This is a genomic window from Mitsuaria chitosanitabida ATCC BAA-476 = NBRC 102408 (assembly GCF_001598255.1).
GTDB classification, from domain to species: Bacteria; Pseudomonadota; Gammaproteobacteria; order Burkholderiales; family Burkholderiaceae_C; genus Roseateles; species Roseateles chitosanitabidus.
Genome location: NZ_BCYP01000045.1, coordinates 1 through 50,085, shown reverse-complemented (window position 1 = coordinate 50,085; position 50,085 = coordinate 1). Strand labels below are relative to the sequence as shown.

Sequence of the window (50,085 nt, the reverse complement as noted above, 5' to 3'; positions counted from 1 at the left end):
AACAACGGGGGCACCCTCGCCCGCCGCGTCGGCACCGCCTAGGCGAGACGGGTCGAAGTCCCTCACGATGGACTGCACACGCTGCTCCATGTCGGCGCGGTCGCGCTCCTCCGGCTCAATCCCCTTGCCGCCGCCGGTCGGGCGCATGTCGGCATCGTGCGAGGCCTTGACGTCGCCGAGATCCACGATCGCGAACTGGCCGGCGTGCTCGTCACCGCTGGCACCGCTGAACCAGGTCGGCGCGCCCGCGGCGCCACTGGCTGTCTGCGCCGGCGCAAAGACGTCGGCGTCGCTCATCGGCTGGCCGGCTGCGGTCGGCGCTGGCTCTCCGCCAAACACGTCGGCATCAGTCATCACCTGGTCGCTCATTGCTCCGGTCTCCAGCCGTTTCCCACCCACACGAAGCGGCCGCGTGGCGTCGCGTACACGCGCCCGACCTCACGCTGGCTCGGGTCCAATTCGGCAGCGCTGTTCATTCGGGCCAGCGACGACGTGACCGTCCCTGGAGCGCCTTGCGGAACCGCAGTCTTGCTCGCGGCAAACCGGAGCACACGAGGCGAGGTGACGACGCGGGCGCCGACGTTCGCGGCGGCCGGCACCGCAACGGCGGATGCGAGTGGCAGGACGCTACCGCTCGTAGCCGCCATGATGCCGCCCATGCCAACGCCACCGCCCACCGCCGATTGCGCCGCCGCGGCAGCCGTGCCGCTCGGATTCGCGAACACCTTCGAGCCCTCGCGCTGGGTCTCGGCGATCTTGGCGATCTTCTTCACCAGTTCGCCGGCATCGGTCGTGCCGAAGATGGTCTCGCGGGCCGCTTGGCTCATCTTGCTGACGTTGGTCAAGAACGTGTTGGCGCTGAAGGCGTTGCCCTCGGCGTTCTGCTGGCCAGGTACCGCGCGGCCGAGGCGCTGCAGCACTGCGGCGGTGACCTTCTTGCCCTCCTCGGCCGGCAGTGCCATCAGCACGCGGCGGATGATGGTGTCGCCCTCGGCGGTGCCGTTGATCGCAGCCAGGAAGACCTTCTCGGGCGCATCGCGGTTGATGACGGTCGATAGCTCGTCCAGGCGCTGCATGTGCTGTGCGGTGTACTCGTTGGCCTTCGTGAAGGCCGCCTCCGCCCGTGGGCCCGCAGCCTTGGCCGCATCGCCGAGATCCTCGGACAGCGCGCCGTACAGCGCGCGCCACTTCGATCGCGGAACGTCGGACACCAGCGAGCCGTCCGTGATCTCGTTGCCCACCAGCGTGCGCAACTTCTTGATGGCCTCGAAGGGCAGCGCGGCCGGCGCCGGCGCCTTCGGCATCACCGAGCTCTGGCCAGGTACCTGCGTCGACAGATCGAGGTCGTCGAGCAGCGCCTTCTGGATGCCCTGGATCTTCGCGTTCTTGAACCACTTCGAGAGATTCGGCGCCCCGTCGATCTCGGACACCATCTCCGCAAGGGCCTGCCGCGTGCGATCGACGGTGATCGGCTTGCCGGCTGGCAGCGCCTCGCTGAGCTCGCGATACAGCGAGCCCTGGGTTTCCTTGAACCCTTCCTTGAACGCTCGCACGCCGCGCTGGATCGCCTCGCCGGCGTTCACCGCGCTGGCCTCGGGGGCGAGATCGTCTGCGACCTTCTGCACGGCGGCCTGCATGTCGTCGGCCTGGCGCTGCGCGAACTTCGAGATCACGCCGGCGCCGCCCGGGGTCTTGGCGAGTGCGGATTCCATCGCCTGCGCGCCACGGCCGCCGGTGGCCTGCGCGAGCGAAGGCATCGTGCCCGCGCCCTGTTGAAAGCGTTCGATGTTCTCGGCCATCTGCTGCCGCCCGGCTTCGCCGCCGCGCAGCAGTCGCCGCGCGAACTCGCTGGCCGTGGCGCCGCCAACCGCAGGGACCAGCGACCCGATGAGGCCCGCCGCAATCTGCGCACCGATGCCGCCGCCGTTCTCGCGCGTCACGCCCGCCGCGGTGCCGCCGGTGGCTGCTGCAGCCGATTGTGCCCCGATGCCCTGCTGCAGCTTCGTTCCCACGTTGGCGGCGACGCTACTCGCGGATCCAGCGAGGAGCTTGCCCAGGGCGACAGATCCGCCGGCGCCGGCGACCGCCGAGGACGCGTCGCCCACGACGCGCTCGGTCGCGTTCTCGGGCTCGGGCAGGCCGAGGCGGCTCATGTTGGCCTGGAGGGCTCTCGCCGTCGGATAGAACCGGAAACCGTTGCCCTCGCCCGCCACCAGGTCGGCGCTCTTGTTGTACGCGGCCCCGAGGACGTCAGCCCCCATGCCTGGAAGCGCGGCCAGGCCGGCGATGCCGTGGCGGACCGTCAGGCCGAGCTGGCGCATCACCTCCTGCCCGGTGGAGCGCTCCGGCGCGGTCGGTGCCTGGACCTTCGACCCGCCGATTCCATACTCGCCATCGAACTGCGAGCGCGCAACGTCGATGTGCTCCTTCGGGACCTGTGGCGCGACCACCTCGTTGAAGTACTGCGCTCGCGCGGCCTCCTGGTCTTCCGGCGAAAGCGCCTTGAACTCGGGCTTCTGGATGACCTCGTTCCATTTCAATGGCATTGCTCAGTCCCTCTTCTGTTCCCACAACGGCGTGAAGCGCTGAGGCGAACTGGTGGTGGCCGACGCTGGCGCAGCGGAAGCACTAGGCGCGGCTGCTGACGCGGCCGGCGCCGCCGAGGCGCCTGGCACCGGCACGTTGAACTCCTGCGAGATGGCGGACTTGCGGCGCTCCAGCGCCTTGCGCACCTCACCTAGCTGCGCCATCAGGCCCTCGCGTCCGAACGAGGCGCCCTGCAGCGACGCCGGGCTCGCGAGCGACTTGTTGATGAGCTCGATGTCGGGGCCGGCCAGGGCGCCCAGCGCCTGCGCCTCCTTGAACTGGAGCTGCAGGTCGGCGACGAGCGACTCGATCTGCGCGCGCGACTTCGGCGTGAACTGGTCCTTCGGATTGCGCGGGTTGAAGTTCTTGAGCAGCGTCTCGTACTCGTTGAGCCCCTGGTCCAGCGACCGAAGCGCCACGTTCATCCGCGCCACCTCCGCGGGGATCTGCTTCTGGCCCGGGCCCGTCTTATCAGCGGGGCCGCCCGGGATCGCCTCCAGACCTCCGGTGCCGTCGTTCTTCCACCGGTAGCCCGTCGGAGGCTCATGCTTGGCGCCCAGCACGCCGCCGGTCATCGCGGACAGCTTGCCCTGGATCGCCGCGCGCTCCGTCGGGCTATCCGTGTTGCCCATGCCGAGCTGCAGCGTCGCGACGGTGCTGGCCAGCTGGCGCTGCGGCGCCTGTGCGTTGAAGGTCGCCTGCTCGCGCGCCGAGTGGGCATCGGCGCGCGCCGCCTCGCGCAGCATCAGGTTGTTCTTGAACTCGTTCTGGGAGAACTGGTACAGCGCCATCGGGTCGCGCAGCGCCGCCATGCCAGACACCAGCTCCGCTTGCGACATCACCTTGGGCGGGAGCGTGCGGCCGTCAGATGTTTCGCGCGAGATCGTCAGTCGACCATCCTTGCCCCGCTGCACGTCGGTGACGTGGGAGCCGTCGGGGATGTACTTGTTCCAGAAGCCGACAAGCGGCTTCGTGTCGCCGGTCGCAAGGGCAGACGCCGCGATGCCGGCCTCCCGGTCGCGCTCCGCGGTCTCCATTTGGATCTTGATCGCCGACTGCGCCGCGAAGTCCTTGTAGACCGCGCTGGACTCGTTGAGCCGGCCGCCTTCGGCCAGCTTCATGGCACGGAACTGCGACGCTGCGAGGTGGTCGTCAACGGTGCCGGCGCGCGAGCTGCCGTCCGCGTTCAGCAGTCGATTCTTGAGCCAGTCCGAGGTCGCGCTGTCGGCGGCGCGTGTGGCCGCCTCGTCGGCGTCGGCCTCGTTCCCCTTGCGGATCGCTCGCTCGCTGCTGGCCTGTTCCCAGCCGAATCGCTGGGTGTCGCGCTCGGCCTGCATGACGTTGTTCAGCATCTGCTGGCCAGCAATGGGGTTCGTGCGCGAAACCACGCCGGCCATGGCGCGCTGCCTAGCACTGCTGACCTGGTCGTCGGTCATCGCCCCGTTCGTGCGCTGCCCGAGGAAGTCAGTCACCCCGTGCTGCGCGATGGTCCCGCGCACCGAGGGGTCCGCGGTGGAAGCGACGGTGTAGCTTCCGTCCTCGTTGGCGCTCAAGCTGTAGAGCGCCTTTCCGTCCGCATCCTTGGCGTTCGCGATCGCCTCGAGCTGCTTGCCGTCCTCGGCGGTAAAGCCCTGGGACTGCTCCGCCTTCGCGCTAGCAATTCGCCCCATGGCGACGTCCTGACCGACCTGATTGACCAGGTTGTAGCCGAGACCAAAGTTCCGGACGAAGTCCGCGAAATCACTGCGTCGTGCCATGGGCATCACCCCTTCTTCGAGAACAAGCTGTACACGTTGGCGGCCCCCGTTGCGAGCCCGCCCAGGCCGCCCAGGATGCTGCCGAAGCCCTCGCCCTGTCGCGCGAGCTGATCCTGCTGCGTCTTGTACGAGGCCTGTGCCCCCCACATGTTGGTCGCGTTCGCGCCCATCTGCGCCGCGACCTGGGCCGCCGAGCCGTAGCCCGAGTTCTGGCTGCCGAGCGACGCCGCGGTGAGGCCGACACCGCTGCCGCCCAGCGCGGCGCCGGTGGTGGTCGCCTGCGAGCTCATGGCCGGGTAGCCCGCCAGCGCGTTGGCGGCTCGGTCGGTGAGCGCGCGGCCCTCCTCGCGCGCGGCGGTGCGCGCGTTGTTGGCGGCGCCCGCGCCGGCGGCGGTCTGCGCGATCTGCAGCTGCTGGTCCATGGCCTGGGCGCGGCCGCTGCCCGGCGTGACGCCCATGCGCGCCATCGCTCGGGCGGACTGGTCTCGCGCGCTCGACGCCGCGGCGTTGACGTCGGCCATGGCCTGGCCGGCGAGCTGCTCGCGGCGCGCCTCGGTGTTGAAGTCGTTGGCCTCGTTGACGAGCTTGTCCTGCATACCGGACAGCGCGTCGCGGCGCGACAGCAGCCACTGGCGGTCGGACTGCGATTGCTCGTAGGCGGTCTTGGCGCTGTCGAGGCCGAACTGCAGCTGCTGCTTCTGCAGCGGCATCAGCTCGTTGCTGTTCTGGAGCATCGCCTGAATGGCGCTGTCCTGAATCCCCATCGAGCGAATCTGCGCCTGGACCAGCGCAGGGTCCGGCGCTGGCGCAGAGCTACCGCCCTTGCCCCCGCCGTGCAGCGTCAGCGGCCCGCGTCGCCCGAACCTCGGCCGGAACGCGTCGTGCGGGAGCAAGTCCCAGTCCGTTTGGTGAAACCTTCCCATAGCGGCAATCCTCTCGACGCATCACATACAGAATCACGTCACCGCCATCCTGTGCGGCGCCCTTCAGGCGTGCCTCTTCCTTGAACCCCAACGCCTCGTCGAAGCGCCGCGCGTCGAGGTTGGAGGCCTCAACATAGCCGCTGACGCGCTCGACGCCGCAGTCCACGAAGGCATAGCGGAAGCAGGCGCTCAGGTACTCGCGGTTCAACCAGCGCCGCCCCGGCTTGGATGCGACGTGCATCCAGAGGTTGCGGCCGTTGAAGCCCTCGAAGATGACCCCCGCGACCAGTTCCCCGTCACGGCGCAGGCCGATCGCCCGTTGGCGCTCCGCGACGGCGTAGCCGGGCAGATGCGCCTTCATGAATTCGGCGACGGCGCGGAAATCGACTTCGAGCTCGGCGTGCATGGCGGCAGGCTGCCATCCTTGGCACGCCCGAGCCCGGTCAGGTCGGCCAGACGACGGCCGTCACCGCCTCGACGGTCTGGGCGTTCTGGATCTGCTGGGCCAGGGCGTCGGACTGCTCGATCAGCGCCTGGCGGCGCGCGGCCACCGCGCGGCCGGCGCGCACCAGCTGGTCCAGCGTCAGCGTCCGCATCACGTTGTCGGTGCACCGCCAGACCCGCTCGGTCTCGTTGCCCAACTGCATCGCCATGATCGCCCCCAGGATGTCGACCCGCGACGACGGGTCGGCGTCGAGCTGGATGCCGTCGACCGCGACCGGCTGGGCATCGAGCGAGTCGCGCGTCTGCTTCACCAGCGCCCACTGACGCGCCCGCGCGCCATCCAGGTCGCCGGCCAGCGGCGCCACCGACGCGCCGGCGAATGGCGACAGGTCGTCAGGCAACGCGCGCAGCACGTCCTCGCAGGCTTCCATCAGCGGGCCGCCCACCTGCAGCGGCTCCACCGGAACCGGCACGGTCCAGTGCCACGCCGCCATGCCGCCGGCGGCGAGCTGGTAGTGCGCCTCGTCCGGCCAGCTGTGCACGGCCAGGATGGCGACGGCCTGCGCGCTGCGCGTGTCGATGCTGATGTTGGTGACGACGTGATAGCCCAACTGCGCGCCGGTGGGCGTCTTGACGGACTTGAGGAGCGGCATTCAGTACCTCGCGAGGTTGACCAGTTCGTTGGAGGCGGCGACGCGCTGATCGACAGGGGATTCGGCCCCGTTCACGATGTACATCTGCACGTACATCTGGTTCAGCACGATGGAGCCGCCGCTGAGGGAGAAGGCGCCCTGCTTGCCCAGGACGCGCCAGCGGTTCGCGCCGGCGTTGAAGACATCGGTGCCGGACATGCCGGTGCTGCCGATGACGCCGCAGTAGCCCCCTGGGATCCCACCGGGGATCGCGCGGGATGCGCCGGCATCGCCAGCGCCCCAGTCGTGGTGCCCGTCGATCACGAGCAGCGGGGCCGCGGTGAGGTTGAAGGCGATCTCGCCCGTGTCGTGGTCGCGCACCGTCACCGCGCCGGCGGAGGTCGGCAGGCCGAAGCAGTAGATCTCGGGCTGGGTGATGGCGGGCCAGCTCGAGCCAGAGTTGCCGGGCAGCGAGACCAGGCTGCAGACCTGCATCTCCCAGAGGCCCGCGCCGACCGAGTAGAACTCGCTGTTGGGCGAGATGTACTGGCCCGCCTGGATCCGGAAGACCGGCACCGGCTTGGTCGGCCAGCTGATCCGGAAGACGTAGTACGGCGGCGCCGAGCCCTGCGTGTCCGGGATCACCAGCGAGGGGCCGCCGCCGCCCGGCGTCATGTCGACGAGCGAGGCCTTGCCGATGAAGTTGAGGCCCCTACCCTTCGGGCTAAGCGCGATGTTGCCGCCGGCGCTGCTGCGGAACCGCAGGGCCGGGCCGCTGACCGAGGTCGGTTGCCCGCTGCAGAACACCAGGAGGGACCGCGCGTAGTTCCGCGGCGACGTCGAGGCCGTGGGCACCGAGCCCGGGTAGCTGACGCTGACGCCGAGCTCTGAGAAGGAGCTGTAGATCGCCGTGACGCGGATGGCCGTGCCAGCCAGCTGCGGCCAGCTCACCGACCACGATTGGCCCGCCGGGATCGTGTACATCCCCAGGCACATGCCGTAGGGCACGTCCTCGGAGTTGAAGACCAGCGCATTGGTCGACGGGTTGCGCGTGACGACGCCGGGCACTACAGCACCCCGGCCTCGAAGAAGGTGACGCCGGTGCTGGCCGCGATCATGCTCAGCTTGCCGTCCTGGAGGCGGAAGGTCCCGTTGGGCCCGTAGGACTCCAGCACGCCGATGTTGGCGGCCAGCGCGCGCAGGTTCCCGATCGTCGCCGTGTTGATGTGAGCCAAGCGGATCAGCGATCGGCCGTTCATCACGACATCGAAGGTGCCCTGGTCGAACGAGCCGAAGAGGTTCGACCCAATCGTGGCGCCCTTGGTGGCGTCAAGGTCGCCGGCGTAGCCAAGCTGGCGCGTGCTGCCTGGCGGGCCGGGCGTGTAGGGCCCCGGCCCGGTCGCTGTTGCACCGACCGCCTCGAACTGCGGGGCGGCCCCCCACCACCACGACTCCTGAGCCTCCGCAGCGGCGAAGGTGTTGTACTTGCGCATGAAGACGCGCGCGTACACGGCATTGGCCGGCGCGGTCGCCATCGCGAACGGACGCGTGTAGTAGGCCAGCCTGTCCGCCTGGTATGCGCCCCAGCTGTGGGGTGTGGCTGTGGGACTGGAGTAGGCAGTGCCAACGGCGTTCCCGCCGATGTCGAAGAACTCGAGCCCCACCCCGACGAAGCAGCGGTGCGCCTGCATGTATGCGGAGAAGCAGTACTTCTGACCCGGCACCACGGCCACCGACTGCGCCACGGTGTAGCCATTGCCGAGGGGATAGATGTCGCAGCACACAGCGGTGTCACCTCCGCCGTTGTTTCCGTTCTGATGGCAGGTGACGTTTCGGGTCGTGTTGCCCAGCAGGACATAGGTGTCGGACCACTTGTTGGAGGCATAGGTGAGCGGCACATCGATCTGGCCATTCACATTGCCCATGCCCCAAGTCATCGCACTCGTCTGATCGGAGTTGGCGATCAGGTTGCGACCGACGGACAACCCCTTGAATGGATCGATCGAGTCGCCTGCATCGAGGACGACCGAGCCATCGGCGCGCGTAATCTTGAGGCCCTGCCCGTTCATCTGGGCCGCGCTGAGCTGGCCGCGGATGACCGCCGCCGGGAATTCGGCCGTGCCGTCACCGTGGATCCGCCAGCCCGTGGTGCCGGCGACGTAGTTGCTCGACTGGATGTAGCTGCCGACGTTGATCACGCCCGAGGTGATCCGCGATGCCGACACCGACACGATCATCGCGTTCGTGATGATCGCGGTCTGGAAGCGCGCGAGCGCCGCCTCGAGGCCCTTGATGTAGGCCGCCTCCATGTAGACGCCCACCGGCAGCAACTCGCCCGCTGGCGTCAGCGTCGGCGTCGTGATCACCGTGAACGGGTTGATCGACGGCGAGCCGGTCGTGCTCTCGATCGTGAAGAGGTTCGCCTTAAACCGGAAGTTCGACGCCGGGTCGAGCTGCTCGTTGCGCAGCTTGCCCTGCAGCGCGTTGAGCAGTTGCGAGACGTCCTGCCCGGTCGTGACCTCGAAGCCGTTGGTGCCGCCGACGGGCACGGTCGAGGCGATGCCGTCGTTCGTGACCCACTTCAGCCAGATGTGCCACTTCGTGGCCGGGTTAGTCGGGTACGAGTCGACGTTGCCCAGGAACTGCATCAGCTCCTTCGCATCGGCGAAGGTGGGCTTCGGGCCGCTGGTCCAGGTCGTGCCGTAGACGCGCGTGCGGCCGTGCCCGTGCCCCTGCAGGTAGAGCGGCGGGTCCGTGACGAACATCAGGAAGTCGATGCCGGCCGTCACCGTGACGCCGGTGGGCGTGGGCGGCGGCGACAGATCGGGCTCGTAGGGTGTCGTGCCCCCGCCTCCGCCACCGGTGCCCACGTTGGGCCCGGGGCCCTTGATCGGCGCGACGCCGGTGCCGCGCAGGAAGCCGGCGTTGAGCTCGACAAGGCCCGAGTCCACCAGGTCGCGCACGGTGACGCCGCGATCGAGTTTGTCGCCGCGGTTGCCCAGGTAGGTGGAGATCGCCTCGCGGACCTGCTGCTGGAACTGCGCGCTGTTGACTGGCGGGAGATCCTTGCGACGGTCAGCCACCGTTGAACTCCTCCATCGAGTGCGCCAGTGCGACGCCCTGGACCGGCCCGGAGGTCTCGATCTCCACCTGGGTCGTGAAGGTCCGCTGGTCGCCCGGCAGCCGGAACGGATCCGGGCTGGTCACCACGACCTCGGCGACCTGGCCGCGGTCATCGAACACGCGCACCGTCACCGGGAAGGCGTCGGCGATCACCTTGCCCGCGGTGAACGGCGGGATCAGGGACACGTGCTCGAAGACCTTGCTGCGGAACCGCGCGGCCAGGCCAGCGCCGGCGTCCCAGCGCTGCACGCTGGTCCCGTTGAGCACGAACATCGCATCCTGCATGTCGTCGACGTAGACCGCGTCCGCGCCGATGTCCGAGAAGTAGATGCTGGTGGGCACCGCCGGGTCGATCATGAAGGAGCGCTTGACGCCGCCGACCTGATAGAAGCCGTAGTACCGGCCCTCGAAGAAGGCGCCGATGATGGTCTCCGGCGCCAGCGCCTGCCAGTCCTCGCGCGCCAGCGAACGGGCGGTGAGCAGTTGGGGGCCGGCCGCGCCCAGGTAGGCCAGGCCGTCGGGCGACGCCCAGGCGACACCATGCCCGACGCTGACCATCGACGCCGGGGAGACGCATGCCTGCAAGAACTCGACCGGCGACTCGTCCATCGCATCCGGCGAGCCGCCGGTGCAGACCACCGGGCGGCCGTTGGTGGCGACGACCAGCGTCGAGCCGTAGGCCGCCATCGCCACAGGCGTGACGTCCGCCGGGGTCAGGCCGTACTGCATCGGCCAGGCGTAGGCGATGTAGGGCTCACAGAAGCGGATCTCGCGGCCGGAGATTCCGGCCATCATCCCGTTCCACAGCGGGGTCAGGAACTGCAGCGTGGGCTCGGTGATGTTCAGCGCGCCGCCCTGCGGCACGCCGGGCGCCGGGACCCAGGTCAGCGACGGCAGCACCTCGCCGAGCGCGCGGTTGTCGTCGCTGGTGCTGGAGCTGCTGGAGGCGATCTCGCGCAGGAAGAAGTAGGCGGTCTGGCCGGAGCTGCCGGTCTCGGTCCGGTACACCCGGATCCGGTTGATGCCGTAGCTGCCCGCCGGCGCCGCGGCGAGCGAGGTGATCGCGACGGTGTCGTCGGCCCGGCACTTCACCTTGCCCGCCGGCGACGGCCCGCTCTCCTCGTCGTGGTCGCTGACGTAGGTGTAGACGTAGGCCCGGTCCTCGAGGTCGGCCGTGCTGCTGCCGCCGCTGGCGGCCAACGTTGGCGCCGACGCCGGCGCGGGCAGGCCCAGCGCGCGCCAGGCGGTCGGCGGCGTGGCGCCCAGCGCCATGGTGTTGTCGGTCCACTTCGGGAAGCCGTCGCCGGTGTAGTAGGTCCGCTCGCCGTTCTCGGAGGTGTTGTAGCCGCGCGCGACCGAGACCAGCGTCGGCCAAGACAGCCAGTAGTTGGTGTCGCTGACTATGTCGCGGCCCATGCGATAGATCGACTTGCGGCCGGCCGGCACCGCCGCGCGCGTCACGGGCGCGCGCAGCGGGCGCAGGTCCCCTCGCCCCAGCTTCTGATTCAGCGAGACCACGCCCACCGAGTCCGGCAGCTGCTTCGGGTGCGGCGCGAGCGCGGCGCCGAGGAAGTCACCGACGCGCAGGACGGTCATGCAGCCCCCAGACAGAGTTCGGTCTCGGCGGCGCGGCGGTTGGCCAGGCCCTGCACGAAGGTGAAGACCTTCTTGCCGTCGACCATGCGGCTCGTGAAGCTCCAGACGATGGTGCCGTCGTCGCCCCGGCTCAGGCGCCGGCAGCCGCGCTCCCACTCGCCGCGGTTGAACGCGGCCATGGCGCCGCTGCCGCAGGTCGCGGGCGCGCCCAGGTTCCAGGCGTGACTGCTGGCGGCGTCGAACACGCGCTGCGGCGGCAGGACGCGGAAGCAGTTCGCGACCTGGACCTGCACGCGCTCGAGCGCCGCCTTCTCCTCGGCCTCGCACTTCGCCGCGCTCCAGACCTCGCCGACGATGATCGGCGTGGAGGTCACGTGTCGGGTGAGGCCGCGGCACACCGTAGGCAGGCCGCCGGCGAGCTTGTCAGCGTAGACCGTGAACTGGCCCTCGCCTTCCAAAGCGCCCAGGAATTTGAACAGCCCGGCTCCGGCCAGCACCAGCGCGCCGCCCAGGTGCGGGAAGTACTTCAGCTTGCCGCCGCTCATTCGTCGAGCTCCATGGGCTTGCTGATCACGGGCGCGCCGACCTTGCGGCGCATCCAGATCCCGAAGCTGGTCTCCTCCCTCCACCACTTGCGCAGGAGGTAGACGATCTGCAGCACGATGAAGACGCCCGTCAGGACGCCCGTCCAGTTGATCGACACCCACCAGGGCGACGACAGGACGGTCGCGCCTGCGGCGGGCGCGGCCTTGGCGGCTTCGATCACGATGTCCTTGATCTCAGGCTTCATGGGACCTTTCAGGCGACGGGCCGGGCCGCGGGCTCGCCGGGGTTGCTGGACTGAGGCGCGACGGTCAGCGATGCGCTGACGTCGGCGCTGAGGGAGTTGGCGAAGGCCGCGTAATGGGCCTGGGCGCGCGCGGCGTTGCCGGCGAAGGACGACGCCTTGGCGTAGGCGCGCGAGAGCACGTAGTCCACGAGCGCGGACTGATGGATGTCGGGAACGCCGATGGCGCCGGCGACGTCGTTCCAGGTGCCACCAGCAGCGGGCACCGCGACGTCGATCGGGAGCTTGGAGACCTCGGCGTCGACCTTGGTGCCGGCCACGGCCGGCGGGTAGACCTCGAAGGCACGCGGCAAGCGCGGGTCGTGCATGAAGTGCTTGATGACGCCCGCCGCGGCGCCGGCGCGCCAGCCCGGCAGCACCTCGTCCAGCTCGCGCCGCTCGATCTGCCGGATGGGCAGCATCTGCCCGTCTGTGTTGTTGGGGATGTCGAGCAGCTTCACGGCCGAGGCCGGCAGCTGCTGACGGACACCGGCGACCAGCGCGATCTGCACGATGTCGGCGGTCGCGTCGGGCCGCAGGATGACCAGCTCGCGCTGGCCATCGTTGAGCCAGCGCACCAGTTCGTCGACCTTCCACGCGATGCTGCCGACGTCGACGAGGATGTCGACGACGCGGCGGATGACTTGCTTGGCATCGACCGCCATGATCAGCACCAGGTCGGCCGCGAGCGCGGCGTCGTGTTCGTGAACCCGCGATGGACCTCGACCTTGGTCGTGTCGATCGCGTCTTGGAACTCGCCCGCGGCGACGCCGGCGAGGTCGGGATTGAAGTAGGTGGCCTTCGGGTTCAGCAGCAGACGCCGCTTGGCCCCGGCCACGATGGCGTCGCGGAACTGCGTCGCCATGTCGTCGGAGATGCCCGTGGCGCCCTCGCCCGGCGCGAGCGAGGCCAGCACCTGTACCTTCGAGCCGGCACCGTAGTCGCTGGCCAGCAGGATGTTCACGCGGTCCGGCGACGCGACGCCTCCAGAGCACTGGTCAGGGTGCAGCACCGGGTCGGCCTCGAAGCAGCTGAACGACTGGACGTCGATGGCGCGCCCGTTCATGGTCGCCTTCTCCAGACGCTCGACGATCGCGCCGGCGGGCAGCGGCAGCGCGTACGAGCGCTGGCCCGCTACGGTCACGACCTCAGGCAGCCACACCCGCCACGCCCGCGTCTTCTGGAAGAAGGTCTGGGCGGACAGGCGCAGCGCCCGCTCCGCGACCGGCTCCGCTACCCCCGTCGCGTGGGGCAGCAGGTCGGGGAAGAAGAACGACCAGGTCGCCACGGCAGCGCCTTAGCTACGGCGGCGCGACGGACGCGCGGCGGCCGGGGCGGCCTCGACCGGCTGGGCGGCGGCACCTTCGACCGGCGCGGCTTCCTCGTCGCCCTCGTCATCGTCCAGTTCTTCGCCTTCGCCCGGAGGCGAGCCGGCCTCGGAATGGTCGATCTCGTCGAGGTCGGAGGCACCATCGCCGCCGGTCGGGCCCACCAGCGCAGCGGCGGCGGCCAGATCCTCGGTGTCGTAGGGCAGGAAGTCCTCGTTGCGCAGCAGGTCACGCACGAGCGCCTCGTCGGTGACGTCGGCCACGAGGTCGCCGAACTCGTTCGCGGCGAACAGGAACGGCTCGCCCTTCGCGTTGCGGGCGATCACGGTGCCGTCGCGGCGCGGCTTGATGGTGGTCTGGAGCTTCATGGTCGGGGTCCTCGGATGGAGGTCGATGGAAGAAGGGGGAAGCCTCGGCCTCCCCCTCGTTGTTGGCTGTCAGCCGGGTGAGGCGCCGCTGCGGCGCCGGGGTCAGGCCGCGCGGTAGGTCACCGTGATGCCGAGCTGGCCGGCGACGGGCGTGGTCGGCGCGGCCGTCACCTTCAAGCCGATGCGGCGATCGACGGCGGAGGGCTGAACCTTCGCGAGGTTGTTGCCCGTGCGCACCAGGTGCTTGTCGAAGGCCACCGCCACCGCGGCACCGGTGTCGCCCCAGGCGCCGCCGCCGTCGGCAGCAGCGGCCGACAGGTTCGCGCTGGCGCCGTCCCAGATGCCGACCTGGTAGACGCCGGCACCGGCGCCGCTGTCGACGTCGTCGCCGTCGACGCGGATCTCCACCGGGATGCAGCCCGCCGGCAGGATGCCGAACTGGCCGATCGTGTTCACCGCCAAGTCGGCGACGAGCATGTCGATGGGGAAGCGCTGCGTCACCAGCTCGATGCCCGCGGGCGTCGGCACCGGCTTGCGGCCCGTGATGAAGTCGTTGCTGTTGGTGAAAGCCACGTTGATCTCCTGGAAGTTGGATGTCGTCGGATCCGGCCGCCGAAGCGGCCGGGACCGATCACCGGCTGGCGGCGGCGGTGTCGAGGGCGAAGGTGCCGAAGTCCTGATCGCCGATGCCGTCCACCGCGAAGCGAACCTTCTTGACGCCGAAGATCGAGGACGTGGTGATCACGACCTTGTCGCCGTTGTCGCGGGTCTCCTCGTTCCAGGTGAACCGCATGTTCGTGCCCGGCGAGCCGAAGGCCACGACGGCGGCCTGCGAGCCCAGGAACAGAGCACGCGCGGCCTCGACGTTGCCCACACCCGCGTTGTTGAAGCGGATGACGTTGCGGTGCGAGTGCAAGATGCAGCCGCGGTACATGCCGAGCGAGCCCTTGAAGAGCGGGTTGCTGCGGCCCTCGGCGGTGGCGGCGGCCTTCTGGATGTCCATCCACTGGCCCGTGGCCGTGTTGGCGCGCAGGTCGTCTTCCTGGAAGGTGTGCATCACGCACACGAAGGTCTCGTTGCCGTCGATCTTGCAAGGCTGCAGGACCGGGATGCCGGTGGCGCCGCCGCCCTGGCTGTCGGCCTTGGTCTTGGCGCGGTCCACCAGGCGCAGGTCGAACTTGTCCGTCGCGTCGATGTTGTTGAACGCGGTGGCGTCGTTGCCGTACAGGACGTGGTTGGCGTCCGGCGCGTACAGCGGGTTGTTGGCGCGGCCGGTGTAGCCCAGCGGCAGCAGGAAGTTGGGGTTGATGCCCCGCGCGCCCGACAGGTAGATGAACAGCAGCTCGTCCTGCAGGCGGGCCCACCAGTTGGACTGCTGGCGCTTGGCCTTCTCGCGCAGGTTGTGCAGCGTGCGCTTGCGCGTCATGCGGCCGCCCGTGTTCACACCGCAGCGAGCCTGATCGATGTAGATCTGGTCGGTGTAGAACTTCTGGGCTTCTTCCTTGCCCTCCAGCGTGTCTTCGCCTTCCACCGGCGCCATGCGGAGCTCGGCCAGCAGGTCATAGGTGATCTGCTCGCCGGCGTCCGACTCGAGGTCGGTCAGGATCTGGATGGGCACCTCGGCCTCGGCACCGCGCGCCATGAAGCGCTGGTTCCAGTACGAGGTCTGCGACGTGTCGAGCGCCAGCATGCCGCCGAATCGCTTGACGGCCTTCGGGTCGTTGACGCCAACGATGGTACGGGCCATGGAGATACTCCTTCAGGTTTGAAAGAGCACCTCCTGCGCTCGGGCTTGACGTTGCGGCTCTTCAGCCGTGGGCGGATTGCGCCATCCTTGGCACGTGATCTGCAAGCTCGCCTTCGCGACGCTTTTCGATCTTCAGCTCGGCCGGCGCGGTGATGCGAAGTCGCGCGGCGCGGCCGCTCTTGTGGACGAGTTGGACCGTCGCGCCGGCGAGCTGCATCGCCTCGCCGGGTTGAAGGTCCATCACGAGGGACGTGCGATCAGCCATCAGGCACCCGCCAGGTAACGGGCGCGCTTGTCGGGCGACATGCGGGCCAGCGCGGCTTCGAGCTGCTCGCCGTCGAACTGGTCCAGCTCGGCGAACTCGTCGCCGGTGTCGCCCGGGCCGTCGCCGCCCGGCATGTGCGCCAGGTTCGCGGGGACCTCGGGCGGCGTGCGGGCCGCCGGCTTGGCAGCGGGCGCGGGAGCGGCAGCAGCGGGCGCCTGGGCCGGAGCAGCAGCCGGGGCCGCCGGCGCGCTGGCGGCCTTGGCAGCAGCAGGCGCTGCAACGGCCTCACCGTGCAGCAGCTGGACGCGGCGGTGGGCCTCGTCCAGGAACCAGTTCATGGACTTGTCCTCGTTGGCCGGGTTGTTCGCGAGCGCCTTAATGAAGCCATCCAGGTCTGCGCGACGCGCCTCGTCCTTCGAGTAGTCGATACCGCCGCCCGTGCGGACGCGGTCATAGAGATCCTCGACCGCGCCCATCCACTGCTGCTGCAGGGACTGCTGGCGTGACTCGGTCGAGATCTCCGCCTTGACGCGCAGCGCGTTGAGCTCGTCGCGCTGCTCCAGCAGCTTCGCGCTCTCCTCGCGGTAGGTCTTGCGGTCGATCTCGCCGTCCTCGAAGCGCTGGTCCAGCGCCTCGCTGTCGGTCTTGAGCTTGGCGACCCGGTCCTGGTAGTCGGTGGGCAGCTCGGAGCGGTAGCCGGTCTCGGCGCGCGGGCGCGGCGCCGGGGCGGGCTCAGCGGCGGGCGCCGGAGCAGCGGCGGGAGCTTCGGCGACGGCCGGCACGGGAGCGGGCGCTGCAGCGGGTGCCTCGGCCGGAGCAGCGGCAGGCGCAGCAGCGGGGGCCGCGGCGGGAGCAGACGCGGGCGCGGCGGCCGGAGCGGCAGCGGTGTCGTCGCCCTCGTCCTCCTCCTCGTCGCCGGCAGCAGCCGCGACGGCCGCCAGCGCGGCCTTCTCGTGCTCGGACAGCTCGTCGGTCATCGCCGCGCGCTCTTCCTCGGTGAGGGTCGACATCGCGTGCGCGGTGTCGGGTTCGGTGTTCGATTGGTCCGTGGTGGACATGAGGGGTGCTCCGCTGGGTGGGGTGGGGTGATCTGGGGTCAGGCCTTGCCGGAGTCAGCCTTGCCGGCGACGCTCGCCAGCTCGACGACCTTCTCCTTCGCCAGGGCGGCGGCTCGCTTCAGGCGTTCGGGATCGCGCTTGATCTCCTCGGCCTCCATCAGGGTCCGCATGTCGCTTTCGGTGCGCCATTCGAGTTCCTGATCCTTCGAGCTCCTGATGCTGGATGCCTTCGCCATGACCTACTCCTGTTGAGGTGGAGGCGAATCTGCCATCCTTGGCACGGGCGGCGCAGTGGGCCCGGGCCAGGCTTCGATCAGCGTCCGGACGTCGCTGGCGTGGCGGTCAGCGCTTTCTGCCAGCTCGCCATATCGCGCTGCGCACTGGTCGAATACCTCTCGGAAGGCAGCGACTCGACCGAGACAGGTGGCGTGGGATTCACCGGCCAATCGCACGGCGGCGTCTGACGCGTCCCGCAGGCTGTCACGCTGAGCGCGCACAGCAGCAGCATCACGGCGCAGCTGCGCCTCGCGGCCGCGCGCGGCGGCCAGGGCTTCATCGACTTGGGCACGTTGGCTCCTTTCGGCCTTGAGGACGTGGCGCAGGTTCTCGGCACCCTGCTCCGCCAGCTCGACGCGCTGATCGGCCAAGGCCTTGTCGTGCATGCGCTGCAGCTCGGCGATCTCGGCGCCGTAGCGCCAGCCCTGCACGGTCCACGCCGCGGCGAATGCAAGGACTGCGGCGACCAGCGCCGTGATGAGCAGGGATTTCATGGCGGGCCAGCGTGCCATCCTTGGCACGTGCGGCCGGGCTTAGGCAGCGAGCATTCCCTGCGGCGCCCAGTCGTTGGCCGCCGTGAACGACCACCCGGTGTTTCCACTGGTGTTCGTGCTGTTGGCGCCTGCGCTGTAGAGCGCGCCGCCCGTCGCCGTGATGTCCTGCAGGTTAAGGTAGTCGGCTCGCACGCGCCCGGCCGCCTTGCTGATCGTGGCGGCAGTGCCCGCGGTGGCGCTCTTGATGGTGACGACGTTGGCGCCGTTATCCATGGCGTCGTCGCCGCTGCTACGGACCGTCATGACCGACCCGGCGGCCAGCGTCATCACCACCGACCCGGGCGTGCTCGGTCTCGGGATGCGCGGCACGCTGAAGCTGCCGGTGAAGGCGAAGGTCGAGGCGCCGGCCGCGAGTTGGATGTCGCAGAAGGAGATCCCACCGGTGGCGAAGGTACGCGTCGCCGCCGTGGTCCCGGCCAACACGATCCGCCCGCCGAGGTCATTCACCACCGTGTAGGCGGCGCCGTTGGTCAGCGAGAAGATCGTGCCGGTGCCGCGCAGAAGCAGCGAACCCGCGATGTCGAAGGCGCACTTCGCGCTGAGCTGGTTCGCGTTGGAGATGTAGCTGTCGACGGCGAAGGACGCCCCTGCCGGGATGTTCACCTTCCCGCACCGGTGGTTCAGCGTGCCGCCGATCAGGAAGGCATCGCCGACGGTGAGCGATACGCCCAGGCCGATCTGCCAGCTCGGCGAGTGCAGCACCGCCGACGATGGCATCCCTCCGGCGAGCCAGGTCACGTTCTCGCGCGGCGCCGCACACCACTGACAGGACGCGCTGACTCCCCAGGTCACGCCGTTGCGGAAGGTCACGTTGCCGTTGACGTAGACCTCGTAGACGTCGGCGCGCAGCGTCACGTTGCCGGTGCTGCCCGCGAAGCTGAGATTCTTGCAGGCCCATTTCCGGTCGACGGAGATGATGGGGGAGCTGGCGAAAGCCCCCAGGAACAACACGTCGTCTTGCGCGAGCGGCACTCGGCCGCTGCTCCACTTCGTGGTGTCCGACCAGTTCCCCGTACCACCGAGCCAGGTATGCACGATCGGAGCCTGGAAGATCAGGCGGCCGCCGTTCACCATCCCGTTGTTGCCTCCGTCACTGATGCCGCCGGCCATGCTGGAGAAGTCGAGGTCGGCGCCGCCGTTGTCCCAATAGATGTCCTGCATGTCGACGTGCTGCAGGTTGACCGCGGCGCCGACGACTCGGAAGGTCCCGGGGATGCTCGTCGTGTTCGGCCACATCCCGCAGCGGTTGTTCCCGCCGCCGCCCAGGACGTTCAGCGCCTTCGTCACGGTGACGGTCTGTCCGAAGCCGATGCCCAGCATGTCGAACGGGTTCGCGGTGCCGTTGCGCGTCAGCGTCCCGATCGTGCAGGTCGACCCGACGGTGCGCTCGCCCTGCCCGTTCAGGATCAGCGAACCGATCTCACCGACCCCGGGTAGGAGGTAGGTGTAGCTGATGCGCCCGACGCTGGTCGGCGCGCCGATGAAAGTCGTCAGCGTGAAGTCCGTGGTCAGGTTTCCGCCGGCGATGTTGATCTGGTTCGTCGCAGTGCTGCGGGTGAGCGTGATGGTGGCCTTGCCACCGTAGAGTGCCCGAGCCGTCGAGCCCGTGCTCGTGATCACGCCCAAGCTGTGCGAGAGCGCCGCGTCGTCGGTGAGCCCGTCGTATCGCACGGTGCCCGCCGAGTGCGTCAGCGCAGCCGTCGGGTCCTGGGTCATCGCGCTGGTCAGCGCCCAGTTGCCGGCGGCGCTGAAGGTGACGTTGCCCACGGCCTTGGCGCCCAGCGCAACCTGCTGCAGCGCAGCGGCCGTCGACACGAACGCGATCGCGCTGGTGGTGACGCTGGCCAGCGTGTAGGTCATGCCCGCGACCAGGCGCAGTGCGATGCTGTTCGCGCCGGCCGTACCGTCGCCGATCGACAGCGTGAACGCGCCGTGCGTCAGCGTGCCGGTGTAGCCGCTGCAGTCCAGGGAGCGGCAGGCCGCCGCCGCTGTGATCGCCACACTTCCCGAGCTGGCATCGAGCCGCACGTCGTCGCTGGCGCCGGGGACGACGCCGCCGTTCCAGGTCCCCGTCGAGTTCCAGTTGCCGCCGCCGGCCGCTGCGGTGATGGTCGCCATGATCAGGCCACCCGACCGACGTAGCTGCCGTCGATGGTCGTCACGCCCGACAGCGTGTAGACGTCCAGCACCACCTTCTCGGTGCCCGCCGAGAGCGCGGGCGCGGAGCCGACGATGCCAGCGCCCGCCCAGCGAATGCCCGCCGGCCAGGTAACGCCGGCGGCGCCGTTGGTGATCGTGAGCACCAGGCGCATACCCTTTCCGTCCGTCGGCAGGCCGCTCAGCCCGAGTTGGATCGCAGCGGTGCAGGTCAGCAGCACATTCGCGCCGGCCGTCAGGTCAACGTTGAAGGCGCCCGCCTTGTTGCCCAGCGACTGCACCGCGGCCGCGCCGCCGCCGCCGCCGATGGGCCGGATGTCACCCTGGTTGACCTGGTATCCGACGACGTTGCCGAAGTCGTCGACGACCCATTCGATGTTGCGATTGATGCGATTGCCCATGGAGGCACTCCTAGTTCGATTACGCGGCCGGAGCCGACTTCTCGCCCTGTGCCTCCTGCGCAGCGCTCCTTTCCTCGATCGTTGCGAGCCGGGCCTCCAGCACGGCGACGCGCTTGTCGCTCGCGGCCTGGATCTCGGCGACCCGCAGTTTGGTATCGCGGTCGATGTTCGCCAGCTCGAGCTTCACGTCCGAGTCAGACTTGATCTGCAGCGTCCGGTTCGCCAGCTCGCCCTGGGCCTTGCGCAGCTGCTCGCTGAGCTGCTCGATCTGCTGGGCGGCCTGCTCCTGGACCTGCTGCAGCGCCTGAGCGACCTGCGGGTCCATTCCGGCGCCGGTACCGCCCTCGCCCGCGGCGGCCATGGCCTCGCGCTCCAGCTTCTCGGCCCGGGCGTTGATCTCGCGCACCTTGGCGCGCTGCTCCTCGAGCGCACCGAGCGCGGTCTCGCGCTGGACCTGGAGGGCCTCGGCTTGCTGCTGGGCCTGCGCCTCGGCGGCCGCCTGCTCCTCGGGCGTCGGTTCCTTGTTGGGGTCGCGCTCGCCAGTCATCTTGCGGATCTGGTCGGCGATCTCGTCCTTGTTGGGCAGGTCCGAGAACTCGAAGGCCATCGTCAGCAGGCGCAGCGCGACCTCGGGCGGCAGGCGCTGCGAGATCTGCATCAGCGCGTCGAACATGACCTGGCGCAGCGTGCCGGCGTAGTCGGCCTCGGACACGATGAAGTCGGCCTGGCTGGCGGTGATGTCGTTGAGGTAGCGCACCGAGCCGTCGACCTGTTGCTCGGGCTGGTTGATCCGCAGCCACTCGATCGCGCCCTTAGCGCCGGTGAGGCGGATCACCTTCTCCTCGGTGTAGTACTGCTCGGTCAGGCTCAGCAGCTTCTCGCCCTGGATCTGGGTGGCGAAGCGCAGGTTGTCGAAGGGTTCGGTCGTGGTGACGCTGCCCTGGATCTGCCGCGCCTTGATCGCCTCGCCGCTCTGGGCGTTGGTCTGGCGGCCGAGGTTGTCGTTGTTGACGCCGGCCGACTTCTGGATGTTCTGCGCCGCCAGCGTCATCATCTGGATCTGGCCGGTGGCCGCGTCGGTATCGCGGCGGATGATGAACTCCGCGCCCTTCTTCTTCGCGATGAAGCCATCGGGCCGCGCCACCTCGTCGCGAGCGACCTCGATGTCCTCGACGGCGCCCTCGTCCATGATGACCTGGTTCGTGTTCAGCATGAACAGCGCCTTGCTTGCCCGCTTGTTCAGGTCCATCTGCATGTCGCGCACGCGCCGGACGACGCCGTAGGGCAGCCGGGTCCGGCCGTAGCGGTAGCACCAGATCGGGGTGAGGCTGAAGCGGTTGTGCCGCGCGATCGACTCGCTGCGGCGCAGCATCCCGGCTTCCACGAAGACCGCGACGTGCGTGCGCATCATCAGGCGGTCCACGATCATCGAGCCCGAGGTCGCCAGCATCTCGCCCAGGCGCGTGTCCTTCGGGTTGAAGATGGCGCCCTTGTGCGGGCCGTCGCGGACCACCTTCACGGTGACCGGCATGCGGTACTGGCCCTCGATGATCCGCACCCGGCGCCGCTCGGTGTCCATGGTGCTGCCGTAGCCTGCGGCGCGCAGGCTCCCGCTGCGCAGCCGCTCGGCGTCCAGCGGGGTCAGCAGGTCGTTGTCCTCGTCGTCCTCGGCATCGCCGAAGTACGAGCTGTCGCGCGCGGAGCGACGGATCAGGTCCGCCCGGTCCGGGTACATCATGACCGCGATGTCCTCGTCGACGTAGCGCCAGCGGAAGAGGTAGCGACCGTCGTCGAGGTCGAGCTCGGAGCTGCCGCGCGAGTCCCACAGCACCCGGCGCCAGTCCTCGTAGATGCTGTAGATGATGTCCTTGGTCGGGTCGTCGCGCGGGCCATCGTCGAGCCAGCCCACGCCCACCTTGATCGCATCCGCGAAGGCCCGGGAGCGGTTGAACGGGATCCGGTTGATGTCGCTGACGTACTTCTGCGTCTTGGTCTTGATGTCCGCGATGTCGACGTCGTCCTCGGTGCGCGGCAGCACCTTCCAGTCGACGCGGGTGCGGCGCTCGGTGCCGATCATCCAGTCGCACATCGGCGCTGTCTCGTTGTAGACCAGGGCCATCTGGCCCCGCTCCTCGACCGCGGTCTTGTCCTCCGGGCGCCACTGGTTGCCGTCGTAGATGTCGGCGTCCATCGCCATTTCCATGCGGTTGGACGCCTGGATCTCGCGCTCGCCGTAGTACCAGCGCAGCAACTGGCGGTGCTCCTTCAGGATCTCGGGCGCGTCCAGCGGGTGCGTGGTCGGCAGGGCCAGGTCGGAGCTGGGCGACGCGGCGCGCTCCGCGTCGAGCTGGCGGTCGTACTGGTCGCCTGGCGCCTTGCCGCGCACGGACCGGACGTCGAAGGCGTCAGGCATAGGTCGCGCCCTCCTTCGCGACCTTGATGTCCTCGCCGGCAATCGCCTTCCCGTCGGCGCGCAGCAGCATCTGGCCGATGGAGCCCGCGAGGTACTCCTCGCCCGGCGCGCTGGGCATGCGCAGCAGGTCGGGCATCACGTCGGTGACGATCCCGATCAGGCGGGCGCGGTTGCGGGTGCTCGGCTCGATGCCCAGCATGCCGCAGGCGATGTGGGCCTGGCGGTTCGCGTGGGCCAGCGCGGCGTCGCGCTCGGCACGGTCGATCGCGTTGATGTTCCAGAGGTAGGCCGCCGACTCCTCGACGATGTACCACCCGGCGTCGCGCCGGATCGCGGGGATCAGCACGAGCGCGCGAGCGTCGTTGACCCAGGTCAGCACGGCCACGATGTCACCGTGCACGCGGGAGGAATGCGCCTTGCGCAGGTCGAGTTCAAGAGCCATGACTACCCCGGGAAGTTCGCGGGGAATCTGCCATCCTTGGTACGACGGGCCCGTGCACGGCTGGCATGAAAAGCCCGGCGCGGGGCCGGGCTCAGCAGGGTGCGCAGCGGGCGCTAGTACGGCGCATCGTTGCGCGGCGGTCGGACACCACCGCCGCCGGGCGAGCCGGAGCCGCCGCCCGAGTTGCCGGGGTTGCGGCCCTTGACCACCACAAGCACCAGGACCGCGGCGACCACGCCCACGGCGATCCAGGCGCCGGTGTGGCCGGTGCCGGCGTCCTTGTCGACGGCCGCCTTCACGGAGGCGTCGGACACGGCAGCCGGGGCGGTCGCGGCGGGCGGGGTCTCCGCCTGGGCGGTCGGCACCACAGCCATGGCGAGGGCTCCGGCCGCGAGGGACAGCGCCAGGAACGCGCGCTTCATCGTGGACTTCATGCAGGACCTCTCTCAACGAGTTGAAGAGACCTGACCCTGCCATCCTTGGCACGCCAAAAGAAAACCCGGCGCGGGGCCGGGTTGAAGGGAGGGCCCCGCAGGGAGGGTCGGGGCGGATCGACTCTATCAGGGTGAGGCCGCGCCGGCGCCGCGCCGATCAGCACCCCCGAACCGAGCGGCCCGGGCGCGTGACGCGACCTCGGGCGGCACGATGGCATCCTTGGTACGCGGGTAGCAACGGAGCGAAAAGGTCAGGTTGTGCGGGCGAGCCCTCGTCAAATATCGGCGCGGCTGATATTTTCCGGCTCAACTATTTGCGCCGCCGATGTTGCAATTTGCGCGAACGTGGAAGCGTCCGTAAACTTGTGCCATGCTTCCTGATGACCTTCGCATTTGGGCGATGAACGGGTAGCAACGCAGACCTAGCGCAGCTCACGCTGGCTCTCGCGCACGACGAGGAAAACAGAGCGCCCAATGAACAAAGCCCGCCTTATGAGGGGCGGGCTTGTTCAGGTCCCCTGACGCGATGCGCCTGGAACCTTCACTTTGCACGGTGAGGCTTCAGTATTTCTCAGCGTTGAGAAGAACGCAATACGAAATTGGCATCGCGCCTAGGGTTTTTCAGTTCCCTTTCACGAAAGGAACACCCGATGAGCGCTATGCACTTCTGCCATTGGCCGAAGAGCGTGCACGTTCGCCCGTACACGCGGACCCGCTTCGGCAGGCTCGAATCCGTGTGCGAGCACTGCCGCTCGCTGCCCGGTCAGAACACCTGATCGCTGACGCCTGATCATCAGGCCCCGGCCCTCCGCCTCTGGCGTGGGGCCTTTTCGTACTGCTTTGGTACGCTCCGCTGCATGCCCTCCTATCTCGCAGACATCGCTGCCAACTGGACCATCGCGCATTCGCTCTCGACTGCGGCACTGGGTGTGTCGCTGCTCAGCCTCACGGTCTCGATCCGAAACTACCGCAGGGACAACCCGCGTTTGAAGATCACGGCACGGCGTGTCCGGAGGCGGGATGGCGGGCTCGGCTACATCGAGGTGAAGGCCGTCAACGTTGGCCGTCGACCGCTCTACCTGACGATGCTGTGCGGATCCGACGACGGCAAACAATGGAGCAGCGAGTACTTGGACTCCGGCGGGCCGGGGCTCAAGGTCGGCGAGCACGAGTTCATGACGTTTCGCATCGTCGCCTTTCCAAACGGTGAAGGCGTCTATGACGCGTGGGCCATGCTTGACGACGTGTACATCGAGTTCACACGGATGCAGATCGAGGACTCCACCGGCCAGAAGCACGAGATCCCTCGCCTGCGCAAGTTGCTTGTCGACCTGAGGGCCGAGTACAACGACTGGTGCGAAGAGGAGCGACGCCGGCTCGCTGCGTCGGTCACACCGCCATTGCAGACGCCCCCCGCCGGCGCCCGCCCGACCTAGCCCCCGTCGACGCCCCCGACATCGCGAACTTCTCCCCCGCCTCCAGCACCTGGCCGAACTGCCGATAAGCGTCGCTGCCGTGGCTGTCGTCGTTGTGCATGGGCTCCGACGTGAAGCGACCGTTGCGCTGGTCCCACTTCTTGCGGTAGTTGGACAGGCGGGCCAGGCCGACGCCGCAGCCCTGCTCGCTGAACCATGAGCTCGCGAACGCCGCCCGCGTGGCCTGGATGCCGTTGTCCAGGTTCGTCACCCGCGGCACGACGTCGAAGCGCTGGCCAGGCATCAGCTCCTGCAGCATCTCCTCGATCGACTGGTTCGTGTCCGGCGTCTTGCCGATGCGCTTGTACGCGGCCTCATGCGGCAGGAAGTGCTTGGCGAAGGTGTAGCCCGTGCCCTGTAGCCAGGTCGTGAAGTGGTTCAGCTCCTCACCGCTGGCCTCGTAATAGCCGATGAAGCGGTGATCCGGGCCGACCTTCTGCATCAGCCAGATCGACGTCATGTCGCCGCGCCCAATGTCCCAGAACGTGTAGACCGGCGCCGATTCGATCGGCAGCTTCTTCACCACGCGGCCCTGCACCCGCGCCGTCGCCATCTGCTTGGCGTAGTAGCAGCCGTCGGTGCTGACCTGGAAGGCCTCCTCCGGGTAGCTCGGGTACTCCTGCCACATCGACGGTGCGTCGCCGCTGAAATCGTTGTCGCGGGTCGTGACGTACCAGGTCCACTGCTCGTCGGTGAGCCGGCGCCCGATGCGCGCCTCGACCTGCTTGAAGTAGACCTCGTCGGCCTCGGTGAAGACCACCGACGGGTCGTCGAGCACGTAGCCCGGGTCGTCCCACCAGGCGAAGAAGTGGAAGCGGAAGTGCTTGGCCGTCAGCGCCTTGAGCGTGCGCGCGGCCAGCGCCTGCGCGTGCTCGATGGCGCGCTGCGTCATCTTGTAGAACTCGCCCTCCTGCCCCTCGGCCGTGGACTCGATGACGAGCACGCCGCTGGCCGGCACCGCCGGGATCGAGCCGGTGACGACCTCGCGCGCCTTGTCGGGGAACTTGGCGCAGATCTTCCCGAACTCGGACACGTGGAGTCGGTGGATGGTGCCGGACCGCATCGACGTCGCGACGCGGATGCTGGCGCCGTTGTGGGCGAACTGGATCTCCGAGGTCGTGCACTTCTTCAGGGGGAACCGCTCGCGCAGCGCCTCGGGCAGCTGGTCGTAGGCGAACTTGACCTTGTCGCGGAAGATGGTCTCCGCCGCTTCCTTGTCCTGCGCGATGATCCCGCAGCGGATCGGATCCAGGCTGAACAGCGCGGTGTCCAGCCACAGGATGCAGATCAGCGTGGTGAAGCCCAGCTGGCGCGCTTTCAGGATGATGTTCCGGTGCCAGAGCTTGGCCAGGAAACGACGCTGCGCGCGGTTGGGCTTGAACTGGACCGTCAGGCCCTCCTCGTCGTCGGTGCCCTTGACGATGATCTTGTAGAGGTTGCAGAGCCTCCACATCGGGTCATCGAGGTGCTCGGCGAGCGTGGCGACGTCGACCGCGGCGGACATCCGTCAGCGCCCTCCCCGCGCAGCCAGCGCCTTGAGCAGTCCCACGGAGAACTGGCGCGCCAGTTCCTTGCTCAGCCGGTCGCGCAGCTGGTCGATCGGCATGCTGTCGAGGGCCTCCGGGCTGATCCCGTAGACCAGGTCCACGCCGGCGAACTGGACGCGGGCGTGCAGCTGGCGAGCGACGGAGTCGCGCACGACATCCGTGAGGAGCATGTCGAGCGGGACGGTCACCATCTGAGGAGGCTGCATCGCCTCGCTGCTGAGGTCGTCCAACGAGAACGGCGGCGCCGAGCCGAGGTAGACCCGATCACGCCGCTCGCCGCTGTCCGCGATCGCCGTCGGACCGAACAACGCCGAGCTCGAGGGCAGCATCGCCTTGGCCCGCTGGATCTCGCCCTCGAGGATCGCGACGCGGCGGCCGCGCTCGATCGACAGCCTCGTGGTCAGCGACAGCGCGTCGCTGGTCTTGTTCAGCTCGACCGTGAGCTGGGCCTGCGCCTCGCGCGCGCGACGGCGCTGGTTGCGACCGAACCGGCGGCTCATTGCAGGCCCCAGGGGTCGATCAGCAGCAGGACGGCGAAGGCCGGCCTGGTCAGGCGGAAGGCGGCGCGGGCCAGCTGCTGGTGCGGATACAGCGGATCGGTGGGCATGGCGCCTCCAGAGGGTGGAGGCGGCAAGGTGCCATCCTTGGTACGAGCGCTGGTACTGCGGGCGCTATATTGCTCGGGCAACCTGACAGGGAGGGGAAGATGGGCAGAACACCACCAATCAGCGTCCTTCGACAGCTCAGACAAGAGGTCGGCTTCGGATGCCCCGTCGATGGATGCGGGAACCCGTATCTCGAGTTCCATCACTTCGATCCACCCTACCACCTCGAACAACACCATCGGCCGGAGGGCATGATTGCCCTCTGCGCAGAGCATCACAAGAAGGCAGACAACGGAGCGTTTACCAACGACCAGCTAGCTGCACTCAAACGCAGGTCTGCCGACCCCACGTTGGTGCGGGGGCGCTTTGACTGGATGCGCAATGAGATCGTGGCCTACATGGGAGGCTGCCTCTACCATGAGACCTATCGGCTCATCACCGTGGACGGCCAGGACGTTGTTTGGCTGAGCCGCGACGCGGACGGGTATCTCTTGCTGAACGTCCGCATGTTGTCGCTCCTGCCTGAGCATCGCGTGGTCATCACGGAGAACCTGTGGGAGAACATCGGGAAGCCGACAGAGCTGGTGTCTCCACCGAACGGGCGCAAGTTGTCGGTGGCATATGCGAACGGCGATAGCCTCGATGTGGAGTTCTACGAAGTCCAATCTGTCGAGGAAGCAGCAAAGAGCTTCGCCCTCGTGCCCGAGCAGTACCTCGCCAGACTCAAGTTCCCAGTCACCGCCGTTCAGCTCGGTGTGTCGGTCGGTGGCACCAATTTCCGGCTCGAACCAGGTGGGACGTTCATTGGTGGAAGCACGTTCCGCGGTGGGCTCATTTCCCGCTGCGGCACCGGCTTCGCCGTCAATACCGGCATTCCGTGGGCCCAACTTGAACCGGAACGGGACACGGACGCCTAGAAGCTCCCCGGCGCGACCTGGAAGCACGCCACGCCCTTCGCGCGCCACATCGCCACGACCTTGTCGCGGTCGTCGAACACCGCGACCAGGCGCTTGCGGTCGTACTCGCTGAGCGCGTCGTACCAGCCGGCCTTGAGCTGCTCGTCGGGCGTGTGGTCGCCCTCGCGGCGCATCATGAGCTGCAGCTCGTCGGCGTCGATCTCGTCGCCGCAAACCCAGCGGTGCAGCCAGGTCAGGGTCTCGTTCATGACCTCGGCGCTGCGGCCGGACCAGATGCGCACATCGGCGCCGGACTTCAGCAGCGCCATCATGGTTCCGATGACGGGCCAGTTCGGCGCGTCGTGGACGCAGGCGGCGAAGAAGGCGCGCCAGTCGGGTTTGGCCTTGCCGGAGCCTTCGCAGTCCTCGCAGCGGATGAAGCCGCCCTTCCATTCCGCGCTGTCCTTGGGACGCCTCACGGTGCCGTTGCCATGGCAGGTGGGGCACTTCGCTTCCACCAGGTGCCGCCGGTGCTCGATCAGCGCCAGCGTACCGTCGAGGTCGAAGATGTAGAGGGGGGTCAAGGGCCGCTCCTAGGCTGTTGGAGCGGGCAGGCTGCCATCCTTGGGACGGGGCTGACCCCGAAGCTCCCTGTAAACATTCACATATTCAGTGAGGCCGTCCCGATGGATAGCATGCTGCCCGTGCAGCCCGACCGCCCCACAGTCGTTCTTCTCGATGACTCGCCCGACCTGCTGGAGGCGCTGGCGATCTGGCTTGAGCTCGACGGCTGGCGAGTGATCAGCACGGCCAAGCTAGAGGACGCCAAAGCCGCACTGGCGGCGGAGCGATGTCACGCCCTCGTGATGGAGCCCCGGCTCGAGCGCGGCGATGCGTTCGACGTGGCACAGGCTGCCCGGGCGATGGGCGATCAATGCCCGCTTCTGGTGTCCCTGTCGGCGTACCCCCGCGAGCCAGGCGATGACGCCTCCTACGAGCCGACCTTATTCGACTTCAGCCTGCAGAAGCCGTTGGAGCTCTCGAACCTGTCACGCGTTCTCAGGCGCGGGCGCTAGGTCCCCTTCCCTTCCTGAGCCACGGGCCCGACGACGTTGCCCTTCAGCGTGCCCAGCAGGTCCGACAGCGGGTCGGTCTTCTGCTTGTTGTCGAGCTCGAACAGGCCCTTGTGCTTGAAGAGCCGCTCCATGGCGCTGTTCTTGTCCCAGAACTGGTACTCGACCTTGCCGTACTCGTCCATCTTGAAGCTCTTCACCGAGGCGGCGGTGTCGGCGTCCAGCTCGTGCGGCAGCCTCAGGGTGCCGTCGGGCTTCATGATGTTGCGGATGTCGGAGAAGACCAGGCGCTTGGCCTCCTGGAGCAAGGCCTTCACGTCGACGACGACCTCGTCAGCGGCCAGACCCTGTAGCTCCTTCACCCTTGCGGCAACCTGAGGCAGCGCCATGAGGCGGGACGCCTGCTGGTGGACGGCATCGGCCTTCCACTTCTGCGAGCGCGGGTAGGCGCGGCGGTAGGCCTCGGCCTGCGACAGGCCGGAGGCGACGCCGCGGGCGAAGGCCTCTTGCGGGGCGGAGAGAGTGCTCATGGTTCAGCCCTAGGGACAGGTTCCGTCGGGGTTGAAGCCCTTGATGCCGCGGCCGCTGGCGCGCAGCACGTCCTGGGCTTCGTCGATGACGTGCAGCGCCCGGGCGTCGCCGCGGGTGCGCAGGTAGATCGCGGTCTCGTCCTCGATCTCATGCAGGACATCCAGCGCGTCGCAGAGCCCGTCGGCAAGTTCCTGGTTCCGTTCCTCCAAGGCTTCAAAGGCTTTCATCGCCTGATCGGCGCCAGCGATGAAGGCCACGAACATCAGCAGGGCCAGCGTGCTGATCAGGCCCCAGGCGGCCGACGTGGTCAGCGGCTCCGCGTTCGTGGGCACCTGACCGATGAGGCTGAGCACGAGGACCGCGAAGGCGAACCAGCCGCCTACGGCCAGCACGAGGAAGAACATCCTGTTCATGACCTGATCTCCTGAATCTCGATGCCGTGGCGCTCCAGCATCAGCTTCCGCTTCAAGCGGAACTCGGGGGTGACAGCGCCCTTCACGTCTTCGACGACGACCTTGCCATCCTTGGTGCGGGCGTAGACAAAGTCGGCGAGGTAGACCGTGGCGCGCTGCTTCTTGCCGGTCGTGCTGACCTGGGCGGGGATCAGCTCGAAGGGAACCTGCAGGCGCAGGTCGCGGATCTCGCCGGCGCGCTCCAGCACGCGCAGGTGGCACCAGCGGCGGTGCTCGGCCTTGGAGTCGAAGGTGATGCCGTCGGCCTGGACCTTGGTGTTCCCGTACTTCTGCCCCCTCTTGCCGCGCTGCGCCGGGTTGTCCCGCATCTCGATGAGCGAGACCTGACCCCGGGCCCGGGCACCGAGGTTCAGTACCTCGGCCAGCGACATGGTGATCGGGCGGCGGCTCACTGGAAGACCTCAGCCTGGAACAGCTTGGCGTCGGGTCCGCACTGGCCGTCCGGAGCGCGGGCGAGGCTGCAGCTGCGCTTCCCGCTTATCACGTTGCAGCGCAGGACGACGCGGGCATTCTCGGCGCGCGAGGCCTTGATCGGCATCTCGATCCGGTGGCGGCAGCGGGCGCACTGGGCGCGCTGCTCGTCGAAGGTGAAGGCGGGCAGCAGCTCGGCCAGCGGGGTCATGCCTGGCTCCTCAGTGCACGTTCGTGCTCCAGCGCCGCGCGCAGGCCGGGCGGCAGCAGGTCGGCGGCGATGATCGGGGCGCCCTGGGCCGCCGACTTGATCTCGTCCGGGGCGTAGGCCAGCGCGTCGCGCCAGGCCCGGGCTTGGTCCATGGTGAGGCGCTCGCCGCGCTCCTCCCGGGCCTTGAGCGCCCGTGCCCAGCCCCTGGGGTCCACGGGGTCGGCCCGCTTCACCGCGACGACGCCACGCAGCTGCTCGCGGGCGGCGTCGGTCTTCGGCGTGTCCTTGGGCGGCAGCAGCGCCACCTTGGACGCGGGCGGCGGCAGCGCCGGGCATTCGCCATACGCCAGCTCGGGCGTCAGCTTCCCGGCGTTGACTGCGGCGGTCAGAACCCGCTTGCGCTGCTCCGGATCGGTCCCCTGGGACACGATCCAGGTCACGGTGGCACCCTTGGCCTTGGCGAGGGTCACGGCGCGCTCGTAGGCCTCTTTGAACGCCATGCGGGCCGCGATGCGATCGCCGGCGGCGATCAGGCCGCTGCACACGCCGTAGGCCTCCGCCATCTCGGTCGTCCACACCACGGACTGGTCCTCGCCCTGCGGGACCATGGCCCAGGCCTCTTCGACGCCAGGGCGGCCGTCGACGGACAGGCGCTCGATCTGGGCGATGACGTCCGACGGCACCGGCACGAACTTGCCGCGCACCGGGTCACGGACGTGGGCGTCCAGCGCGTAGCGCACGGCGTCGAGGCCGTAGGCGCTGAGCGCGCGGAACCAGAGCGAGGTGTTGCCCGCGTCCGGCACGTAGCTGCCGCGGCTCAGCAGACGGCACGTCTGGTCGAGCATGGCGGCGAAGTCGTCGAAGTCGGTCTCAAGCATCGCGAACCTCCTGGGTCGGTGGGGTGTCGAAGCCGAGCAGGCGCTTGGCTTCAGCGTTGCGGGCCGCCGTGTCCAGCACGGGCGGCGAGGTCCTGCGGGTCGGCATCGGCCCGTGGTGGACCTGCTTGACCATCTCGGCGGCGCGCATGCGCTCTCCCTCCACCACCCCGACGAGGTAGCCGAACGGGTCCCGGGCGTGCAGCGCTTTGGGCACCGCGGCGAAGAACTCCTCCGGGGTCGCCCCGGCCTTCAGCAGGGTCGTGAAGCGCAGATGGCCCGGGGCGACGTTGCTGATGCCCATGGCCTTGAGCCGGCGGCAGAGCAGCCCGGCGGCGGTGGGCGCGAGCTGGGGATCGGGGGATGGCGCTGGCGCCGCAGGCGGAGGGTCGGCGGGCGGCGGAGCGCCCGCTTCCGCGCGGAGAGTGTCCTGAGCAGGGATAGATGCTCCTATCTCTTCTTCTCTACTCTCCTCTCCTCTAGGCGTGGCATGGCGTGACGTGGCGTGACGTGGCGTGACATCAGCTGTCTCGCCCTTCCCTTTCGCCTCCCGCTGGCGCTGCTGGCGCTTGCGTTCCGTCGCGTTGTTGTCCTCGCGTTCGCGCTTGGGCTGACGCTTCGCCCAGGCCGAGATCTGCATGCCGGCGTCGACCATGTCGCGCTGCCGGAAGGCCTCGAAGATCGCCGCCGAGCGGCCGTCGGGAAGCTGCAGCGCGCAGTCCATGGCCTCGAAGTCCGGGTCGCTGCCGAGCGAGCCGCGCTCGTGCTCGTTCATCGACGCCCGCTCGAGCAGGCAGGCCCACACCGCGATCACCTCCGCGACGGAGGCGCCGGCGCGGCGCGCCACCAAGGGCAACTTCTGGTCGGTCACGGTGCCGTGGTGCCACCGGAACCAGTCAATTCCACCTGCCATCAGATCAACTCCAACTGCTGGGCGACAAGGCGCAGGGCTTCGACCAGGCGGCCGGATTCCGTGCAGACCTTGTTGCCGGGGACTTCGAGATAGCCGGCCTTGATGAGCGCGTTGACGCGGCCGCACAGCGGCCCGGTGCGCATGCCGGTGAGCTGCTCCAGCTCGCGGCGCGTGTAGAGCTGGCGCGGGGCCATGGCCTTCAGGATGCGCAGCTCCTGCCGCTGCATCTCCCCGGCGTGCTGCTCGTAGAAGGCGCGGACGCTGCTGTCGGCGGTATCGCGGGTCACAGGCCTCCCGGCTTCAGGATTCGGGCCGTCTTTGCGCGCGCCGCGTCGACCTGCTCGCGCGTCGGGTTCCGCGCCGGGCCATCACGCTCCAGCTGCTCCGCGCGGCGGGCCGACTGCTTGCGGGCGTTGCGCGCCGCGGCGCGCTCGTAGGCCGTGGGCGGAGGCAGCTGCCCCTTGAAGTTCGGGTCGAAGGGGTTCACCGGAGGACGTCCTCCAGGGTCTCGGCCTCTTCAGCCGGCTGCGGCGCCGAGGTGAGGAACTCACCCAACTGGCGCGCCTGCACCGCAACCCTGGCGAGCTCATCTGCCAGATCGAGCAGCGGACTGCCCTTGAACCGCGGCTTGCTCAGCAGCGCCAGCATCTGCTGGGCGCGAACCTGCAGCTCGGTGGCGAGCGCGTCCTCCGGCAAGCCCATGGCGACGGCCAGCCTTCCGACGGCGTCGCTGCAGCGCTCGCGCTCGCTGTCGCGCTGCTTCTGCATCGCCTCGCGGTCGCGGGCGAGCTGCTCTTGCAGGCGTTTGCGCTCCGATTCGTACTGCCCCTGGGCCTCCGCGAGCTGGCGCCGGAGCTGCGGTAGGTCGCTGAGCATCGCGGCGACCTCGGCACCGAACTTGTCGGACAGCTTCCTGCGAGCAACCCACTCGTTGAAGAACGTCGCCCGGTTGGTGCCGTTCGCACGCCCAACACCGTCGAGCAGCAGCTTGACCCATGCCTTCCACGGCAGCTCGGTCAGCTGGTGAGAGACCGGCTTCTTCGCGTAGCGCCAGCCACCGTTCGCGCCGCGCAGGATCAGGCCGCAGGTCGGCGGGACCATGTCCTTGGTGATCAGGCCGGTCGGCGCCGCGAAGGTGACGCTGTTGGCGAACGCGAGGTAGGACTGCCACTTCCCCGCCGTGACGTCGCGCCGGAAGTCGGCGACGCTGACCTTGCACTCGAAGGCCTCGAAGGTGAGCCGGGTGTACGTCGGCTCCATCGTGTAGACGTCGGGCCGCGGGCTGCCGCTCTCACCGAGCTGCATGTCCTCCCAGGTGATGCGGTTGGATGTGCCGCGCAGGTGCTCGGCGAGGTCGGTCGCGAGTTGGTCGTGGGTCAGGTTCATTGCGGGCCTCGGGTTTGATCGGCCTCGGCCGCCTCGTAGTCAACGAGCCAGCTGATGCACGAGGAGAAGCGGCGACGTTCCTCCGGCTCCATGGCGGCCGCGCGCTGCGCGACCTCGGATTCAGGGCAGTGCAGCAGGCCCGCGCCGAGGCGGGTGCGCTGGGCCATGTCGTGCTGGGCGGTCATGCGGCCAGCTCCGCGAACAGGTCGCCACGAGCAAGGTAGAGCGCGCGGCTGCACGCCGGGTTCAGCCAGACGACCTCGGTGCGCTCGCGCGCGCCGTCGGCCATGGCGACGCGCTCGTGGCGCTCCCAGTCGGGGAAGAGCTCACGGTCGTACAGCTCACATGCGTAGCCGCTGAGGACGACCATTCCCTTCAGGGCGTGCAGAGTCCGAGCCAACGCCTCGTGATCCGCGGTGGTCATCTCGTGGCGATAGGCCTTGTCGTTGTGGCTCTTGATCGCCGAGCGGGTCTCGTGCGGATACGGCGGATCGACGTAGAACAGGGTCTCGGCCGTGTCCTGCTGCGCCAGGATCTCGAGCGCGTCGCGGTTCTCGATCACCACCCCGCGCAGGCGCTCGGTGAACGTGGCCACGTGCGCGGGGTAGTTCGTCCAGTCGATCTGCGCCGGCTGGGTTTGGCGGTTCGCCTTCGCCCGGAAGCCCGTGCGGTTGTGACGGAGCGTCGTGGTGCCGAAGCCCATGAAGCTGCGCACCAGCGTGCGCCGAGCCGCCTCCACCGGGTCATCGGTCTCGGCGTAAGAGTCGCGGAACTCGTCGCGCGAGAAAGGTGTCAGGTAGACGGCCCGCGCCAGTTGCTCCGCCAAGTCGGCGTCGCGCAGCACGCGGAAGAAGTTGACGACCTCAAGGTCCAGGTCGTTGTAGATCTCGGCGTAGCTGCGGTCCTTCAGCAGCAGCACCGAGGCAGCGCCTCCGAACGGCTCGCAGTAGATGCGGTGCGCCGGGAAGAAGCCGACGATCCAGCTGGCCAGACGGAACTTGCCGCCGTGGTAGCGCAGAGCCGGTCGGGTGATGGCGTTACTCATTCGCACAAGCCGTAGGCGCTCTCGCACGCCTTCGGCTCCTCGTGAATGCGGACCCAGTCCATCAGCTGGCCGCCACGCTGGGTCTTCGACCACTCGACGACGTTGTGGATGCCGCGCTTGTTGAGATGCTTCTCGCGGTCCGGATCGGGGAAGAAGCTCGCCATCTGGCGCTTGCTAGCCATGCTGACCATCAGCTCCCACATGGCGATCCGCTCGATGTGATGGGGGAAGCGCTTGGAGATCTCGAGGATCTCGTCCTTCCCGCAGTTGATGCAGGGCATGCACCCGACGCGCGTCATCCCCTGCAGGTAGAGCGGGTTCGGGGCCAGGCCGTACAGCGCCGCGGCATCGAATACATCCACCGCAGTCCAACGAAGGATCGGCCGGTAGGTGAAGAGCCCATCACCCATCACCTCGAACGAGCGCACGCACGCGCCAGTCCCCTGGAGGCGGCTCATCCGTGACTGGCTCTCGTTCAGTCGGATGCCTTGCCACGACCATACGGCCTCGCAGGCACCATCCCCGATCAGGCCCATCTGGTACTCGACCAGCGGCAGCGTCTTCAAATAGTGGGTGCAGAACTGGCGCGTCCGGCTGGGAAAGCGCCCCTTCCACAGGCACAGGTCCAGGTACGGATTGCCGGTGGGCACCAGGGCGGCGATCGCGCGCTCGCAGTCGCCCTTGGAAACGCCCTTGCGCGGCCACTGCTCGCGCACGTAGTCACGGAACCGGACGATCTCCGCGGAGAAGTCCGCCCTCAGCGTGACGATCTCGACGCCCAGGTGGCGCGCCATGTAGGCGACATGCTCGATGGTCTGCTCGTGCTCGTTTCCGGTGTCGGCGAAGACGAAGCGGCAGGCAGCGCGCCCGTGCTGCTCGATGGCCAGCACCGCGGTCGCGGCAGAGTCCTTCCCTCCACTCACGCTCACCACGTGCAGGATGGACATCAGGCGCCCCCTCGCAGGTTCACGCCGAACACATCCGGCACCGGCGGGCGCTTCAGCGGGTTGCGGCTGCGGTAGTCCTCCGACATGCAGGCCTTGCACCACGAGTGAAGGCCGTAGACGCCCTTGGCGCTGACGTTGAAGTACTCGCGCGTCGCCGGCCACGATTCGTCGCAGCCGGTGCACTCCTTCTCGGGGACCTCTTCCAGGGTGGTCATGCTTCGCCTTCCTTTGCGATGCCATAGCGCAGATAGCGCGAGTTGCGGGTTGTGTCTTCGACGGCTTTGATCCGCTGCTGCGCCTTCAGGAACAGCAGCGCCCAGTCGACGGCGCGCTCGCTGCAGCCGGTGGCGCGCACGATCTGGATGCGGATGAAGTAGCGGCCGGTGTGCTTCTCCAAGAACTGGAGAACTTGCTGTGTCGCGCTGCCCTCGCGGATCACGCCGGGCGGTCGCGGGTTGAAGCGCGGGGGCGCGTCGCCGGGGTCGAGGTCACGGTTGGCCGCGGCGATGATTCGCTGGGCCATCCAGTCGACGCCGTTCATCAGACGCCCTCCCGGGCCGGCGCCGGACTTTGATCCCATCGACCGAACTGCCCGCGTCCGGCCACACTGCGGCGCATCACGTTGAACTCGCCGAACAAGGCGCGCTCCAGCAGGTGACGGGCGAACTCGCTCTTCGACATGCCCGAGAGGGTCGCCATCGCGATCACAGCCTCCTCGGTCTCCTGGCTCACCGGGATGTCGAGGCGCGAGACCAGCTTGCCGCCGGGGTCCGAGCGCCCGCTACGCGAGAAGTTCACGTCGTCTTCAGTCATTGGGGGTCCTGTATGTCCGATCAAGAATTCGCGAAGCGCGCCACCGAGCAGGTCGTCGCCGAGGCGGCCGCCTTCGCGGCGATGTACGAGCGCGAGTGGCAGCTCGACGCGCTGGTCGAGCTGGCGCGGTCGACCCGCGACGAGGACTGAGCGCGGAGATGCGCGCGAAGCGGTCCGGCTATGCTTCGTTGGACACGAGGCATAGAGGCAGGGAGAGCGATGGACTTCGACGACGGCGACCTGGTCGCAGCCGGAGCGTTTGCAGGGCAGAGCGTGATGCTGGACTTCATGCTGACGTGCCTCGCGATGGCGCTGAAGAACGAGCGCATTGCCGGCTACACCGCGTCTGGCCAGCAACTGGAGCCTCCGCTTGCACACGTGGTTCGCCCTGCGCTGGAAAAGTTCCTGCTGCACCATCAGACGCTCGACAGCAGTTCGGTTCCCCTTCAGCCAGAGCAGACTGCGGTTGCGCAACAGGCATACAGCGAGCAGTTGCGACTGCTTCGAGAGCGCGTTTTAGAGGTGACCCTGCCCTACGAGTTGTGAGCGTCGCCGCGTCGGAGAGCGCATCCACGGCATCAGCAACTGCGCGTCGTCCGGCACCGATCGCTTCCGTGAATGCATGCGAGCGATTGAAGTGGGTGGGCGTCATTGCGCACTCCGAGGGAGAGAAAAGGCCCCGGGCGCGAAGCCCGGGGCAAAGCCATCGCACCGCCCGCCGGGGAGGACGGCGGGCCGGTCCAGTGCGATGGGGAGACAACGTGCGGTCCGGCCCGTGACAGACTCACGTCTGCAGGGAGGGACACGAAGAATGACCAGAGAGTTCTGGATTGAGACAGCGCTATGGGCGGTGCCGCTCTTGCTGATGTTTGCTGCAGCGGCTCGCGACGCCAGGTCATGGCGAACGCTGAGGGAAGGCGTCGGTTGGGTTGCAGGGATCGCGCTCGTCGCGGCGATCGTCACTGGCGGACGCGGCTGCGCGTCAGGCAGCGCGGAGGTGGATTGCCAGCCCTCCCCCAACGGTCCGATCTGCAACGACTGAGCGGCGCGCACTTCAGGCCGCCTGCGTCTTGCGTGCTGCTCGGACCGGCCGCGCGCGCTTCAGCTTGGGCTCGGCGGCGTAGACGTCGTCCATGGAACAGGTGAAGCCATGCGCACCGGCGAGGTCGATGACGCGGCGGGCAACGCCCGGCGGCACCGTCTGGCCCTTGCTCTCGTAGAGCGAGACGTTGGCTTGCGTCATTTCGATGCCCTCGGCGAATGCCTGTTGGGTCATCCCCAGTTGGGCGCGGATGGCTCGAATTCCGTTCATGGCGCCAATACTAGCGGCGCTTGTTTTCGAGGTCAAGCGCAAACAGGCGCCGCTAGTTGCCGTTAGCAATGCTAACCATAGGATCCCGCTGATGAATACAAGCGACGCTGATGCCCGGAAGGCGAAGGTCACCGACGAGCATCGGGAGGAAGCCGCGCGCCTGCGCCGGATCTGGGAGGACCGCAAGCCAGCGCTGAAGGAGCGCGGCCTGGGCACACAGCTCCAGTTCGGCCTGAAGTTCGGCATTGGGAGCCAGGCCGCGGTCGGCTTCTTCCTCAACGGCCAGACCCCCTTGAGCCTTAAGGCCGCGCTGGGGTTCGCCGAGGGGCTGGGGTGCAAGGTCGCCGACTTCAGCCCTCGACTCGCTACCGTCCTTGGCTCGGAAGCGCAGCCGACCAAGGCGGAACCCGTCTACGTCGAAAGTCCAACCGAACTCTCCCTCGTCCGGGCTCTGCTTGGCGTGTCCGCCGCTGTTGCCGCCGCGCCCGAACGAAAGCGCAAGCTGATGGCCGCTGCCGCCGCCTCGATGATCGAGAACGGCCCGAACGACGACGAGGCAGCCGCGATCGATGCACTGGCGAAAGGATTGCCACCCATCGCTGCACCGGCCTCCCCGGCCGGATCGCAAGACGACTGGGAGGACACGGTGCGAAGCATGGCCGAGAACTGGGCGCCAGGCCCAGAGCGTGACTTCCTGCTCGGGTTTCTGAATGCCGCTGACGAGGCCCACCAGATGAAGGGGGCCCTTCACGAACGCAACGCGCGTGCGCATAGCAGCACATCGCGCTCGAAGGTCCGCACCGGATAATTGCGGCTGGGAGTCCTCCGCAGCGAGACCGGAATCGGCACTGCGGGAACGCCTTGTAGTCCCGCCTTGCCCGATCAACCGCCCCAGCCGCCACCTCCCCCGCCGCCCCGAGAATCCCCGCTCGTCGACAAGGCAGAGGAGGTCTACGTGTTCTTCAGTCGCGCGCAAGCCGCCGGCAGCGGCACGGACGCTTCAGAGAGCAATGGCCTGCCATCGTTCGACGATGGCCAAGCCGCGGTGCTGGTGGTGCAGAAGACCCCCTGGCGTCGCCGCCTGCTGATGCAGCTGCTGATCGCCTCAGTTGTGACGAACGTAGCCCTGGCACTCGCCCTGTGTGCGATCCTCGCGCTGGGCCTCCCCCATCGGTGACTGTGCACAACCGCACGCAGCGTGAAGATTCCGTTTATTCTCCGCGGGCTCACAGGGAGAAACAAAACGTGACGAATCGCGATAGGAGCGCAGAGCGATACATCGAGTCGCTCGCCGCCAGTGAGGTCCCGCCTTTGAGGCCGACCGAAGCCAAAGAAACGGCAGGCCGTGAGGCCGCAGCCAAGCAAGCCGCCAACAACTCGTTCATCGGGTCGGTGAGCGGCGACGTCATCTTCTTCGGCGAGGTACCGCCGAATGCACTGGAGATGATCCTTGCGCGCCGCGCCCAGCGGCAGCAGAAGTCCTGACGGACTAGACGATCGCGAACCAGAACGCGAGGACTGCGGCTCCCGCCGCCATCATCACGAATGATTCGCTGCGGCTCCCGGCATGGCCCACCCTGAAGCCTCCCCAGGCGGCCATTGCCGAGCCGATTCCAAGTAGCTGACGAAGCCAAGCGCCAAGGCACACCAGAAAAATATAAGCGCAAATACAAGCGGCGCTATTGACCTGACAAACAAGCGGCACTAGTATTCATCCAACGCAACCAACCAGGGAGCTACGGATGAACCAGATCGGAACCTCGACGACCCAAGCGGACATCAGCGCCGCGCGCGCGCTGGTGCTGCGCCAGGTCGAGTTCTACAGCGAGTGGGTCTTCCTGCAATGCCGCGGCATCGAGCGCGAGCGGGAAGTGCCCCACCTGCGCGGCGTCACCGCCGAAGACCTCGCCGACCTCAAGACGCCGCGTCTGGTCGTGATCCAGAACGACCCCGGCCAGCCGCACATCACGCGCTGCGCCGCCGGTGACCTGATCACCGAGCGCTTCCTCGCCGACGACGACACCCAGGCCGAGATCATCCGCATCGCCAACAAGCTGGCGGAGTACCGCCTGCAGGCCGACGAGCAGGACCGCCGCGAGCGCCGCGTCGAGCACGCCCGCGCCATGAACGCACCGGTGCTGGCGCTGGTCGGGAGCGACGCGTGAACGACGCCCGCACCACCACGGCCCCGGCTCCGGCCGAGGCCTGCAGCGACCTCGGCTTCGAGAACGAGCCCGAGCCGCGTCGCCCGCGCATGGGCGGCGTCCACGGCCTGGAGCGCTGGTTCATCCATCACCCCACCGCAACGACCGTCGCCGTGCTGGCGCTGATCGGAGCGGCCTACGTCTGGAGCGCGCAATGAGCGTCGGCAAGCACACAACGGTCCAGCTCGAAGCGATCGGCACACTGGTCCGCACGAGCATCGTCCATGGCGGCTTCCTCGTCGCCGAGTTCCGCGATGAACACGGCTCACCGCACACCGATGAGGCGAAGGCCAACGCTCAGCTCTTTGTTGGAGCCGGCGCCCTGCTCGCCGCTCTGAAGCGGTTGAGCCACGTCGCCACCTGGGACGACGAAACGGACCGCGCGGAGTTCGATGCGGCGATGGCCGACGCGGAAGCCGCGATCGTGGCTGTTGAAGGCGGTGTCGCGTGACCGAAGCCTTCGCCCCCCGCGTCCACACCGCCCGCGCCAGCAGCTGGTCGAAACTTTTCGACTGCGCCTACAGCTGGGAGGGCGAGCACATCCTCGGCATGCGCAAGGCCGCCGGCCTGCGCGCGCACCTGGGCACGTCGATCCACGCCAGCACCGCCGCGTTCGATGCCGGTCGCCTGCCGGGCGCCGAGCCGATCAGCGCGCTCGACGCGGCCGACGTCTTCGTCGACACGCTGCGCAACCCGGACCGCGACGTCGACTTCAAGCAGGACGGGCTCAGCGTCGACGACGCCGAGCGCATCGGGCTGTCGCTGCACGCGATGTACTGCAGCGAGATCTCGCCGCGCTTCGCCTTCCACAGCGTCGAGCAGCAGTTGACGCCGCTTGAGATCGACTGCGGCGGCGGTCAGGTTGTGCGCCTGACCGGCTCGATGGACCGGGCCCGCGTCGCGCGGCACCCCGACGGCGTCGTCATCCCGGACGTGAAGACCGGGACCCGCGTCATCGCCGACGGCGTCGCGCAGACCAAGGGCCGCAGCGCGCAGCTCGGCACCTACCAGCTGATGTACGAGCACACCGAGGGCGTGCCCACGGTCGGCGGCCAGATCCTGGCCCTGTCGACCAGCAGCCGCCCGGCCGCCGCGGTCAGCCGGATCTGGGACGCCAAGCGCGTGATGGTCGGCACCGAGGACCAGCCCGGGTTGATCCAGATCGCCGCCGGGATGTTCCGCACCGGCCTGTTCCCGCCCAACCCCTCCTCCCCCCTGTGCAGCGCGAAGTACTGCGCGCGCTGGAACACCTGCCACTTCAAGGAAGAAGACTGATGAACGCCCCTCTCGCCCTCGACACCCTCAAGCAGCAAGGCGGCGCCGTCGCCGTGCAGCAGAACTACGCGCCGGGCTTCGGCTCCTCGCAGAGCTTCGAGCTGATGATCCGCCAGTCGAAGCTGCTGATGACCACGACGCTCGTGCCCGCGGCCTACCGCTCGCAGGTCGTCAAGCTCGACAAGTACGGCAACGTCAAGGAAACGCGCGAGAACCCCAACGCGCTGTCGAACTGCGCCGTGGCGCTGAACATGGCGACGCGTATGGGTGCCGACCCGCTGATGGTGATGCAGAACCTCTACATCGTGGAGGGCCGCCCCAGCTGGTCGTCGCAATGGATCATCGCCGCGATCAACGACTGCGGCCGCTTCTCGCCGCTGCGCTTCGAGATCAAGGTGCTGGGCAAGAAGACGGTCCCCTACGCCACGACCTACTGGGAAGACAACCAGCGCCGGACCAAGACCGAGAACGTCGCGATCGTCGACAAGCAGTGCATCGCCTGGGTGAAAGAGCTCGCCACCGGCGAGCGCCTGGAGTCGCCGCCGATCTCGATCGAGATGGCCGTGCGCGAGGGCTGGTACACGAAGAACGGCAGCAAGTGGCAGACCATGGACGAGGTCATGCTGCGCTACCGCGCCGCCAGCTTCTTCGGCAAGCTCTACGCGCCGGAGCTGCTGATGGGCCTGCAGTCTCGCGAGGAAGCCGAGGACATCATCGACATGGACACGGGCGCTCCCGTGTCCGGCCCGGTCTCCATGGCCGACCTCCGCAGCGGCCCGGCCCCGATGGTCGATGAGGTCGAGCAGCAGAGCCCGCCGGCTGATGCGCCGGTCGACGCCGAGACCGGCGAGGTCGCCGGCGCCGACGGCGAGATCGCCCAGCAGCAGGACCAGCAGCACGCCTTCGACGGCGACTCCTACGCCGGCCAGATCGAGCGCGCAGCCGATGCCGACACCGTGAACCGCCTGGTGCGCGAGATCCCGGCCGAGGTGAGCGACGACCTGCGCGACGTGCTGATGGGCGTCGCCGATCGCCGCATCGCCGCCCTGGTCGACGGCCAGCAGCAGGCCGAGCAGCAGCCCACCACCACCGGCCGCCGCCGCTCCAACGTCGCCAGCCCCGAGTAAGTCACGAGGCCCAGCGCAGACCGCACCCGCAGTCCGGCCTCCCCTCCCGCCGCGCTGGGCCTCCCCTACCCCTGATCGATTGGCAAAGGATCGCCATGAAACTGAACCGCATCGAAATCCGCAACGTCCTCGGCATCGCCTTCGCCGAGATCGACCTGCCGACCCCCGTCGCCTTCTTCGCCGGCTTCAACGGCAGCGGCAAGACCAGCATCGTGGAGGCCGTGCGCATGGCGCTGGGCGGCGACCTGGTCGCGCGCGGCGTCAAGCTGAAGAAGGAGCTCAAGTCGCTGGTGCATGAAGGCGCCAAGGACGGCAGCGCCGAGGTTATCCACGGCGACGGCACGCCCACCTTCGCGCTGTTCCCCAGCGGCAAGACCACCGACGAGAACGTCTACCGGCCGAGCCCGTTCCTGCACCTGGTGTGCGAGCCGCACGCGTTCGCCGCGATGAACGAGCTGGAGCGCCGCAAGACCCTGTTCGCGCTGATGAAGGTCAAGCTCGACGTCAAGGACGTCATCGCGCGCCTGAAGAAGCGCGGCGTCGACGAGAAGAAGGTCGACCGCGTCGGCCCGCTGCTCAAGGCCGGCTTCGAGGCCGCGCACGACGCGTCCAAGCTCAAGGGCACCGAGGCGAAGTCGGCCTGGCGCGTCACCACCGGCGAGGTCTACGGCAGCGAGAAGGCCAAGGACTGGGCGGCCGAGGTCCCCGCGTTCGACGCCGGCGCCGCAGCCCCGCTACGCGCCGAGCTGGCGAAGCTGGATGCCGACCTCGAGGCCGGCCAGCAGAACCTGGGCGCGATGCAGGCCGAGGAGAAGCGCCGCCAGGAACAGCGCGCCAAGCTGCCGGCCCTGGAGGCCAAGGTCGACACCTACCAGCGCGTCGACAACAAGCTCGCCGTCGACCGTGCCGGCCTCGCCGAATGGGAGCAGAAGCTCGCCGCGACGAAGGCGGAGGCTGGCCAGGGCAAGCGCGTCGGGCTGGTCCACGACCTGGCCGCCGCCGTCGCCTACCTGCTGCCCTTCGGCCAGACGTCGGTCGACAAGCAGCCCACACAGGAGGAGTGCGACGCGGAGGCCGCGCTGACCGCCTACGAGCGCGAGCACGGCCGCATCGGTGCCACCGGCAGCCCGGAGGCCGCGGCGCGCATCCCCGAGTACCAGAAGGCCCGCGACCTGATGGCGAATGCCGTCGCCGCCGGCGAGACCGCGCTCGCCGAGATCCAGGCCGCGCAGGCGGAGCACGAGATCATCCTGCAGGCCATGGCCGATGACGCCGGCGGTGACCCTGCCGTGCGCGCCGAGGCCGAGGGCAAGGTCGCCAAGATGAAGGCGCGCCGCGCCGAGATCGTCGTCGCGCTGGACCGGCAGCACACCCTGCAGCTCGCGGCCGACAGCGCGGCGAAGAAGACGGCGGACGCCGCCGAGCACCACGCCGACGTCGTCGCCTGGGACCTGATCACCACGGCGCTCGCGCCGGACGGCATCCCCGGCGAGCTGCTGGCCGAGGCCCTGGACCCGTTCAACGCCCGCCTGCAGCAGTCGGCCGACGACGCCGAATGGCCGGTGCTGAAGCTGGGGACCGACATGGTCCTGCGCCAGGCCAACGGCCGCGCGTACCAGTTCTTCAGCGAGGCCGAGAAGTGGCGCGCCGACGCGATGCTGGCCGAGGCAATCTCGCACCTATCGGGCCTGCGCTTCCTGATGCTGGACCGCTTCGACGTCCTCGACAACAAGGGCCGCGCCGACGCGCTGGCCTGGGTCGATGTGCTGGCCCGCGAGGGCGAGATCGACACGGTGCTGATGTTCGGGACGCTGAAGAGCGTGCCGGCCCTGCCGCAGACCTTCACCGCCCACTGGGTGCAGCGCGGCGAGATCGCCGAGCTGGCCGAGGCGGCCTGATCCCGCCGCCCCACCCACAACGACCACCGAGACCACGCCATGAACCTGAAACTCTTCTACGACTTCGAGACCACCGGCCTGCCGCTCTACAAGGAGCCGAGCAGCGATCCGCGCCAGCCGCACATCACCCAGCTCGCCGCGAAGCTGATCGACGTCGGCACGCCCGATGCGCCGCAGTGCAACGTCATCGCCTCGATCGACGTGATCATCAAGCCCGAGGGCTGGTACATCCCCGACGAGTGCGTCGCCCTGAACGGCATCACCACCGAGTTCGCGCTCGACGTCGGTGTCCCGGAGCGCGATGCGCTGCAGGTCTTCCTGGGCCTGTGGAGCGCCGCCAACGAGCGCGTCGGTCACAACGAGGGCTTCGATGCGCGCATCGGCCGCATCGCGATCAAGCGCCTTCTCAACGACGACCAGCTCGCCGACGTCTGGAAGGCCGGCCCCGCGTACTGCACCCAGCGCAACGCGGTGAACCACTGCAAGGTGCCGCCGACCGACGCCATGCTGGCGCGCAACAACCGGTCGTGGAAGACGCCGAGCCTGGCCGAGGCCTACCAGCACTTCACGGGCCTGGTGCACACCGGCGCCCACCGCGCCATGGCCGACACGAACGCCACGGTCGCCGTCTACGTCGGCATCCGCAAGGCCGAGAACCCGGGCGGCGCCGTCGTCGACGCCGAGTACCGCGAGGTCGGCGAAGCCGCCCACAACGCCTGACCCCACGTCGACGAGGACCCAGAATGTTCAAGCACCTGATCGTTTACCGCCTGTCGAAGGACTGGCAGGCCGACGCCGAGAAGCTCGCCGACGCGCTGGAACAGGAGCGCTTCGCGCCCTGCGGCGCCACCGAGGCGCGGTCGGCCGGCTGGGCCCCGCCGCGCGGCGAGCCCGGCGCCCCGCTGCTCGAGCAGGTTGACGGCCACTGGCTGCTGACGCTGCGCATGGAGAAGCGCGTGCTGCCCGGCAGCGTGGTCCGCGAGCACACCGAGCTGGCGATCGAGAAGATCGAGGAGCAGACCGGCCGCCGCCCGGGCAAGAAGCAGCAGCGCGACATCAAGGAACAGGTCGTGCTGGAGCTGCTGCCGCGCGCGTTCACCCAGCAGTCACACCTGCGCGTCTGGATCTCGCCGAAGCAGGGCTTCCTGATGGTGGACGCGGGCTCGATCGGCAAGGCCGACGAGCTGATCACCCTGCTGGTGAAGGCGGACTCGTCGATCAACATGCACCTGCTGCAGAGCGCGGAATCGCCGGCGGCGTGCATGGCCGCTTGGCTGATGGACGGCGTCCCGCCGAAGGACTTCGTGATCGACCGCGACTGCGAGCTCAAGGCGGCGGACGAGATGAAGGCGGCGGTGCGCTACGCCCGGCACAACCTGGACACCAACGAGGTGCAGGCCCACCTGACCGGCGGAAAGATGCCGACGCGCCTGGCCATGACCTGGAAGGAGCGCGTGTCGTTCACCCTGACCGACACGATGCAGATCAAGGGCATCAAGTTCCTGGACATCGTCTTCGACGGCCGCGACAAGCCGGCCAAGGACGAGGCCTTCGACGTCGACGCGGCGCTGGCCACCGGCGAGCTGTCGCAGCTGATCCCCGATCTGATCGAGGGCCTGGGCGGCGAGCTGGACTTCATCGGGCAGAGCACCAAGATCGCGGCGGCGCATGCGCCGAAGGCTGACGGGGTGCCGGCATGAGCGCCCCAGACATCAACCTTCAGCGCTTCTGCGCCCGGGCTAGCGACCTTCGTAGCTACCTGCGCGCGCCGTTCAGCCGCGACGGCTATGTCTATGGCGCTAACGGGCACATCGCAGTCCGGGTGCCGCGTGGCGACGGCGAGGCGCCCGCCGAGCTGGCTGCGGACAAGATTCCCCACCTGGCGTCGCTGTTTGCGGGCGCGGCTGCGCGCACCGATTGGCGCGACTTCCCGGCTATCCCGGCGCCTGAACGCTGCAGGCGCTGCTCCGGCGCGGGCGTGCTGCGTGGCCATCGTTGCGAAGCCTGTGAGGGAAAGGGCGAGTTCGAGCACTTCGACGAGGAGTACGAGTGCAAGAGCTGCGAGGGCAACGGCCTCTTCGAGAACGAGGCTGGCGTGTTCACCATCGAATGCCCGGCCGCCTTCTGCAAGGGCGGAGCGATCTCCGACGGTCACGCGATCGGCGAGAACCGCGCCGACATCGTCTACCTGCATCAGATCGCTGCGCTGCCTGGCGCGCGGGTGTCGCCCGGGTCCTTCGGCGACACGATCTACTTCACGTTCACCGGTGGCGAGGGCGTCCTGATGCCCCGCCGGACCTGAGGGGGCGCCGTGCGAGAACTGATCGCCGCCACCACAGCCGTCCTCGCGCTGATGTCCGCGTTCGCCGCGGTCATGCTGCCGGCGCCGCGCGCCGTCCATCGCGGCTCACGCTTCCATGCGCCTGCTTGCCTTCAAGGCTCGACCACAGAGAGTTTCGGTCGCCCTTTGGATGATCGCGTGGTTCGCCGCGGAGAGCTGAACAAAGAACGGGACGTCTGCAGCGTCCGGTCCGAGTTGCCTGTCGACGTTCAACAGTGTTGCGTTGGCAATGCTCTGCAGCTCCAGCAATGCATCGAGGCGATCTGCCGGTATGAGGTCGAGGCGAATCGTGTGGCTCTGATGGATGAGCATCTTGAGCTTCTCGCGACACGTGAGGAGAGTGTTCCTCCGCTCGACCCCTTCAAGTTGCATGAGGCGCGAAGAGAGTCCACGAAGCCGCAATGCAAAGTGATGTGCGACCGAGTTGGCATCAATTCGCTCCCGCCGCTTCTGCCACAAGGGCACCGCGACAGCGATGAGCACCGCAGCCGTTGCACCAACGACCTGAGCCCAGCCGGACCATTCCGACTTCGTCATGCAAGTCGACCAGTGCTGAATGTTCAGCAGGCAGTACTCTGCGGGAACGTCCATCGTTCAGAGCCTCCCGCGCCGGATCTGGTCGCCCAGCTCGGTCAGCCAGCGCCGGCCGTCCTCACGCGGCGCGGTGGCGAAGCCCTTGTCCTGGAGCCGCTGTTGCAGCTCTTCGTCGATGACCTTTCCGCCGAAGGCCTGCGGGATGAAGTAGAGCGCGGCGCGCTCTTCGGGGGTGATGTCGATGTCGGCCATGGGTCAGAGTTTCGGCAGCTCTTCGATGCGTCGCTCGTCGCCCGGGACGCTGTCCAGCACGAGCCACTCGACACCGTGCTCATCGGCGCGCACGCGCACCTTCGGGCCAGCGGTGATCGCGCCGAAGTCCGCCGGCCACACCGTCGTGACGATGTCGCCGCGCACCACAGCGTCAACGACGTCGAGCCGAGAGGCCACCGACTGCTCGCCGACCGGCTGACCGTGGGGCGTGAACTTGCGCCACAGGAACTGAACAGCGCGGTCTTGCCCGTCGACCTGAACCTTCGAGATCACCCACATCGGAGCCTCCATGATTGAGCGATCGATTCTAAGCAGCGCCCCTTCCGCGGCGCCACCCGATCGGTTGGTTAAAGCCATCTGCATTCGCCAGCCCTGGGCCTGGCTCATCCTGCACGGCGGCAAGGACATCGAGAACCGCAGCTGGGCGACCAAGGTTCGGGGTCGGGTCTTGATCCATGCGTCGCAGGGCATGACCTTCGACGAGTGGAATGACGGCGTCGCCTTCGCACGGCTCGCGCGCGACGGCCTCGGCCACCCGCCGGTGACTATCCCGGGCGCCAAGAACATCGAGCGCGGCGGCATCGTGGGCAGCGTCGAGATCGTCGATTGCGTCACCGCGTCGACCTCGCCCTGGTACATGGGCGACGTCGGCTTCGTGCTGCGCGACCCGCGCCCTCTGCCCTTCGTGCCGATGAAGGGCCGGCTTGGCTTCTTCGACGTGCCGCACGAGGTGCTGGCCCAGTTGGGGACCGCACGATGAAGCGCGCCGACATCCCCGCCAACATCTTCGCCGGGTGCTTCATCCTGGCCATGGCTGCGGCGGCCGTCATCGTCGGCCCCATCGTCGTGCTGGCCTGGGCCCTCGACGGGTTCAAGGCGCACCGCCGAGAGTCGAAGCGATGATGCGCACCCTTCACTCTCCCCGCGCCTCGGCGGCGATCGCGGCTCGAGCTGCGGTCTCCGCCAGGTCGCGGCTGCCGTACTCGCCCGGCAGCGCCGTGCGAATCTGGCCCAGGCCCGAGGCCGCCGGCGGGGTCAGCACAACCAGCGCCGCCCATTTCCCCAAATCCAGTTGCTCGGCATCCACCGATGCAGCCCAGTCGTCGTCTTCCATGTCGCTCCCCTTCATTCGACCGACGTTACAGCATCAGGAGGCCCTCAATGGCTGAAGTCGCCGAGCGCCCCGGTGTCACCCTCTCCGCGCAGGAGATCGAGACCTTGACGAGATACAAGCGCCCGTCCGAGCAACTTCGAGAGCTCCATCAGCGCGGCTTCTGCCGAGCCTATGTTCGCGCCGGAGTCGTGGTGCTCGAGCGCCCCCACTTCGAGGCAGTGTGCCGCGGCGCCATCGAGAAGCCGCGCGGACGAGTAACCCCTCCCGTGGTGAAGCCTCGGCGAACGGGGACCAGCGGATGAAGGGCCCGGCCAAGGGCACTCAGATCAAGGGCGGTCGCTACTACCGGGTGCGGGCCGACGGCGCAAAGCGCGTTTGGCTCCCATTGACCAAGGTCCGCGAGGGACTTCCAGCGTTCTATACCGCACTGGCCGATTCGCTTGGACGCGACTCTCGTGATGACACCATGCCGAAGTTGGTAGCGGAATGGCAGCGGGAGGTCATGGTCAAGCACTCCGCCAAAACCCAGATCGACGAGAAGCGCCGCGCGACCGTCATCGCGGACAGCTTCAAGACCCTGGGAGCCGCCGAGGTGGAGACGCCCGACTGCTACGACTTCCTCAAGCCCTTCCAGTCGATGCCGCGCACCCACGACCTCTTCCGGTCTCAGCTGCGCAGCATCTTCCAGTTGGCGGAGCTGAAGGGGTATCGCAAGGCGGGTAGCAACCCCGTCTCCGCCATCCCGACGATGGGCAGCACCCCGCGCGACCGCTACATCACCGACAGCGAGCTTCGTAGGGTCAAGATCGGCGGCCTGTACGGCGCCAACGGGCGGCGCACTCCGACCGGCATCACCCTGGCCTGCTTCCTGGAGGTGGCGTTCCTGACCGGGGCGGACGTCGGTGTCCTGCTGCGCCTGCGAGAGGAGCGCGACCAGGAGAACCCGGACGAGCCCCACGTCTGCGCAGATGGCATCTTTGTGCGGCGTGACAAGACCGAACGGACCTCCCGGCCTGTGATCGTGGAGTGGACGCCGCGGCTGCGCGCCGTGGTCGCCAAGCTGAAAGCCATCAAGGCCGCGCAGCAGACCAAGAAGCGCGCCCAGCAGCGCGTCGTGACGCCGCTCCTGTTCATCGGCATGGATGGGACGCCATGGACCTACGAGGCGCTGTCCTCAGCCTGGCAGAAGGCGCGCGCCCGCGCCAAGCTGCCGCCCACGATGCTGCGCGACCTCCGCGCAAAGGCGGCCACAGACAAGGAAGAGAAGGACGGGATCACTGGGGCGAACGTCCTGCTTGACCACACGACGGAGCAGCAGACAGCCGACTACATCCGCCGGAAGAAGGCTCGTCGGACTTCGGCAGCGGCCTAGAAACCTTCTAACGCTGCGCGCGCAAACGCGATGAATTGGGACCAAAACCGCGCCAAACCGTTAGAAGAATCTGGCGTTTTCCTCGATGGCTGCTTGATTTCACA

Annotated in this window: 70 protein-coding genes (1 of these 70 only partly in view); 22 read left to right on the top strand and 48 right to left on the bottom strand. The window is 68.4% G+C overall.

Going from position 1 to position 50,085, the window contains the following annotated elements; genetic code table 11:
• The 25 genes from MCHT01_RS25080 to MCHT01_RS24960 all read right to left on the bottom strand — a co-directional run.
• A protein-coding gene (locus tag MCHT01_RS25080; RefSeq protein ID WP_067070450.1) for a hypothetical protein crosses the window boundary here: on the bottom strand, nt 1-369 show its 5' portion. The gene continues 1,005 nt to the left of window position 1, outside the view; only the first 369 of its 1,374 coding nucleotides appear in the window; it begins with the start codon at nt 367-369; its stop codon lies off the left edge, out of view.
• Nucleotides 366-2,546 carry a hypothetical protein gene (locus tag MCHT01_RS25075; RefSeq protein ID WP_148661727.1) on the bottom strand — a complete coding sequence of 727 codons (2,181 nt, stop codon included), beginning with the start codon at nt 2,544-2,546 and terminating at the stop codon, nt 366-368. The genes MCHT01_RS25080 and MCHT01_RS25075 overlap by 4 nt, the downstream gene beginning before the upstream one ends.
• 3 nt (nt 2,547-2,549) lie before the next feature.
• Nucleotides 2,550-4,343 carry a hypothetical protein gene (locus MCHT01_RS25070; protein WP_148661726.1) on the bottom strand — a complete coding sequence of 598 codons (1,794 nt, stop codon included), beginning with the start codon at nt 4,341-4,343 and terminating at the stop codon, nt 2,550-2,552.
• A 5-nt stretch (nt 4,344-4,348) separates the two neighbouring features.
• The gene (locus MCHT01_RS25065; protein WP_174549077.1) at nt 4,349-5,107 is read right to left on the bottom strand and encodes a hypothetical protein; all 759 of its coding nucleotides are present in this window, start codon (nt 5,105-5,107) and stop codon (nt 4,349-4,351) included.
• A gap of 49 nt (nt 5,108-5,156) precedes the next feature.
• A complete protein-coding gene (locus MCHT01_RS25060; RefSeq protein ID WP_174549076.1) occupies nt 5,157-5,672 on the bottom strand; it encodes a GNAT family N-acetyltransferase in 516 nt (171 codons plus the stop codon).
• A gap of 37 nt (nt 5,673-5,709) precedes the next feature.
• Nucleotides 5,710-6,363: a DUF4376 domain-containing protein gene (locus MCHT01_RS25055; protein WP_067070441.1), complete on the bottom strand. Its 654-nt coding sequence runs from the start codon at nt 6,361-6,363 to the stop codon at nt 5,710-5,712.
• A complete protein-coding gene (locus MCHT01_RS25050) occupies nt 6,364-7,410 on the bottom strand; it encodes a hypothetical protein (RefSeq protein ID WP_067070439.1) in 1,047 nt (348 codons plus the stop codon). It abuts the gene before it with no gap.
• On the bottom strand, nt 7,410-9,425 hold the full coding sequence (locus MCHT01_RS25045; RefSeq protein ID WP_067070436.1) for a phage tail tip fiber protein: 2,016 nt from the start codon (nt 9,423-9,425) through the stop codon (nt 7,410-7,412). Before MCHT01_RS25045 ends, MCHT01_RS25050 begins: the two co-directional genes overlap by 1 nt.
• Nucleotides 9,418-11,061: a hypothetical protein gene (locus tag MCHT01_RS25040; RefSeq protein ID WP_067070434.1), complete on the bottom strand. Its 1,644-nt coding sequence runs from the start codon at nt 11,059-11,061 to the stop codon at nt 9,418-9,420. Before MCHT01_RS25040 ends, MCHT01_RS25045 begins: the two co-directional genes overlap by 8 nt.
• A complete protein-coding gene (locus tag MCHT01_RS25035) occupies nt 11,058-11,606 on the bottom strand; it encodes a lysozyme (protein WP_067070432.1) in 549 nt (182 codons plus the stop codon). Before MCHT01_RS25035 ends, MCHT01_RS25040 begins: the two co-directional genes overlap by 4 nt.
• Nucleotides 11,603-11,851, bottom strand: a complete 249-nt coding sequence (locus MCHT01_RS25030) for a hypothetical protein (protein ID WP_067070428.1) — start codon at nt 11,849-11,851, stop codon at nt 11,603-11,605. The genes MCHT01_RS25035 and MCHT01_RS25030 overlap by 4 nt, the downstream gene beginning before the upstream one ends.
• Before the next feature lie 8 nt (nt 11,852-11,859).
• Entirely contained in the window at nt 11,860-12,552 is a 693-nt protein-coding gene (locus MCHT01_RS25025) for a phage adaptor protein (protein ID WP_148661725.1), read from the bottom strand.
• Nucleotides 12,553-12,554: 2 nt separating this feature from the next.
• Entirely contained in the window at nt 12,555-13,175 is a 621-nt protein-coding gene (locus MCHT01_RS25020; RefSeq protein WP_067070423.1) for a hypothetical protein, read from the bottom strand.
• A 9-nt stretch (nt 13,176-13,184) separates the two neighbouring features.
• Nucleotides 13,185-13,583 carry a hypothetical protein gene (locus MCHT01_RS25015; protein ID WP_067070421.1) on the bottom strand — a complete coding sequence of 133 codons (399 nt, stop codon included), beginning with the start codon at nt 13,581-13,583 and terminating at the stop codon, nt 13,185-13,187.
• A 102-nt stretch (nt 13,584-13,685) separates the two neighbouring features.
• Nucleotides 13,686-14,156, bottom strand: a complete 471-nt coding sequence (locus MCHT01_RS25010) for a hypothetical protein (RefSeq protein ID WP_067070418.1) — start codon at nt 14,154-14,156, stop codon at nt 13,686-13,688.
• A gap of 58 nt (nt 14,157-14,214) precedes the next feature.
• On the bottom strand, nt 14,215-15,330 hold the full coding sequence (locus MCHT01_RS25005) for a N4-gp56 family major capsid protein (protein ID WP_067070415.1): 1,116 nt from the start codon (nt 15,328-15,330) through the stop codon (nt 14,215-14,217).
• A gap of 61 nt (nt 15,331-15,391) precedes the next feature.
• Nucleotides 15,392-15,571 (bottom strand): hypothetical protein, encoded by a 180-nt coding sequence (locus tag MCHT01_RS25000; protein ID WP_148661724.1) that lies wholly within the window; start codon nt 15,569-15,571, stop codon nt 15,392-15,394.
• A 23-nt stretch (nt 15,572-15,594) separates the two neighbouring features.
• Nucleotides 15,595-16,653, bottom strand: a complete 1,059-nt coding sequence (locus tag MCHT01_RS27060; RefSeq protein ID WP_067070410.1) for a hypothetical protein — start codon at nt 16,651-16,653, stop codon at nt 15,595-15,597.
• A gap of 38 nt (nt 16,654-16,691) precedes the next feature.
• Nucleotides 16,692-16,889: a hypothetical protein gene (locus tag MCHT01_RS24990; RefSeq protein WP_067070407.1), complete on the bottom strand. Its 198-nt coding sequence runs from the start codon at nt 16,887-16,889 to the stop codon at nt 16,692-16,694.
• A 3-nt stretch (nt 16,890-16,892) separates the two neighbouring features.
• A complete protein-coding gene (locus tag MCHT01_RS24985) occupies nt 16,893-17,423 on the bottom strand; it encodes a hypothetical protein (protein WP_067070404.1) in 531 nt (176 codons plus the stop codon).
• A 39-nt stretch (nt 17,424-17,462) separates the two neighbouring features.
• Nucleotides 17,463-19,601 carry a hypothetical protein gene (locus MCHT01_RS24980; RefSeq protein ID WP_067070401.1) on the bottom strand — a complete coding sequence of 713 codons (2,139 nt, stop codon included), beginning with the start codon at nt 19,599-19,601 and terminating at the stop codon, nt 17,463-17,465.
• Between the two features lie 2 nt (nt 19,602-19,603).
• Nucleotides 19,604-20,041, bottom strand: a complete 438-nt coding sequence (locus tag MCHT01_RS24975) for a hypothetical protein (protein WP_067070399.1) — start codon at nt 20,039-20,041, stop codon at nt 19,604-19,606.
• A gap of 19 nt (nt 20,042-20,060) precedes the next feature.
• The gene (locus MCHT01_RS24970; protein WP_067070397.1) at nt 20,061-22,454 is read right to left on the bottom strand and encodes a portal protein; all 2,394 of its coding nucleotides are present in this window, start codon (nt 22,452-22,454) and stop codon (nt 20,061-20,063) included.
• The gene (locus tag MCHT01_RS24965) at nt 22,447-22,896 is read right to left on the bottom strand and encodes a hypothetical protein (RefSeq protein ID WP_067070395.1); all 450 of its coding nucleotides are present in this window, start codon (nt 22,894-22,896) and stop codon (nt 22,447-22,449) included. The genes MCHT01_RS24970 and MCHT01_RS24965 overlap by 8 nt, the downstream gene beginning before the upstream one ends.
• Nucleotides 22,897-23,009: 113 nt before the next feature.
• Nucleotides 23,010-23,330 (bottom strand): hypothetical protein, encoded by a 321-nt coding sequence (locus MCHT01_RS24960; protein ID WP_067070393.1) that lies wholly within the window; start codon nt 23,328-23,330, stop codon nt 23,010-23,012.
• 650 nt (nt 23,331-23,980) lie between these two features.
• Here MCHT01_RS24960 and MCHT01_RS27780 point away from each other — a divergent pair.
• Complete coding sequence (locus tag MCHT01_RS27780) at nt 23,981-24,106, top strand: hypothetical protein (protein ID WP_259375188.1); 126 nt, start codon at nt 23,981-23,983, stop codon at nt 24,104-24,106.
• An 81-nt stretch (nt 24,107-24,187) separates the two neighbouring features.
• Nucleotides 24,188-24,766 carry a hypothetical protein gene (locus tag MCHT01_RS24955; RefSeq protein ID WP_067070390.1) on the top strand — a complete coding sequence of 193 codons (579 nt, stop codon included), beginning with the start codon at nt 24,188-24,190 and terminating at the stop codon, nt 24,764-24,766.
• Here the strand turns inward: MCHT01_RS24955 and MCHT01_RS24950 are convergent.
• Nucleotides 24,720-26,309, bottom strand: coding sequence for a terminase (locus tag MCHT01_RS24950; protein ID WP_067070388.1), 1,590 nt, complete (start codon nt 26,307-26,309; stop codon nt 24,720-24,722). The two genes, MCHT01_RS24955 and MCHT01_RS24950, sit on opposite strands and share 47 nt — an antisense overlap.
• A 3-nt stretch (nt 26,310-26,312) precedes the next feature.
• Nucleotides 26,313-26,852, bottom strand: coding sequence for a hypothetical protein (locus tag MCHT01_RS24945; protein WP_067070385.1), 540 nt, complete (start codon nt 26,850-26,852; stop codon nt 26,313-26,315).
• 206 nt (nt 26,853-27,058) lie between these two features.
• Between MCHT01_RS24945 and MCHT01_RS24940 the strand changes: the two genes are divergently transcribed.
• On the top strand, nt 27,059-27,874 hold the full coding sequence (locus MCHT01_RS24940) for an HNH endonuclease (protein WP_148661723.1): 816 nt from the start codon (nt 27,059-27,061) through the stop codon (nt 27,872-27,874).
• On the opposite strand, the gene MCHT01_RS24935 is transcribed toward MCHT01_RS24940, so the two are convergent.
• A complete protein-coding gene (locus MCHT01_RS24935; RefSeq protein ID WP_067070380.1) occupies nt 27,871-28,437 on the bottom strand; it encodes a phosphatase domain-containing protein in 567 nt (188 codons plus the stop codon). The two genes, MCHT01_RS24940 and MCHT01_RS24935, sit on opposite strands and share 4 nt — an antisense overlap.
• Nucleotides 28,438-28,539: 102 nt before the next feature.
• Between MCHT01_RS24935 and MCHT01_RS24930 the strand changes: the two genes are divergently transcribed.
• Nucleotides 28,540-28,929, top strand: a complete 390-nt coding sequence (locus tag MCHT01_RS24930) for a DNA-binding transcriptional response regulator (RefSeq protein ID WP_148661722.1) — start codon at nt 28,540-28,542, stop codon at nt 28,927-28,929.
• Here MCHT01_RS24930 and MCHT01_RS24925 read toward each other — a convergent pair.
• From MCHT01_RS24925 to MCHT01_RS24855, 15 genes are read right to left on the bottom strand one after another with little or no spacing between them, the layout of a single operon-like run.
• Entirely contained in the window at nt 28,926-29,456 is a 531-nt protein-coding gene (locus MCHT01_RS24925; protein WP_067070375.1) for a terminase small subunit, read from the bottom strand. The two genes, MCHT01_RS24930 and MCHT01_RS24925, sit on opposite strands and share 4 nt — an antisense overlap.
• Nucleotides 29,457-29,465: 9 nt before the next feature.
• Nucleotides 29,466-29,870, bottom strand: a complete 405-nt coding sequence (locus MCHT01_RS24920; protein ID WP_067070372.1) for a hypothetical protein — start codon at nt 29,868-29,870, stop codon at nt 29,466-29,468.
• On the bottom strand, nt 29,867-30,322 hold the full coding sequence (locus MCHT01_RS24915) for a DUF1064 domain-containing protein (protein ID WP_245643651.1): 456 nt from the start codon (nt 30,320-30,322) through the stop codon (nt 29,867-29,869). The genes MCHT01_RS24920 and MCHT01_RS24915 overlap by 4 nt, the downstream gene beginning before the upstream one ends.
• On the bottom strand, nt 30,319-30,552 hold the full coding sequence (locus tag MCHT01_RS24910; protein ID WP_067070369.1) for a hypothetical protein: 234 nt from the start codon (nt 30,550-30,552) through the stop codon (nt 30,319-30,321). The genes MCHT01_RS24915 and MCHT01_RS24910 overlap by 4 nt, the downstream gene beginning before the upstream one ends.
• A complete protein-coding gene (locus MCHT01_RS24905) occupies nt 30,549-31,430 on the bottom strand; it encodes a hypothetical protein (RefSeq protein ID WP_067070366.1) in 882 nt (293 codons plus the stop codon). Before MCHT01_RS24905 ends, MCHT01_RS24910 begins: the two co-directional genes overlap by 4 nt.
• Nucleotides 31,423-32,340, bottom strand: coding sequence for a hypothetical protein (locus tag MCHT01_RS24900; protein WP_067070363.1), 918 nt, complete (start codon nt 32,338-32,340; stop codon nt 31,423-31,425). The genes MCHT01_RS24905 and MCHT01_RS24900 overlap by 8 nt, the downstream gene beginning before the upstream one ends.
• Nucleotides 32,340-32,627 (bottom strand): hypothetical protein, encoded by a 288-nt coding sequence (locus MCHT01_RS24895; RefSeq protein WP_067070360.1) that lies wholly within the window; start codon nt 32,625-32,627, stop codon nt 32,340-32,342. The genes MCHT01_RS24900 and MCHT01_RS24895 overlap by 1 nt, the downstream gene beginning before the upstream one ends.
• The gene (locus MCHT01_RS24890; RefSeq protein ID WP_067070352.1) at nt 32,624-32,827 is read right to left on the bottom strand and encodes a hypothetical protein; all 204 of its coding nucleotides are present in this window, start codon (nt 32,825-32,827) and stop codon (nt 32,624-32,626) included. The genes MCHT01_RS24895 and MCHT01_RS24890 overlap by 4 nt, the downstream gene beginning before the upstream one ends.
• On the bottom strand, nt 32,824-33,726 hold the full coding sequence (locus MCHT01_RS24885) for an MmcB family DNA repair protein (protein ID WP_067070350.1): 903 nt from the start codon (nt 33,724-33,726) through the stop codon (nt 32,824-32,826). Before MCHT01_RS24885 ends, MCHT01_RS24890 begins: the two co-directional genes overlap by 4 nt.
• The gene (locus MCHT01_RS24880; protein WP_067070347.1) at nt 33,723-33,911 is read right to left on the bottom strand and encodes a hypothetical protein; all 189 of its coding nucleotides are present in this window, start codon (nt 33,909-33,911) and stop codon (nt 33,723-33,725) included. Before MCHT01_RS24880 ends, MCHT01_RS24885 begins: the two co-directional genes overlap by 4 nt.
• A complete protein-coding gene (locus MCHT01_RS24875) occupies nt 33,908-34,771 on the bottom strand; it encodes a DNA adenine methylase (protein ID WP_067070344.1) in 864 nt (287 codons plus the stop codon). Before MCHT01_RS24875 ends, MCHT01_RS24880 begins: the two co-directional genes overlap by 4 nt.
• Nucleotides 34,768-35,718, bottom strand: a complete 951-nt coding sequence (locus MCHT01_RS24870) for a phosphoadenosine phosphosulfate reductase domain-containing protein (RefSeq protein WP_084453337.1) — start codon at nt 35,716-35,718, stop codon at nt 34,768-34,770. The genes MCHT01_RS24875 and MCHT01_RS24870 overlap by 4 nt, the downstream gene beginning before the upstream one ends.
• The gene (locus MCHT01_RS24865; protein ID WP_067070342.1) at nt 35,718-35,933 is read right to left on the bottom strand and encodes a hypothetical protein; all 216 of its coding nucleotides are present in this window, start codon (nt 35,931-35,933) and stop codon (nt 35,718-35,720) included. Before MCHT01_RS24865 ends, MCHT01_RS24870 begins: the two co-directional genes overlap by 1 nt.
• Nucleotides 35,930-36,259, bottom strand: coding sequence for a hypothetical protein (locus MCHT01_RS24860; protein ID WP_067070339.1), 330 nt, complete (start codon nt 36,257-36,259; stop codon nt 35,930-35,932). Before MCHT01_RS24860 ends, MCHT01_RS24865 begins: the two co-directional genes overlap by 4 nt.
• Entirely contained in the window at nt 36,259-36,531 is a 273-nt protein-coding gene (locus MCHT01_RS24855; protein ID WP_067070333.1) for a hypothetical protein, read from the bottom strand. The genes MCHT01_RS24860 and MCHT01_RS24855 overlap by 1 nt, the downstream gene beginning before the upstream one ends.
• A 12-nt stretch (nt 36,532-36,543) precedes the next feature.
• On the opposite strand from MCHT01_RS24855, the gene MCHT01_RS26970 reads away from it, so the two are divergent.
• From MCHT01_RS26970 to MCHT01_RS26535, 3 genes are all read left to right on the top strand, one after another.
• The gene (locus MCHT01_RS26970) at nt 36,544-36,681 is read left to right on the top strand and encodes a hypothetical protein (protein ID WP_169806211.1); all 138 of its coding nucleotides are present in this window, start codon (nt 36,544-36,546) and stop codon (nt 36,679-36,681) included.
• 69 nt (nt 36,682-36,750) lie between these two features.
• Nucleotides 36,751-37,077 (top strand): hypothetical protein, encoded by a 327-nt coding sequence (locus MCHT01_RS24850; RefSeq protein WP_067070331.1) that lies wholly within the window; start codon nt 36,751-36,753, stop codon nt 37,075-37,077.
• A 265-nt stretch (nt 37,078-37,342) separates the two neighbouring features.
• Entirely contained in the window at nt 37,343-37,573 is a 231-nt protein-coding gene (locus MCHT01_RS26535; protein WP_148661721.1) for a cytochrome d ubiquinol oxidase subunit II, read from the top strand.
• A gap of 12 nt (nt 37,574-37,585) precedes the next feature.
• On the opposite strand, the gene MCHT01_RS26965 is transcribed toward MCHT01_RS26535, so the two are convergent.
• Nucleotides 37,586-37,843 carry a helix-turn-helix domain-containing protein gene (locus MCHT01_RS26965; RefSeq protein ID WP_169806210.1) on the bottom strand — a complete coding sequence of 86 codons (258 nt, stop codon included), beginning with the start codon at nt 37,841-37,843 and terminating at the stop codon, nt 37,586-37,588.
• A gap of 91 nt (nt 37,844-37,934) precedes the next feature.
• Between MCHT01_RS26965 and MCHT01_RS24840 the strand changes: the two genes are divergently transcribed.
• The 12 genes from MCHT01_RS24840 to MCHT01_RS24785 all read left to right on the top strand — a co-directional run bounded on the left by MCHT01_RS24840 (nt 37,935) and on the right by MCHT01_RS24785 (nt 46,649).
• Entirely contained in the window at nt 37,935-38,651 is a 717-nt protein-coding gene (locus tag MCHT01_RS24840) for a helix-turn-helix domain-containing protein (RefSeq protein WP_067070326.1), read from the top strand.
• A gap of 147 nt (nt 38,652-38,798) precedes the next feature.
• A complete protein-coding gene (locus tag MCHT01_RS24835) occupies nt 38,799-39,020 on the top strand; it encodes a hypothetical protein (protein ID WP_067070323.1) in 222 nt (73 codons plus the stop codon).
• Nucleotides 39,017-39,328 (top strand): hypothetical protein, encoded by a 312-nt coding sequence (locus MCHT01_RS24830; RefSeq protein WP_169806209.1) that lies wholly within the window; start codon nt 39,017-39,019, stop codon nt 39,326-39,328. The genes MCHT01_RS24835 and MCHT01_RS24830 overlap by 4 nt, the downstream gene beginning before the upstream one ends.
• A gap of 257 nt (nt 39,329-39,585) precedes the next feature.
• The gene (locus tag MCHT01_RS24825) at nt 39,586-40,008 is read left to right on the top strand and encodes a hypothetical protein (protein ID WP_067070302.1); all 423 of its coding nucleotides are present in this window, start codon (nt 39,586-39,588) and stop codon (nt 40,006-40,008) included.
• A complete protein-coding gene (locus MCHT01_RS24820; protein ID WP_067070299.1) occupies nt 40,005-40,205 on the top strand; it encodes a hypothetical protein in 201 nt (66 codons plus the stop codon). The genes MCHT01_RS24825 and MCHT01_RS24820 overlap by 4 nt, the downstream gene beginning before the upstream one ends.
• Entirely contained in the window at nt 40,202-40,498 is a 297-nt protein-coding gene (locus tag MCHT01_RS24815) for an XkdD/Y8K6 family phage-associated protein (protein WP_067070296.1), read from the top strand. The genes MCHT01_RS24820 and MCHT01_RS24815 overlap by 4 nt, the downstream gene beginning before the upstream one ends.
• Entirely contained in the window at nt 40,495-41,322 is an 828-nt protein-coding gene (locus tag MCHT01_RS24810; protein WP_067070293.1) for a RecB family exonuclease, read from the top strand. Before MCHT01_RS24815 ends, MCHT01_RS24810 begins: the two co-directional genes overlap by 4 nt.
• Nucleotides 41,322-42,449 (top strand): hypothetical protein, encoded by a 1,128-nt coding sequence (locus tag MCHT01_RS27690; RefSeq protein WP_084453336.1) that lies wholly within the window; start codon nt 41,322-41,324, stop codon nt 42,447-42,449. The genes MCHT01_RS24810 and MCHT01_RS27690 overlap by 1 nt, the downstream gene beginning before the upstream one ends.
• 95 nt (nt 42,450-42,544) lie before the next feature.
• Nucleotides 42,545-44,347 carry an AAA family ATPase gene (locus MCHT01_RS24800; RefSeq protein ID WP_067070286.1) on the top strand — a complete coding sequence of 601 codons (1,803 nt, stop codon included), beginning with the start codon at nt 42,545-42,547 and terminating at the stop codon, nt 44,345-44,347.
• Nucleotides 44,348-44,386: 39 nt separating this feature from the next.
• Complete coding sequence (locus tag MCHT01_RS24795; RefSeq protein WP_067070283.1) at nt 44,387-45,067, top strand: 3'-5' exonuclease; 681 nt, start codon at nt 44,387-44,389, stop codon at nt 45,065-45,067.
• Between the two features lie 23 nt (nt 45,068-45,090).
• Complete coding sequence (locus tag MCHT01_RS24790; RefSeq protein ID WP_067070281.1) at nt 45,091-46,047, top strand: recombination-associated protein RdgC; 957 nt, start codon at nt 45,091-45,093, stop codon at nt 46,045-46,047.
• Nucleotides 46,044-46,649: a hypothetical protein gene (locus MCHT01_RS24785; RefSeq protein WP_148661718.1), complete on the top strand. Its 606-nt coding sequence runs from the start codon at nt 46,044-46,046 to the stop codon at nt 46,647-46,649. The genes MCHT01_RS24790 and MCHT01_RS24785 overlap by 4 nt, the downstream gene beginning before the upstream one ends.
• Nucleotides 46,650-46,754: 105 nt before the next feature.
• Here MCHT01_RS24785 and MCHT01_RS26525 read toward each other — a convergent pair whose 3' ends face one another.
• The 3 genes from MCHT01_RS26525 to MCHT01_RS24770 are packed head-to-tail and all read right to left on the bottom strand — an operon-like array spanning nt 46,755 to nt 47,774.
• Complete coding sequence (locus MCHT01_RS26525; RefSeq protein ID WP_148661717.1) at nt 46,755-47,279, bottom strand: hypothetical protein; 525 nt, start codon at nt 47,277-47,279, stop codon at nt 46,755-46,757.
• Nucleotides 47,280-47,282: 3 nt separating this feature from the next.
• The gene (locus tag MCHT01_RS24775) at nt 47,283-47,474 is read right to left on the bottom strand and encodes a hypothetical protein (RefSeq protein WP_067070272.1); all 192 of its coding nucleotides are present in this window, start codon (nt 47,472-47,474) and stop codon (nt 47,283-47,285) included.
• Nucleotides 47,475-47,477: 3 nt separating this feature from the next.
• On the bottom strand, nt 47,478-47,774 hold the full coding sequence (locus MCHT01_RS24770; RefSeq protein WP_148661716.1) for a hypothetical protein: 297 nt from the start codon (nt 47,772-47,774) through the stop codon (nt 47,478-47,480).
• A 64-nt stretch (nt 47,775-47,838) separates the two neighbouring features.
• On the opposite strand from MCHT01_RS24770, the gene MCHT01_RS24765 reads away from it, so the two are divergent.
• The gene (locus MCHT01_RS24765; protein WP_245643649.1) at nt 47,839-48,255 is read left to right on the top strand and encodes an ASCH domain-containing protein; all 417 of its coding nucleotides are present in this window, start codon (nt 47,839-47,841) and stop codon (nt 48,253-48,255) included.
• On the top strand, nt 48,252-48,398 hold the full coding sequence (locus tag MCHT01_RS26960) for a hypothetical protein (protein ID WP_169806208.1): 147 nt from the start codon (nt 48,252-48,254) through the stop codon (nt 48,396-48,398). The genes MCHT01_RS24765 and MCHT01_RS26960 overlap by 4 nt, the downstream gene beginning before the upstream one ends.
• A 10-nt stretch (nt 48,399-48,408) precedes the next feature.
• On the opposite strand, the gene MCHT01_RS24760 is transcribed toward MCHT01_RS26960, so the two are convergent.
• Nucleotides 48,409-48,609 carry a hypothetical protein gene (locus MCHT01_RS24760; protein WP_148661715.1) on the bottom strand — a complete coding sequence of 67 codons (201 nt, stop codon included), beginning with the start codon at nt 48,607-48,609 and terminating at the stop codon, nt 48,409-48,411.
• A gap of 298 nt (nt 48,610-48,907) precedes the next feature.
• Here MCHT01_RS24760 and MCHT01_RS24755 point away from each other — a divergent pair, with 298 nt between their 5' ends.
• A complete protein-coding gene (locus MCHT01_RS24755) occupies nt 48,908-49,981 on the top strand; it encodes a site-specific integrase (RefSeq protein ID WP_148661714.1) in 1,074 nt (357 codons plus the stop codon).
• Nucleotides 49,982-50,085: the final 104 nt, after the last annotated feature.

Coding starts and splice junctions, on each gene's coding strand:
- MCHT01_RS25075 (WP_148661727.1), bottom strand. CDS start 2,546: ATGCCATTGAAATGGAACGAGGTCATCCAGAAGCCCGAGTTCAAGGCG.
- MCHT01_RS25070 (WP_148661726.1), bottom strand. CDS start 4,343: ATGGCACGACGCAGTGATTTCGCGGACTTCGTCCGGAACTTTGGTCTC.
- MCHT01_RS25065 (WP_174549077.1), bottom strand. CDS start 5,107: ATGGGGATTCAGGACAGCGCCATTCAGGCGATGCTCCAGAACAGCAAC.
- MCHT01_RS25060 (WP_174549076.1), bottom strand. CDS start 5,672: ATGCACGCCGAGCTCGAAGTCGATTTCCGCGCCGTCGCCGAATTCATG.
- MCHT01_RS25055 (WP_067070441.1), bottom strand. CDS start 6,363: ATGCCGCTCCTCAAGTCCGTCAAGACGCCCACCGGCGCGCAGTTGGGC.
- MCHT01_RS25040 (WP_067070434.1), bottom strand. CDS start 11,061: ATGACCGTCCTGCGCGTCGGTGACTTCCTCGGCGCCGCGCTCGCGCCG.
- MCHT01_RS25035 (WP_067070432.1), bottom strand. CDS start 11,606: ATGAGCGGCGGCAAGCTGAAGTACTTCCCGCACCTGGGCGGCGCGCTG.
- MCHT01_RS25030 (WP_067070428.1), bottom strand. CDS start 11,851: ATGAAGCCTGAGATCAAGGACATCGTGATCGAAGCCGCCAAGGCCGCG.
- MCHT01_RS25025 (WP_148661725.1), bottom strand. CDS start 12,552: ATGGCGGTCGATGCCAAGCAAGTCATCCGCCGCGTCGTCGACATCCTC.
- MCHT01_RS25015 (WP_067070421.1), bottom strand. CDS start 13,583: ATGAAGCTCCAGACCACCATCAAGCCGCGCCGCGACGGCACCGTGATC.
- MCHT01_RS25005 (WP_067070415.1), bottom strand. CDS start 15,330: ATGGCCCGTACCATCGTTGGCGTCAACGACCCGAAGGCCGTCAAGCGA.
- MCHT01_RS25000 (WP_148661724.1), bottom strand. CDS start 15,571: ATGGACCTTCAACCCGGCGAGGCGATGCAGCTCGCCGGCGCGACGGTC.
- MCHT01_RS27060 (WP_067070410.1), bottom strand. CDS start 16,653: ATGTCCACCACGGACCAATCGAACACCGAACCCGACACCGCGCACGCG.
- MCHT01_RS24990 (WP_067070407.1), bottom strand. CDS start 16,889: ATGGCGAAGGCATCCAGCATCAGGAGCTCGAAGGATCAGGAACTCGAA.
- MCHT01_RS24985 (WP_067070404.1), bottom strand. CDS start 17,423: ATGAAATCCCTGCTCATCACGGCGCTGGTCGCCGCAGTCCTTGCATTC.
- MCHT01_RS24980 (WP_067070401.1), bottom strand. CDS start 19,601: ATGGCGACCATCACCGCAGCGGCCGGCGGCGGCAACTGGAACTCGACG.
- MCHT01_RS24975 (WP_067070399.1), bottom strand. CDS start 20,041: ATGGGCAATCGCATCAATCGCAACATCGAATGGGTCGTCGACGACTTC.
- MCHT01_RS24970 (WP_067070397.1), bottom strand. CDS start 22,454: ATGCCTGACGCCTTCGACGTCCGGTCCGTGCGCGGCAAGGCGCCAGGC.
- MCHT01_RS24965 (WP_067070395.1), bottom strand. CDS start 22,896: ATGGCTCTTGAACTCGACCTGCGCAAGGCGCATTCCTCCCGCGTGCAC.
- MCHT01_RS24960 (WP_067070393.1), bottom strand. CDS start 23,330: ATGAAGTCCACGATGAAGCGCGCGTTCCTGGCGCTGTCCCTCGCGGCC.
- MCHT01_RS27780 (WP_259375188.1), top strand. CDS start 23,981: ATGAGCGCTATGCACTTCTGCCATTGGCCGAAGAGCGTGCACGTTCGC.
- MCHT01_RS24955 (WP_067070390.1), top strand. CDS start 24,188: ATGCCCTCCTATCTCGCAGACATCGCTGCCAACTGGACCATCGCGCAT.
- MCHT01_RS24950 (WP_067070388.1), bottom strand. CDS start 26,309: ATGTCCGCCGCGGTCGACGTCGCCACGCTCGCCGAGCACCTCGATGAC.
- MCHT01_RS24945 (WP_067070385.1), bottom strand. CDS start 26,852: ATGAGCCGCCGGTTCGGTCGCAACCAGCGCCGTCGCGCGCGCGAGGCG.
- MCHT01_RS24940 (WP_148661723.1), top strand. CDS start 27,059: ATGGGCAGAACACCACCAATCAGCGTCCTTCGACAGCTCAGACAAGAG.
- MCHT01_RS24930 (WP_148661722.1), top strand. CDS start 28,540: ATGGATAGCATGCTGCCCGTGCAGCCCGACCGCCCCACAGTCGTTCTT.
- MCHT01_RS24925 (WP_067070375.1), bottom strand. CDS start 29,456: ATGAGCACTCTCTCCGCCCCGCAAGAGGCCTTCGCCCGCGGCGTCGCC.
- MCHT01_RS24920 (WP_067070372.1), bottom strand. CDS start 29,870: ATGAACAGGATGTTCTTCCTCGTGCTGGCCGTAGGCGGCTGGTTCGCC.
- MCHT01_RS24910 (WP_067070369.1), bottom strand. CDS start 30,552: ATGACCCCGCTGGCCGAGCTGCTGCCCGCCTTCACCTTCGACGAGCAG.
- MCHT01_RS24905 (WP_067070366.1), bottom strand. CDS start 31,430: ATGCTTGAGACCGACTTCGACGACTTCGCCGCCATGCTCGACCAGACG.
- MCHT01_RS24900 (WP_067070363.1), bottom strand. CDS start 32,340: ATGGCAGGTGGAATTGACTGGTTCCGGTGGCACCACGGCACCGTGACC.
- MCHT01_RS24885 (WP_067070350.1), bottom strand. CDS start 33,726: ATGAACCTGACCCACGACCAACTCGCGACCGACCTCGCCGAGCACCTG.
- MCHT01_RS24880 (WP_067070347.1), bottom strand. CDS start 33,911: ATGACCGCCCAGCACGACATGGCCCAGCGCACCCGCCTCGGCGCGGGC.
- MCHT01_RS24875 (WP_067070344.1), bottom strand. CDS start 34,771: ATGAGTAACGCCATCACCCGACCGGCTCTGCGCTACCACGGCGGCAAG.
- MCHT01_RS24870 (WP_084453337.1), bottom strand. CDS start 35,718: ATGTCCATCCTGCACGTGGTGAGCGTGAGTGGAGGGAAGGACTCTGCC.
- MCHT01_RS24865 (WP_067070342.1), bottom strand. CDS start 35,933: ATGACCACCCTGGAAGAGGTCCCCGAGAAGGAGTGCACCGGCTGCGAC.
- MCHT01_RS24860 (WP_067070339.1), bottom strand. CDS start 36,259: ATGAACGGCGTCGACTGGATGGCCCAGCGAATCATCGCCGCGGCCAAC.
- MCHT01_RS24855 (WP_067070333.1), bottom strand. CDS start 36,531: ATGACTGAAGACGACGTGAACTTCTCGCGTAGCGGGCGCTCGGACCCC.
- MCHT01_RS26970 (WP_169806211.1), top strand. CDS start 36,544: ATGTCCGATCAAGAATTCGCGAAGCGCGCCACCGAGCAGGTCGTCGCC.
- MCHT01_RS24850 (WP_067070331.1), top strand. CDS start 36,751: ATGGACTTCGACGACGGCGACCTGGTCGCAGCCGGAGCGTTTGCAGGG.
- MCHT01_RS26535 (WP_148661721.1), top strand. CDS start 37,343: ATGACCAGAGAGTTCTGGATTGAGACAGCGCTATGGGCGGTGCCGCTC.
- MCHT01_RS26965 (WP_169806210.1), bottom strand. CDS start 37,843: ATGAACGGAATTCGAGCCATCCGCGCCCAACTGGGGATGACCCAACAG.
- MCHT01_RS24840 (WP_067070326.1), top strand. CDS start 37,935: ATGAATACAAGCGACGCTGATGCCCGGAAGGCGAAGGTCACCGACGAG.
- MCHT01_RS24825 (WP_067070302.1), top strand. CDS start 39,586: ATGAACCAGATCGGAACCTCGACGACCCAAGCGGACATCAGCGCCGCG.
- MCHT01_RS24815 (WP_067070296.1), top strand. CDS start 40,202: ATGAGCGTCGGCAAGCACACAACGGTCCAGCTCGAAGCGATCGGCACA.
- MCHT01_RS27690 (WP_084453336.1), top strand. CDS start 41,322: ATGAACGCCCCTCTCGCCCTCGACACCCTCAAGCAGCAAGGCGGCGCC.
- MCHT01_RS24800 (WP_067070286.1), top strand. CDS start 42,545: ATGAAACTGAACCGCATCGAAATCCGCAACGTCCTCGGCATCGCCTTC.
- MCHT01_RS24795 (WP_067070283.1), top strand. CDS start 44,387: ATGAACCTGAAACTCTTCTACGACTTCGAGACCACCGGCCTGCCGCTC.
- MCHT01_RS24790 (WP_067070281.1), top strand. CDS start 45,091: ATGTTCAAGCACCTGATCGTTTACCGCCTGTCGAAGGACTGGCAGGCC.
- MCHT01_RS24785 (WP_148661718.1), top strand. CDS start 46,044: ATGAGCGCCCCAGACATCAACCTTCAGCGCTTCTGCGCCCGGGCTAGC.
- MCHT01_RS26525 (WP_148661717.1), bottom strand. CDS start 47,279: ATGGACGTTCCCGCAGAGTACTGCCTGCTGAACATTCAGCACTGGTCG.
- MCHT01_RS24775 (WP_067070272.1), bottom strand. CDS start 47,474: ATGGCCGACATCGACATCACCCCCGAAGAGCGCGCCGCGCTCTACTTC.
- MCHT01_RS24770 (WP_148661716.1), bottom strand. CDS start 47,774: ATGTGGGTGATCTCGAAGGTTCAGGTCGACGGGCAAGACCGCGCTGTT.
- MCHT01_RS26960 (WP_169806208.1), top strand. CDS start 48,252: ATGAAGCGCGCCGACATCCCCGCCAACATCTTCGCCGGGTGCTTCATC.
- MCHT01_RS24760 (WP_148661715.1), bottom strand. CDS start 48,609: ATGGAAGACGACGACTGGGCTGCATCGGTGGATGCCGAGCAACTGGAT.
- MCHT01_RS24755 (WP_148661714.1), top strand. CDS start 48,908: ATGAAGGGCCCGGCCAAGGGCACTCAGATCAAGGGCGGTCGCTACTAC.